Here is a 57,671-nt window from a genome sequence, read left to right on the forward strand (position 1 = left end):
TTGTTATAGCGTTTCTCGAAGCGGGTGCAAAAGTACAACTTTCTTTTTAACTAACAAGAAAAATGTGAAGTTTTTTTGAGATAATTTTTATATCCCTTTCTTCTGCTTTTCTTATCAATCTGTCAAGGAACATTGCGCGTTTTGCGGGGTGCAAAGGTAACATCCGTTTTCTATTCTCACAAGCTTTATCAAATCTTTTTTTGAAAATAAATTTTCCTTTTGATCCAATTAACTTGCCAGTATTTTAAAGAACTTCTGCACCATTACCTCACTATAATTATATTCTAATTGGCGTTCGGTAAACTTGTTTGCGGGTGCAAAACTACACCCTTTATTCGCTTTTACAAGCTTTTTAATCCCTTTTTTTTGACCTTTTCTTAACTTTTTCTTTAACTAGCTGATATCTCGTTTTTTGAAGATCAAAGTTTTTTAAATAATCCTAATTCTTAACTCCCCTTTTAATCCGTTTCAATCCTAAATCACCATTTATCTATCCTCACAAAGCTTTAATCTCCATTCCCTTTTTTGAAACCTATCCAAATCACGCTTTATTACACTTTTTATGCGCTTCCTTCTTTTTCATTTACTGAAAATTAACGCCAACATACCCTATCCTAACAAAAGAGCACAACAGATTAAAAGGTTTTCTCCTCTATAGTGTAATGTCTAAATTCTACTATTGCTTTTATATCCTATATATAAGGTGTCATGAGAAACAACTAAATATTCTGGTTTTATTATCTTCGCGTTAGGGATAGTAGTGGAAAGTCAATAAAAAAACTGAAATTGCATCATTATTTAGTCAGCAGCATCTTTTAAAAGTAGTAAAACAATCTCAATAACAAAAAATTCATGTCGTTAAAAATAATACACACCGCCGATTGGCATCTTGGACAGACCTTTTTGCAAAAATCAAGAATTGAGGAACACACCTATTTTATCGATTGGTTGTTAAAAACCATTCAAACGCAGGTTATTGATGCTATTATTATTGCTGGGGACATTTTTGATGTTTCGAGTCCTTCAATTGAAGCCATAAACAAATATCATTATTTTTTGTTGGAGGCTTATAAACTCAAGGTACAAGTTATAATTATTGGTGGCAATCACGATTCAGCGTCTCGATTAAATTCTTATAAAGATATTTTCAAAATTTTAAATGTAAGTATTGTCGGTGGCGATCTTAACAATGTGGGAGAATTAATCCCAGTTTACAAACGCGGAACAACAAATGCCGCAGCCGTTATTGCCGCAGTGCCTTACCTTCGTGATGGTGATATTCGTAAAATTATCGAGGGCGAAACCGTCAATGAAGCCCATGGTTTATTTACATCGGAAGTAAAAAAGCACTACGATAATTTGTTGAAACAAGCAAAAACGAATTATCCAGGTGTACCCGTTATTGGCACGGCGCATTTGTATGTAACCGGCTGTATTCTCAGTGAACCCGCCGAAAAAAGAATGCATTCTTTGGTGGGGACACTCGGACAAATCCCATCGAGTGTATTTTCAGTCGGATATGATTATATTGCCATGGGGCACATTCACAAACCTCAGATGGTCCAACATCCGGATAATGTGATTGCAAAATATGCCGGTTCCCCAATTTCGCTCAGTTTTAACGAACGCAATGATCTTAAAGAAATAACTGTTTTGACGATTGCCGATAATAAAATAGCACATGAATCTCTGCCGATCCCTTTGCAAAGGAGCGTGATACGATTTGAAGGAAAGGCTGATGAAATTATTGAAAAAATAAAATTACATGAACATTCACAAGTATTGCCAACTTGGGCAGAAATCATAATTACTGAAGCTGTAAATTATATTGACTTTAATAACGAGATAAATGATTTATGTATTGATAGAAAAATAGAAATTTTGAACCGAACTACTAAGTTTACCCCAATTAATAATCAATCAATAAGAGAAGAATATATTGCCGGTACCGATAATAATCCTTTGGATAATATCCCAAAAATCTTTACTATAAGATGCGAAAAGAAAGGAATGAATGAAGAAAGTATTGCCGGAATAATGCCGTTGTTTATGCAGATATTGGATGAAATTAATAACACACATTAGGTTTTCAAAAACATTTTTTAACCCAAGCGATAAACCACCGGCAAAGCATTACAGAATTCTGTCCGATTTCAATAAAAAAATAGCATCTGGTTATGAAATCGCTATAATTCCAAATCACAAACCGGAATGAAGAATGGCGATACCATATTCCTTTAAAAAGCAAATATTATCTTAGTATGAAAATTTTAAAAATAAACATCAACAACATACAGTCTTTGAAAGGGGTTCAACCCGAAATTAATTTTACCGATGGAATTTTGGCCCATGCAGGTTTGTATGCTATTACCGGTCAAACAGGAGCCGGAAAATCAACCATCTTGGATGCGATTACTTTGGCGTTATACGGTAAAATAAATCGATATGGCAATGACAAACCGAGTTCTGAAATAATCACCCGCAATCAAAAAGAAGCTTATGCAGAGGTTACATTCGAAGTAAATGACATCGTTTATTTGGCCAGATGGGCAGCTTCATTCAATAAAAATAACAAAATAAATGCGACGGATGACAGAAAATTGTCTAGAAAAAAGAATGGTGAATTTCGGTTAATTGCCGAAAAAGTATCAAACGTCAATCCAATGATAGAAGAAATTATTGGGCTAAAATACGAGCAATTTACCAAATCCATTTTATTGGCTCAAAATAATTTTTCAGCGTTTTTAAAAGCAAAACCGGATGAACGTGCCGAAATGTTGAGCAAAATAACGGGAACACAAATTTATGAAGAAATCTCGAAGAAGGTTTTTGAGCATACAAAAGCCTTTGAAACTGAAATTAATAACCTAAGAGCCACCATAAACGGAAATATTTTAAATGAAGAAGAATTAAATGCTATTGCCGTTTCATTTGAAGAAAAAGAAAATACGATTAAGGAAATAGAACCGAAATTAACCCGAATTCTGGCGGAAATTGCTTGGTTGGCGGCTGTTGAAAACACGAAAACAGAAATCAATCAGCATAAAAATTCGCTTGAATTGGTGAAGCAACATTTTTTAGATAATATCGAATTATATCAAAAATTAGAGCATTACAGCAAAGCAACACTAATTGAAAAAGATTGGCTAGCTTTTCAAAACAGTGAAAAGGAGTGCACTAAAAATACCGTAAACACGCAAAGAACGACTGATGAAATTGAAAGTCTAAATAAAAATTTGGCTACCATTGCACCCGAATTAGAATCTGCAATCAAAAAACTAGAAGAAACTCAAAAAGAGCAATTACTTAAAAAACCATTAATTGAAAGTGCCAAAACAACTTTTGGAGCGATTGCAAATAATAATGAAACCCTAAAACAAAATGCTAAAGATTTAGTAACAGCAAAAAGCAATTTCGATTCAAACCTAGAAGATTTGAAGGCTCAAACAGCCAAAAAATCAATCTTAGATTCTGCAATTGAACAGAACCAAAAAACCATTGTACAACATGAAAAATATGGCTCATGGGAAACAGAGAAGGGAGCTGTGATTTTAAAACGGCAGGATATTGAAAAATCTCAAAAAGAAATTGAATCGTTTAATATTGAAAGTTTACAAAAACAGATTTCTGATTATGATACAAAAAATATTGGGATAGAAAAGTTATTGCAAAACACAAGACACGAAAACACTACATTAAAATCGGAAGTTGATTTATTAGAATTACAAAAAAAGGATTCAGATACCTTAGAAAATTTATCGAAACTAAAAGACAATACAAAAACCGATTTAGAAAACTGGAAGAAATTATTAGAGTATTTTCCAAAATTAGAAAGTCAAAATGATCAATTAAGACTAAATTCTGCCGAATTAATTACCGCTAATTTATCCAGGGAAACTTTAGAAACAGCAATTTTTGACAAAAAAAAATCGCTGGGGATCTTACATGAAAATAAAAACTTAAAACAGTTATTGGCGAGTTTTGAGGAACACCGACACAATTTAAAAGAGGACGAAGATTGTCCGTTATGCGGTTCTAAAGAGCACCCTTATGCTATGAATTTACCTGAAATATTTTCTAAAAATGATATTGACGATGAAATCAAAGATCTAGATTACGAAATTAAATTAAAGGAAAATGAAAAGGAAGAAGCTGTAAAAAAAGTGGCAAGTTCCAGTCAACAAATCATAAACACGAATGCAACTATTGCTGAAATTCAGGAAGCTATTGCTAAATTAAAATACGTTTTACAAGTTGAAAAAGAGTTGAAAATGGAGGATATTGAAGCTGCAATTCTCAATTTGAAAGCTGAATTTGACTTTGTTCAAGCCCGGATTAATAAACTATCGGAATTGAATGCAGCTTATGACCGTGTTAATAAATTGTATTCCAATAAAACCAGCCATTTAAATGAAATTCATTTGTCCGATACTGCCTATCAAACTGCCAAAAAACAAATAGACGAAAAGGAAGTTAACATAGCCGAAAATTTCGCTTTTATAAAAAAGATATTCTATTCATTTGATGAGAATTTAGAAGAAAATGACATCGCAGCCGTTTCTGAAATCGGCAAGAAACTAGGGGACAATTTAAGAAAACTGAATGCCGGTAATGAAATTTTAAAAGCCAATCAGACTGAAATTGTAACCGTAAACAATGCCATAACGGCGTTTTTAACAAAAAATACCAGTTTAGAAGAGAGTGTTTCAAAGTATATAAAAGAAGATGAAGCGCTTAACACTAAAAAAGGTTTGCTAGAGAATGAATTTAGAAATCAAACGGCCAATTTTGAATTGAAATCACCACAAGAGGAAGAATACCGTTTGCAAATTAAAGGTAAAACGGAACAAGATTTGGTAACCAAATGGAAAGGTAAAAAGGAAATCACCTTGGCTTCCATCAAAAACAAACACGCTGATGTAGGGCAATTGGTTGCCGAAAAATCAGAACTAGATGATGTATTTCGTTTGGCTACAGCCCAATTGAATGATAAGCTGACTGAAAATGGTTTCGAAAACAGTGTCCAATTACAAGAAGCATTAAACTTAGAAAACAGTGCTTTGTTGATTATACAAAAACAAACATTTGAGACTAAAAAACAACAAATTGAAGGAGCATTGAATGCTAATTTACTCAAACAAGAGGAACTCAATTCCAATCCTTTAACAGCTAAATCAGTAGAAGATTTAAATGTCGAAAAAGTGGCTTTAGAGGAAGACAAAACCAAAATAAACCAAGAAATAGGGCAACTTAAGGAGCAAATCAATAATAATAAAAAAATACAGGAGGAAAATCAACTCATAATTGATGTAATCAAAACAAAAAATAATGTATTCCAAAAATGGGATCTATTAAATAAAACGGTAGGTTCTTCTGATGGCAAAGCTTTTAAAAAATTCGCTCAAGATTTTACGCTTTCCTTATTGGTACAACACGCCAATAAGCATCTAGAAACCATGTTCAACAGATATGAACTTTTTAAAGATGACACCTCAGATGAAATGGAATTGCAAATAAAAGACAAAAACTTTTTTGGTGAAATTCGCAATATTAATTCGCTTTCTGGTGGTGAAACTTTTTTGGTAAGTTTATCGTTAGCGTTAGGATTATCCGACCTTGCGAGTAAAAACACTAAAATCCGTTCTTTATTTATCGACGAAGGTTTTGGATCACTCGATCCCGAAAACTTGAATAATGCATTAGACACGCTCGAGTTGCTTCGTCAAAATGACGACCGCCAAATTGGGATCATCTCACATGTGGAAGAATTGAAAAAAAGAATTACCACTCAAATTCAAGTAAAAAAATATACGAGTGAGTTTAGTACTATTGAAATTGTGGATTAACAACGATGAATTAGCACCAGTATAAAGTACCATTTTGTCGCAAATATCTCGTGTTTTTGCGACAAAATAAAACGATTTAAAATACTGCCAATTCGCATTCTTTTAATTAATCCTCTGCCTCTGTTGTTTTTGAAATCCACTGATTCTCGATTCCCCACTTTTTATTTGGTACAGCAGCAGTTTCAAGGATCAGAGTTCCTCCTTTGCTAATCTCCTCTTGTGTCAACCAATTTCTGTATATTGGCTGGCCGTTTAATTGAGCTGATTGGACATAAAAGTACTCTTTATTATAATTAGACACTTGTATGTGAAATGATTTTCCATTTTCCCAATTTAATTTTACGGACTCAAAGATTGGAGCTGTCAAATAATAAATGGGGCTGCCAATATTTGCCGGAGACAGACCTATACTTCGCATTACAAACCAAGAGGACATCGTACCGGCATCATCATCCATAGTGCGGACATAGGCTTGGGGTTCGTTTTTATAGATCTTTTTTATATTCTTTGGTGATTTTTAGGATTTCAAACTATTTATTGAACAAAAAAATGGTGTCTTAACATTTAAGACACCATCTTTACTTTTATATTGTAGGCAATATTATCTTTTTACTCTAACTACTCTTGTAAAATTAGGATAGTTATATTTCCCCAAAACAGACCTTTCCATTTCTAGTTTATAAACTCCCCATGGTAACTTTACTTCAGTTTTAATTAGTTCAATCTTAGCAGTAAGTGGAACATTATTAGAAACTTTTTCTGTTAGCAACTCATACATAACCCGACCGTCCATTTGTTTAGGAATTGTTAAATTATGTAGATGGAGAACAGTGGGAATTATATCTACATTTGATGTAGGCAAATTACCTTCAAACTTATTCTTAAAACTAGGGCCATTAGCCAGTAATGCAATATGAATTTCATATGGACTAAATCCACCATGACCTGCAACACCTTTTGCGAAACTTGTACCTGCATATCCAGCATCATTTTTGTTATCATTCCAGTTCATGTCTACAAGAACATCTCCTGATCGGCCATGATCCCAATATATTGATTCGAAAGAAAGCGTCCCTTCTACAAAACCATTTACATCTCCTTCTTTTAAAGCTTTTGTATAAATACCGCCTATCCAGTTCTGTTCCTGTAAGGCTGCAACAATATTTTTTATGGTCTTTTCATCATGATCCTTTACATAAACTGCTCCTTCAGCAACCACTACTTCTGTTGATTCCTTGTCTTTTTTTAGTCCTTGCTGGATTAGGAAATCTGCAAGGCTTAGTTTTCCAATATGTGTCACAAAACCATGATCGGAAGAAATGATAACATTAAAGTTTTGATCAAGTCCTTTTAATTGAAGTGATTTTATAATCCTTCCAAACTGCTCATCTACATATTTGATAGACTCAATTGCTTCGGGCGATCCTATTCCGTTTTTATGAGCAGCCGAGTCCGGGTCTCCATACCATAAGGTACTTACCAAAGGACCATCAAGCGTTAATCCGTATTTTATAACTGCATCTGTTAACCATTTGTGCTTTCCAAGACCCATTGGAACTGTTCCAATTTCACTGAGTATTTTTGCTTGCATCGACTCTGGCAAAATCATAGAAGTATTAATGATTGCTCCTCCACTAACTTTATGGTTTTGCATTAAGGCTTGTCCTGTAGAACCGGAACTAAAAACAAATAGGCTTTTACCATTTTGTTCTAAAACTTCTCCCAGCGAAACGGATGTTAATAAATGGTTATCTGTAGCTTTAGAAATTTTATTTAATTCTTCAGCTTCTCCCGTATTTAAACCTGCAGTTTCATTTATCTGCGGGAAATACACCGTATTTCCCATTAATCCATGACTTCCAGGATAGCATCCGGTAGATAGCGAAGATGCATTAACCCTAGTTACTGTGGGGAATACACTGTGGTGCTGTTTACCATAACTTCCTTTTTTACTAAATAAATATACATTTGGCATTAATTCAGGGGTGATATAATCCGGTCTTAAGCCATCAAAGAATACAACTAATGTTCGAACATTAGATTTTTCAACCTTTTTTTGCGCTAGACTAGTGGTACTAACAAGCAAAGTCAATGATAAGATTAAGAAACTTTTATTTACGATTTTCATAATAGAATGATTTGGTTTTAAATTTAATCCAACTGGAACGCCTAGGTCTTTCTGGCTCTTAGAAGTATTTCCCTGTTTCTATTTCTGTTTTAGTTTTATATTTAAAAATGTAAAATAGTTTTACTTTTTATTTAATTATTTAGCCCACCAAACTTTACTAACGGTATTATCTCCTCCCATTGCTGCTGAGGCTGCTGCAAGATTTTCAGGATTAAGCGATTGTAGATATGTTGGATAAGGCACCCGATTTGGAAATACTCTTTCTGCTGGTATACCCGTTCCTCTTGGCAAAATCGGATATCCCGTTCTTCTTTTTTCAAACCATGACTGATAGTCAACAAAAAACGAAGCGTAATATTTCTGTGTAATGATTCTCTCTAATTGCGCTTCTACTGATGCATTGGTATCATAAACTACGCCCGCTTGTGTAAGATAATTTGAAGGCATAGTTGCGCCCCATTGGATCATTGATGCAGTTATTGCTGAATCATAATGCTGCTTAGGCGATTTTCCGGTATTAAATCCTTTTAATGCTAATTCTGCTTTAATAGACTCTACCTCAGACCAAGTCATCATTATACCCAATTGGGGTAAAGTTTTTATAAGATCATTATAGCTTGTATTGGCTCCAACCTGGTATTCAGTAGTTATAGGATAACCACTTTCTATACCTTGGTATACATTTTGACCGCCAACCATTACTGTTCTAAACCATATAGTTCTTCTTGGATCGTTATCTGTATTCATTTTATTGATGAAGTATTTGGTAACATAGGTACCATCTCTCCACTCCAATTGTCGTGTATTAAAATACGGATTGTAATAAGGGTATATTCCTGTATATTTAAAAATAGCATCATCAGTATTACTAGTAAACACAGGGTATTTTACAGGGTCCGCTAATAGTGCCGTAATTTGTTCATTGATATTAATCTCCCCATTACGTTTCGATAATCGTAGCAATAATCTCATTTTTAATGAGTTACAGAATTTTTTCCATTTTACAATTCCGGGATTTGCACCTCCTGAAAGGCTATTGGAATTGTATAAAAGATCACCACCATAAGTCAGCGCTTTAGAGGGATCAAGCAAAGCATTGGCTTGTTCTAAATCACTCAGGATTTTAATATATATATCCTTTTGTTTATCGAATGCAGGTTTAAGGTTGCCTTCAGTTGCTTTAACGGCTTCTGAATAAGGAACATCTCCGTACAAATCTGTGATAATAGAATAAGCCCAACATTTATAGATCATCGAGATCGCTTTATAGTTATTCTCTCCTAATGCTTCGGATGTTCTATTAATATCCTCTATATCTGCCATATAACCATAGAAACTTGTCCATATTCCTGCACCAGGATTAATTACATATCGATGCACTCCCTCACCCGAAGGACTAGATCGTGGTGCATCAACTTGCATCAACTCATGGGTAAGATTTCGAGAAGCAGTGATACTAGAATTAACAATTCTATATTGCAACTGTCCCAACATAACTCCCGGTGTGATCTGTTTAGGTCGGTTTGGATCGGTATTTATATCCTCAAAATCTTTGGTACAAGAGGATAGTAGTACTACAAACAAAAAAAGAAAATTATATGTTTTATTCATTTTTATCATGATCTATTGATTTAAAATTTTAGAGTAAGATTAGTTCCTATAGTTCTCGTGGAGGGAAATTGAGCTAATTCAACTCCTGGTGTCAGTGTCCCATTATTTAGATTTCCTCCTTCAGGATCAAAACCAGGAAACTTAGTAAAATTAAACAGGTCTCTTCCGAAAAAAGCAAGACTTGCCGATTTCATTCCTATCTTTTTCAAGAGGGTTTTCGGTAAGTTAAATTCGATCCGAACCTCTCTAATCTTAATAAAAGAAGCGTCAAATATATTGGTCTCTCCATTACCGATGTTATAATAATTTTCATAATAGGAACTAGCAGCTACTCTTACAGTGTTTGGAATATAAGTTCCGTCCGATTGTAAAACGACTCCTTGTCCTACAATTCCGCCATCACGACCTGGAAGCGTTACTCGGGTTTTCCCTAAGGTATTATTCTTATGATTGGTTTGCGAATACATACTTCCTCCTTTTTGTCCGTCTAGAAGTACACTCAATCTTACTTTTCCAATGGTAAACTCATTCATGATTCCTGCTTTCCAGTCAGCAAATGCATTTCCTCTTATTTTCAACACCGGATCCAATGTTGCAGGCAAACCAGCCGAAGTATATATAATCTGCCCGTCAGGAGATCTCTGGAAACCTCTACTGTACATATCTCCCATTCTTCCTCCAACTCTAGCTTCTATGCTTACATTATTCTCGTGGTTATAAATAACTTGGTTTGTAATCCCTGGAGCCAATTCTTTTACATAACTTCTGTTTCTACTCCAAGTCAAGGTGGTATTCCATTTGAAATTGTTTTTGGCTATTATTTTTCCTGTTACAGCTAGCTCCATTCCTCTACTGTTTATTAAACCTGCATTTACGGTTGCATTTGAATAACCCGTAACTGGATCTAATGGAATTGCTAAAATCTGATTGCGACTATTATTATTGTAATAGGCCATATCAATTGATAATCGATTTTTAAACATCCTAATATCAATTCCAGTTTCTATACTTGAAGTTATCTCTGGTTTTAAATTTGCATTAAATAAGATCGAAGTATTCGTAAAGCTATTGCCATAAATCCTGTCATAATACTTATCAGTTTGATACGGTCTTGTGTCATTACCAACCTGGGCCCAAGACAATCTAAATTTAGCAAAAGAGAAAATAGAGGGAAGATTTGTCATTTCGTGAATCAAGAAACTGGAACTGATAGAAGGGTAGAAAAAGGAATTGTTACCATATGGCAAAGTGCTTGACCAGTCATTCCGTCCCGTTACATCTAAAAATATTTTTTCCTGATAGGAGATTTGCCCTAAACCATAAAAACTGTTAATCGCTTTCTTTGTTTTTAAAGGATCTGCAACAGCTTGATCCAAGCTATTTGAAATTTGGTATATTCCAGGCTGTGATAACTGATCTGCATAAAGTCCTACAAAATCATAGTTTTGCCTCATTGAATTGGCACCTGCAATAATGCTATAATTGATATCCTTATTTAGCGCATTCTTATAAGTTAACAGTGCATCTGTATTTATTTCATAACTAAATACATTTTGTTCTCTATACATTCCACGAGCATATTTAGTCATACTAAAAGGACGTTGTTGTGATCTGAACTCATTTGACATATCTAGTCCAGAACGGACCATCAATTCAAGTTTATCATTAAACTGATAGGTAGCGGACAAGTTTCCAATTACCCCGTTTTTATTCATTTTGTTAAGCATTTCATACATACCTAGATAAGGATTATCAGGTCCCGTATTAAAAGGATTTTTTTGTTTTACACCTACTAGGCCAGGCTGCCAATAAGGTTTAAACCATTCCGGCTTAATGTTTGGAGCGGTACCAATCATTAGAAAATACATTATGGATTGATTGTTGTAACCTGCAGCTGGTAGATTATCACTTTTCTTATTCGTATAATTTACTTTACCATTTATTTTTAACTTATCAGAGATTTTTTGATTTATAGATAAGGAGGCATTTAATCTTTCGAAACCCGTATTAGGAAGAATCCAATCATTTTTTAGATGAGTAATCGATAATCGAGTAGAGCCGTTTTCATTCCCACCTTCTAATGCGATACTATTTGATTGTGTCGTTCCTGTTCTAAAAAATCCAGAAATATAATCTTTGTTAGCAACCCATGGTGAACGTTCAGTAGGTTTGCCATTTGCAGCATTAGGATTATATTGAAAATAAGATTGACCATCAAATCTTGGCCCCCAGGCTCTTCCTGCTCCTACATTTGTACTTGTATTTAGTCCGTCAGCACTATCTAAATAAGAATAGTATTTATCAGTTCGACCTTCTCCATATTCAAATTGATAATCCGGCCAACGATTCACTTGATCAAAACTAAAATTACTACTTATTGTTACTCCTATTCCTCCACCTTTAGTTTTGCCAGACTTGGTAGTAATAATAATTGCGCCACCTGCAGCTCTTGTTCCATAAAGTGCCGTTGCACCTGGCCCCTTCAAAACTGTTATTTTCTCAATATCTTCAGGGTTAATATCTGATAATGTTGAACCAAAGTCAACTGGACTATCCTGAGAAAGGTGTGATGAAAATCCTGTACCGGTGATCTTACTACTTACAGGTACTCCGTCCAAAACAATCAAAGCTTGATTGTTATCAAGGTTAAGTGAGGATTCTCCACGAAGAGTTATTCTGGAAGAACCCATTGGACCAGCACCAGATCCCTGGATATTTAGACCAGCAACTTTTCCGGAAAGAGAATTTACCCAGTTATTTGATTTGGCATCTTTTACAGCATTTTCACCAAGAGATTGTGCTGAATATCCTAGCGACTTTTCTTCTCGTTTTATCCCTAATGCTGTTACAACCACCTCTTTTAGAGCCGTTTCATCTTGTCCTAGCATTACTTTAATTTCAGTCTTATTTTCTATATTGATTTCTTTCGTTTCAAATCCTACATAACTTATAGACAAGACTTTTGTATTTGCTGGAACACTAATCGTAAATTTTCCGTCAAAATCAGTTGTTGTAGCAATAGAAGTCCCTGATACAAAAACAGAAGCTCCGGGTATTGGCAAATTAGATTCGTCTAAAACCAAACCTGTAATTTTTCGATTTTGCTGATTCTTTTTCGGAATACTTTTCGGAATACTTTTTGGAGTAATATCAATAAGCTCTTTTACCAGAACTCCATTTTTTGTGACTTTAAAATCAATATTTGCCTTGGTTTTCAAAACCGCTAAGACTTGATTTAAATCTTGGTTATTTATCGTAATTGAAATTTTCTTTTGAAGAAAATTTTGGTCTGACATATAAATAAACTTATTATTTATTTGCTGTTCTATAAGAGTAAAGGTTTGCTTTATGGAAACGTCTTTTAGATTTAAATTGATTTGTTCTTTTTTAACTGCAATATTTTCAATAGCATTTGTATTTGAAGTCTTTGAATAAGATATCCCATTACCAAATAGAAGCAATAAGGATACCGTTAGAATAATTTTTTGTTTCATTTTACCTGTGATTATTTATTGTTATTTTTTACAAACCAAAACTGATCTTAAAATAGCTGGTTTTCTACTAATTATTAAATGGAGTTCAGCAAACCTCTTTTTTTATAGGATTCTAAAGCCCTACTAATATACTTTAGAGCAATAGCGATATGATTTTCAACCGTTTTAGGAGTGACGTTTTGGATTTCAGCAATTTCTTTGTATTTTAAACCATCTATTCTACTGAGTTCAAATGCCTGACGTGATTTTTTAGGAATAATATCTAATATTTCACGTATCAAATTAGTTTTCATTTCTTTTTGTTCATTTTCAATAATCTCCTGCTCCCTACTGGGCGAAAATATAGAGTTTATAGTTTTTGTTTCTTCGATTTGTTGGTGAAATGGCTCTGATTTTCGTACTTTTTTTAAACTATTTTTCACAATTACATAGATATAAGATTTAGGGTTTTTAATTGTATCAAGAATATTTCTATTGGTCCACAACTGAATAAAGATATCAGCCACTTTTTCTTCAACAAGGCACGAGTTCGATTCATAACTCATTCCAAAACGGCACAGAGGCGTGTAATACCTTTTAAAGAAAAGTTCCATCGCCTCGTATTGACCGTTCTGAATTTGCTTAAATAAATAATCGTCTGAAAAACAATCACTACTACCCATTTTTGTTGCATTAATTTTCATGGTACTTGGATATCTCGATGTTGTTTTGAATAGTTTTTGTGATGCTTACCTCTGAAATAAACTCCAGAGACGTTATAAATTCATCAATTGTCTGGTTTTTAAAAGCTCCTTTTATATGCTGATTTGCAATGTCAGCATCCTTAATGATAAAATTTACTCCATAGAATTGATTGATTTTTGGGAGTGCATCTTCAAATTTTTCATCATCCAATATAAGTATATTGTCTTTCCAAGCAGCAACCTTATTCACATCAAAATTCCTTTTGATCACTAACTTGGTTTTAGAATTCCATACTAATTCTTCATTTGGCAATAGGTTAATTTCATCCTTACTTTCTTTAAGCAATACGTTTACTTTTCCTTTTGCCAAAGAAACAGTTTGATCAATGGTATTGCTACTGACATTAAATTCTGTTCCTAAAACTTTCACATCAAAACCATTTGTATGTACAACAAAAGGAGAATTAGTATTCTTCGTAACTTTAAAGAAAGCTTCCCCTTGCAACCAGATGGCTCTTTGTGTACTGAAATCACTGGAATATTTAACTTCACTGCCTGAATTTAAAATAACGGTGCTGCTATCCGGTAACTTAAAAGTTAGCCGCTGCCCTTTAAGGGCAATTTTATGATTGGTATACCCGGAAGGAGTCATTCCTATAAAATAAAAACCCAGACAAAAAACCATAAGAAAAGCCATAGAAAAAACAGCCTTCTTTTTGATAGAAATTTTTACGGATTTTATCTTTTCTGGTTTATTATATTTTGTGATGATTTCCTCAAAAGAAATAGTTTGTATTGGCACTTCACTATTGGGATAATTCATCCAAATGGTTTGAAAATTTTCAAAAACAGCAAGGAGTTCATCATCTAAAGACAGTTCAATTTCAAACACAGATCGCTCTGCTATAGACATTTCGTTGGTAAGATACCGCACACATTTTTTTTCTTTCTGACTAACATTCAACATAAAAAATTCTCTTTACTAATAGGAGTCAAAATAAGAGAAATACCCCTAGTTTTCAATACCATCAAATCGACACGATATCGTTAATGAATTGTTAATCGTCCGGTTTAAATCAGCTTCGAATAGCTGAGCTTGAGAGAACACGCAAAGTCACAGTACTAAAAGAGATATCAAAAAAAAACAATAAGCTTCATTTATAAAAAAAGATCCATGATTAATACTTTCCAAAAAAAAACGAAAAGATATTTCCCATTGAAAAAAGCCTATAGTATTGCAACTGGGACAATGAATTTATCACCACTGGAAAAGCCAAGTCTTATTAGCGTGGAAAATAGTAAATAAGGGACTTACGTACTATTAGATACATTAAAAAATACTTCCATTTCATAAAACGGAACAACATAATAAATAGGGTTTTAACAGCAAGACATTCATTTAACTTCTTTTTTTATCGGACAATAATGGTTACTTTTATAAAAATTATTCAGGCTAGCCTACCACCAAAAAAAATGAAATGAAATTAACCAACCTGTTTTTCACACTGCTGATCGTATTTACTAATACCAGTTTTAAACCGGTACCCGCGCAAACGATTGTACCAACACCTGTTCAAAAACCTAGGGAATTGTATCAACTCAAAACCTATATTTTCAAGACAGAACAACAAGAACAAACAACTGACAAGTACCTAAAAGAAGCTTATTTGCCGGGATTAAAAAAACTAGGAATCAAAAATATTGGGGTGTTCAAGTTAAAACCAAACGCCACAGATACCTTAAAAAAAATTGTGGTACTGATTCCGTTTTCCACTTTGGAACAATTCCTTGCACTTGACGAAAAACTAGCTAAAGACAAAACCTACTTAACTGCGGGAGCAGCCTATTTGAATGCGGTTTACAATGAACCTTCATACTTGAGAATAGAATCCGTTTTGTTACAGGCTTTTTCAGACCATCCTTTCCTGACAAAACCCGCTTTGAACAGCACAAGATCCAGTCGTGTATACGAATTGAGAAGCTATGAATCAGCCACAGAAGCAATTTACGCCAACAAAGTAGCCATGTTTAACGGAGGAGGAGAAATAAAACTCTTTGATCGATTAGGTTTTAATCCTGTTTTTTATGGCGAAGTGATCTCTGGTCCCAAAATGCCAAACCTTATGTACCTCACTACTTTCGCAGATCAAACAAGCCGAGAAGCACATTGGAAATCTTTTGTAGATTCACCGGAATGGAAAGCCCTAATTGCCATGGAAAAATATAAAAATAATATTTCCCACATCGACATCACTTTTTTGTATCCAACTGAATATTCTGATTATTAGTTTTGCTTCTGGAAATCTAGCAAAACCAACTACAGGTAGTTTTCTTTTAATCCTACATAGAAACCAAAAAAAAATAAAATACCTCTCTTATTTTCTGTTGGAATTTGGTTTAATGTTCAGAGGTCTTTCCTTTATGAAAACGGCTATGAAAACTCAGGTACAAGACCTAAAAACGGTTAATGAGCCTTAAATTTATATCAAAAATTTAATGCCATATTTTTTTGATTTTATACTAACTTTCCTTTTTTTAATTTTGAACTTTGTTTACTTATTCCATTTGTACTTGAAATTGCAATTCTGATTTAAATTGGTTATTTTTAGCCACAAAATAAAACCACTTTTGAAAAAATATTTAAAGAAAAGTTTAAAAATTTTCCTTTGGATAATAGGATCCCTACTTCTATTGTTCTTAGTCTTGGTTGTGGCCATCCAAATTATGTCTGTTCAAAATTATGTCAAAGAAAAAGCAGTAACCTATCTGGAAGGAAAAATCAAAACTAAAGTTACTATTGACCGAATAGAAATTGGATTTCCAAAAAAAATAATGCTGCAAGGTGTTTATTTTGAAGATCAAAAAAAAGACACCCTTTTTGCCGGAGAAAAACTAGCTGTAGATATTAGTCTTTTTCAATTGATGAATAATAAAGTCGAAATTAATTCCGTTCAGCTCGAAGGCATCACCACTAATTTGAGTCGGGATTCAAAAGCAGTTTTTAATTTTGATTATATCCTGAATGCATTTGCCTCGTCAGAGGAACAAAAGAGCGATTCGCCACCCATGCAATTCTCTGTATCCGAAATTAAGCTCGACCGAATCCAGTTAACGTATTCCGATGCGATTACCAAAAATTATCTATCTACCAATCTAAATCACTTTGAAACGAAAATTAAAACTTTCGATTTAGAACAAATGAATTTCGAAATTCCAAAGGCTAAAATCAATGGACTACACTTTAAATTAAAGCAAGGTTTGGTTCAGAAATCCGCTGCTAAAGAAGTTCCCACAGGAAATACACCGGAACCCGTTTTCAAATTAAAACTAGGAGAAATTGATTTTGCAAAAATTGATTTTGATTACCAAAGTGAGGGAACAAAGTTATCTACTGCTTTTTATTTGAAAAAACTAGTAGCTAAAATTGACCGGTTGGATATCAATAACAAATTTGCACTCCTCGAAAGTATTGAATTATCGGGTCTAAAAGGAGCTTTGGCTTTTGGTAAATCAGAACCCGTTAAAACTAAAAAAAATCCTGCTTCGGAAGAAGGCAATAACTGGCAAATCAAAATCAAGAATACGGAAATCAAGCGAGTAGATTTTAGGTATGACAACAACAATGTTGCGGCTGTTGCCAAAGGCATGGATTACAACCATTTGCATCTTACTAACTTAAACCTGCAAATTGATGCCATAAATTACGGCTCAACTAACATATCCGGAGTAGTTAATTCCTTAAGCGTTAAAGATCATAGTGGTTTGAATATCCAATCCTTCAACGCAGAATTTTACTATGGCAAAAAGAATGCGTTTCTCAAAAAACTGTATTTAAAAACACCGCAGACAGAATTGAGAAATGAAATCAGAATTGGATATCCATCTCTTGCCGCTTTGGCTGATACTCCGGGAGAATTGGGTCTGATTGCTTACTTAAAAAAAAGCAAATTGGGTGTCAAAGATGTGCTGCTCTTTGTACCAACTTTAGCAAATACAGACCCATTTAAGAGTAATCCCAATGCCATCTTGCTAATCAACGGTGACATAACCGGGAAATTGAGTGCTATCACATTCCCATCTATGGAGATTAGCGGCATTGGTACTACAAAAGTAGCAGCAAGCGGCAGCATAGTAGGTTTGCCAGATGTAAATAAAGCCTATTTTGACTTGAATATCAAAAACTTACAATCAGGATCCAAAGATTTTATTGATTTTTTACCCAATGGAACAATCCCAAATTCGATCCTGCTGCCTCCGCAGTTCAATGCCAAAGGAACGTTTAAAGGAACCATTGCTAATTTCAATACGAACCTGAATCTGTCAAGTAGTTTTGGTTCTGCCAAGATCAAAGCGGCGTTGAATCAAAACAGAAAAAATTACGAGAAATATGATATTCAAACCGAGTTTACAAATTTTGATTTGGGACGCTTTATCAAAAATGATTCTATTGGAAAAATCACTCTGAAAGGAACCCTAAAAGGAACTGGATTTGATCCAAAAACAGCCAATGCCTCTTTGAATGGCAACATTCTAAAAGCAAATTACAACAAATACACCTATCAAAATTTAAGCTTAAAAGGAAACGTTCGCAACGGAAATTTCAATGCTACTGCCTACGCAAAAGATCCTAATTTAACGTTTGATTTAGTGAGTAACGGAAGCTTTAGAGACAAATATCCTACCGGAAAATTAAAACTGAATGTGGATATTGCTGATTTAGAAAAACTAAATCTCCATGCAGGACCACTAAAAATAAGAGGCGTTGTAGATGCTGACATTCAATCCGCAAATTTAGATTATCTCAACGGAAGTGTAAGTGCAAACCGCATAAGCATCACTAATGCAACAGAACAATTTGAGATAGACTCGATCACTCTTGTTGCAATATCTACTGCTCAAAAGAATACATTATTGCTGCGTTCGTCGCTTGCAAATGCAGAAATAAAAGGAAAATACACGCTGTCTAAAGTTGCTACAGCACTAACAAACTCGATTGCTAAATATTATGACAAGAATCCTACTGCTAAAAAAACAGTGGTAGGAAAGCAACAATTTGCTTTTCAAATTGGTATCAAAGACAGTCCTCTTTTAATAAAATTAATTCCTAGCATAAAAAGCCTGGAACCCATTAGCATCAGCGGAAGATACAACTCTGTCAACGACTCAATTGTTCTTAATGGCGCTGTTCCAAAATTAATTTATGGAGAAAACACGATAACCAATGTAATTTTCAAACTAGACACACAAGCAAATGCACTTGTTTACAGCTTAATTATAGACGACATTCAAAACAAACAAATTCAGCTCCCACATACGAGTATTACAGGTAAAGTAGCGCAAAATATCCTGGATTACACCTTACAGCTGAAGGATGCAAAAGACGCAGAACGATATGGCATAAGCGGAACACTAAAAGCGGTAAACGGAAATAACGAAGTTCGTCTAGATCCCGCTAAACTACTGCTGAATTATGAATCTTGGACAATAGCGGATGCTAATTTGATTCGGTTTGGCAAAAAAGGAATTTACGCAGATAATTTCGAATTAAACAAGAACGGCAGCACCATTCGCATTCAATCACAGTCTGAAACTCCTAATGCGCCGATCACTATTGATTTCAAAGATTTTGACATTAAAACGATTACGAGTTTTGTGGAGAAAAAGGATTTACAACTGAGTGGTAAGATCAATGGAAACGCAGTGGTGAAAAACACAACCACATCGCCCGTTTTTACTTCGGATTTAAATATTGAAAATTTTACGTTCAAAAAAGATACCATTGGAACTATCAGTGTAAAAGTAAATAATGCCATTTCCAACCAATACGATGCTGTTGTTGCTATTACAGGTCAGGGAAACCAAGTCAAATTAGAAGGAAACTATAAAATAAACAACAGTAGTTTTGATATGAGTCTGGATATTGAAAAGCTGAATTTAAAAAGCATTCAAGGTTTTACGTTGAATAATATCACTGAAAGCACCGGTTTTTTGAATGGGAATTTTAAAATCACTGGGAATACCAGCCAGCCCAAAGTAATTGGAGAATTACAATTCAATGAAATTGGTTTCAAAGCCACGCCGCTCAATTCTAAATTTAAGTCGTTAAATGATAAAATTATCTTTACTGAAAACGCTATTGTTTTTGATAATTTCATTATCAATGATGAGAGAGACAATGATTTAGCCATCAACGGAAAAATTGACAGTGCCAATTTTAGTAATTTTGGGTTCGATTTAGCCCTGGATGCGGATAACTTCAAAGCGGTCAATTCTAAAGCGAAAGACAATGATTTGTATTATGGAGAGCTGTACTTAGACAACCATTTAAAAATAACAGGAAATTTAGACAATCCTATTGTCGAAGGAACCATACGTATTAATAAAGAGACTAAATTCACTATTGTTTTGCCCCAATCAGATCCTTCAATAGCTGATAGGGAAGGAATTGTAGAATTTATTGACCAAGACAATCCAAAATTAATGGAGACCATTGTTCTGGAAGAATTCAGCAGTGAATCCACTATAAAAGGGGTTAACGCATCCGTAAACATTGAGGTAAACAAAGAAGCTGAATTATCAATGGTAATTGACAAAGCCAACGGGGATTTCTTGAAATTAAAAGGCGAAGCGCAATTAAACGGAGGAATTGATCCTTCAGGAAAAACAACGCTGACCGGACGCTATGAATTGTCCGAAGGGAGTTATGAAATGAACTTTAACGCCATCAAAAGGAAATTTGACATCAAAAAAGGCAGCTACATTCTATGGACAGGAGAGCCCACAACTGCTGACATTAATATAACTGCAATTTATAAAACAGAAGCGGCTCCAATTGATTTAGTAAATGACCAATTAGGAAGTGTTACCACCGAAGTGAGAAATACCTACAAACAAAAAATCCCTTTTGAAACCGCATTAAAAATGAATGGTGCTTTGCTCAAACCCACTATTTCATTTGATATAGTTTTGCCGGAGGGGAACAATAGTGTTTCAACAGAGATTATAAATACCACTCAGGCTAAACTGACCCAATTGCGTCAGCAACCTGATGAGCTGAACAAACAGGTTTTTGCCTTACTGCTCTTGAATCGTTTTATTGGAGAAAACCCATTTGCAAGTCAATCCGGCGGAGCAACCGTTTCCTCACTGGCCAGAGAAAGTGCCAGTAAAATTTTATCCCAACAACTGAACAACCTCGCCGGTGATTTAATTCAAGGAGTAGAGCTGAATTTTGATCTGAATACGTCCGATGATTATACTACCGGGCAACGCGAGAACAAAACAGATCTGAATGTAGGCATTTCAAAAAAATTGCTGAACGACCGATTGAAAGTTACTGTTGGCAGCAGCTTTGGGATTGAAGGGCCCCAGCAAGCCAATCAAAATACCAATAATATTGCCGGCAATGTTTCCTTAGATTATCAACTCTCAAGAGATGGAAGGTATAAAATGAGAGCCTACCGCATAAACAAATACCAAGTGGCGCTGCAAGGGGAAGTCGTCGAGACTGGAATTGCCTTTATAATCACTTTAGATTATAATAAATTCAAAGAATTATTTACAAAAAGTGAGGCGAAGAAAGCAAAGCAAAAAAATAAATAAAAGTTTTTTTACCATTAAGAAATTAGACCAATTGATTTTCCTTAATAAAAACCTAATCTCTTAGTGGTTTAATTTTTTTTAATAAATAATAAAATTAATGAACAATAACCATTTAGTATCTTTTCTTTTCTTTGCAATGTTGGCTTCATCGTGCAGCAACACTCGCTTTTTGCCAGAAGGAGAGCTACTGTATACCGGTGCTAAAGTAACCGTAGAAGGAAAAGAAACCTCTAAAAAAGGAAACAAAGCATTAAAAACCGCTCTTGGAGAAGTGGTAAGACCAAAACCCAATTCCTCGATTTTAGGATTGAGGCCTAAGCTATACATTTATAACTTGGCTGGGACGCCAAAGAAAGAAAAAGGATGGCGCTACTGGTTAAAAACTAAAGTAGGCGAAGCCCCTGTTTTATACAGTCAGGTAGACTTAGAATACAACAAAAACGTTTTACAAAATTTCACAGAAAACAATGGCTATTTCAATACAAAAACAGCGGCTGATTCAACACGACACGGAAAAAAAGCAACTGCAGAATATCTTGTAAAACCCGCAAAACAATACAAAATCAGAGCCGTCAAATTCCCTGTAGACTCCGCAGTGATTTCAAGTGCCGTGCGCAATACCAGACGTAGAAGTTTGTTAAAAAAAGAAGAAGGATACAGCCTAAATACCATCAAAGAAGAAAGAATCAGAATCGATTCCAGGCTAAAAGAAAAAGGATTCTTTTATTTTAATCCTGATTATTTAAAAGTACAAGTAGACTCAACGGTTGCAGATCATCAGGTCGATCTTATTGTAAAGATAAAAGAGGAAGCTCCTAAACTAGCCGAAACTCCGTACAAAATTAATAAAATTATTGTATATCCAAACTATTCTATTAGTTCTGACAGTTTAAAAATCAGTATCGATACCATTACAAAATATAATGATTTAACCATTATAGATCCAGAAAATTTATTCAAACCAAGGATTTTTGATCGGGCTTTATATTTTAAAAAAGGGGATCTATACAACCGTAGCGACCATAATTTATCATTGAACCGATTGGTAAACCTAGGTACTTTCAAATTTGTGAAAAATCAGTTTAAGGTTTCTGATACACTCGGAAATTATTTAGATGCCTATTATTACCTGACGCCATTGCCTAAAAAATCGCTTCGGATGGAATTATTGGCCAAAACAAATTCTGCTAATTACACCGGAACCGAACTCAATTTAAACTGGAGCAATCGCAATGCGTTCCGGGGTGCTGAATTATTGACAATCTCAGCTTTTGGGGGTGTAGAAGTGCAAGTTTCCGGACAAAATAATGGTTTCAATGTGTACAGAGTTGGTACCGAAGCTAATTTAATTTGGCCCCGATTTGTATCCCCTTTTAAGCTAAACCCGTCAAGTGGTTTTGTTCCAAAGACAAAAGCAACATTGGGATATGAATTTCAAAACAGAACCAATTTATATTCCCTACAAACATTCAAAGGTTCTTTTGGTTATTTATGGAAAGAAAACGAACGAAAAGAACACCTTTTAAATGTTACCGAAATCACATACGCCAGTCCGCAAAACATAACTAATTTGTACCATGAACAAATTGCAAACAACCCTTCTCTGGAGAAAGTGGTTGAGAAGCAATTACTATTTGGACCATCCTATTCCTATACGTACACTAATACTTTACAAACGAGAAAGAAAAACACTTTTTACTACAAAGCTAGCCTTGATCTGGTGGGAAATATAGCAGGATTAGTTTCAGGAGCAAATATTAGAAAAGGAGATACTATCAAATTATTTGATGTTCCGTTTAGTCAATTTATCAAAATAGAGCAAGATTTCAGACATTATTTGAAATTAGGAAAAGAGTCTCAATTAGCCAGCAGAATCATTGCAGGAGCCGGATTTACGTATGGAAATTCAAATGAAATGCCTTTTATCAAGCAGTTTTTCATTGGTGGGACCAATAGTTTGCGAGCCTTTAGAGCCCGTTCCTTGGGACCTGGAAGTTTTGATGGAGCTGCAGCTAACACCGGCACTTTTTTAGCGGATCAATCCGGTGATTTAAAACTAGAGTTTAATACCGAATACCGAACTAAAATATATGGACTGGTAAAAGGAGCTTTGTTTCTAGATGCCGGAAATATTTGGTTACTGAATGAAAATCCGGATAAACCGGGAGCAAAATTTTCCAAAAAATTCCTGAATGAACTGGCCGTTGGAGTTGGAGCCGGATTACGCTTTGATTTCTCTTTTCTAATTCTGAGAACAGATCTTGCTTTCCCGTTACGCAAACCGTATTTACCAAATGGAGATCGCTGGGTTTTAGATCAAATCAGTCTGGGAAATAGTGCCTGGAGAAAAGAAAATTTAGTTTTCAATCTAGCAATTGGTTATCCTTTTTAGAAAAACAATGAAACAAAAAAAGAGCTCGATACCTCGTGCTCTTTTTATGTAACCTATCTTGTACACTCTTTAATTGACTAAGAACAATGCATTGCTGAACAATAGATTTCCATTTTCCCAAAAACCTCTAAATAATGGATTATCTACCATATAAATTACAGATCCATCGCCTTTTTTATCAACTGCAAAGCTCACGGTATTGTTCAGTTTCTTTTTGATTTCATTACCTACAAAACCATAACTCTTATAATCTTTAGGAACATAAGCAACATTTATGGCTTTTTTCAATAGTGAATAATGTCTGTCATCCGTTTTTAGACTGAAATATGTATCGCCTAAACCAAAAGACATGGGATGTGTTTTATTCAATAGGTTTTCAATTATGGCTCCGGGAATCGATTTAGAAATATACCTGCGTTCTGAATCCTGAAAATCTAAGAAGCGTTCTTTTAGTTCCTCTTCTTCAGCGGCTTTCTCAGAGCTTAATTTGTCTTCTTCAGTTGCAAAAGGACTTAACGCATATCCTTCTTTTGCTTCAAAAAGGGTAAGCGCACTATTCATTGCAATCACTTTTCCACCGTTTTTAATCCATTCGCCAATTTTCTTTTGTTGGTCATCTGAAAAATCATAATATCCGTCTGCTAAAATCAGTGTGTTGTAGTTAAAAAGATTAAATCTATTGAAATTATTTACTTCAACCACACTCACCGGATATGCAATAGTTTCTTGCATATAATACCAAGCGGCACCAAACTCTGTAGAGCCCACCCCTTTTCCGGATAATAAAACTACTTTAGGCGCTTTCAATAAATTAAAATTTTCGCCGCCTACATCTTTAGAATTAGACGAAAAACCTGTAAGTATGTAATTATAATCGGTTTTTATTTTTACGAGTTCACTAATCGTTTTTTCAAAATCAGCCACTTTGGGATTATCCGCTTTGGTCACTAACAGTCCACCCGGCTCTACAATCACATCTCCAAAAATGGCTTTTTTCATCGCAGACCTCACTTTGATATTATTTTGGTGCAACAAAGACAACACCTGAGCTGAAATTCTGTTATTCCAAGGAATATGAAACGCATAAGCATTTTTAGGAACGATCTTTTCTTTCACTTCAATAGTTGCTTTAGTCTTTATGTCCAGACTATTTTTTAACGCATAACCTTCAACACCGTACGCCAAGGGCAAAGCCCAAGAGGTAATATCATACGATAAACTGTCATTCAACTTTTGGTCCGGTTCAAAAAGCACTTGTGCTAAAACAGCTTTTTGTTGATCTACTTTTACAATTAAATCATTGGGTTCAATAGTAAAACCTTTATCTGTTTTTGTATTGTAATTGAATCCGGATACTTTTTGACTGGCATCAGCGTAACTGAATTCTACATTATTTTTTTTCAACAAATCCGCCATTTGAACCAACTTCGGATTATTTTTCATCACATACATTTTATAATTTCCCTTCACTGTTTTTCGGGAATTATTCATAAAACCTCTGAAACCTTTCAGCAAAACATCCGCTTGTGCGGCGGCTGATTCTACAACCGTCAGGACTGCCGTAGCGTGATGTGTCAATCGGTCTTGTATCGTCAAGGTGATTCCGTTGCCCATAGTAACGGCTCTCCCCGCGCCTATTCCGCCTTGTTCCATCGTCATACCAACCGCGCCATTGTATGTAGGATACGTATCCCCATAACTTGGATAAAACAAATCAAAACGTTCACCGGTGTTATACATCCAGTTTTGAGCATCAAATTTTTTAGAAATATTTTTACCTAAAGTGTAGTGAAAATCTTTCTGGTATTTCTCAATATATTCGTGCAAAGGTTCCGCTGAGGGTGGAAAAAAATACGGAGAATCGTATCCCATTTCATGCACATCTGTATGAACTTGTGGCATCCATTGGTTGTACAACGCAATACGCTGTTGGGTTTCCGGTTGTGTTTGCCACGCCCAGTCTCTGTTTAAATCAAATATATAATGGTTGTATCTACCGCCCGGCCACACTTCCATGTGCTCTCTGTCTGACAATTCCGGATGCGTTTTTTTACCTGAAATTTCTCTTAACCAATTTCCGTATCTGGAATATCCATCCGGATTGATGCATGGATCCAGTATTACAATGGTATTCTCTAACCACTTTTTAGTATCGGCATTCGAAGGATTTACTAATTCGTACGCCACGGTCATAGCACTTTCGGTTCCGGCAAATTCATTTCCGTGCACATTAAAACTCAACCAAACAATTAATTTATCGCCAATCATTTGTGATTTATTTTCGGATAAACCAATGGCTGCCAAATTGTTATTCCTAATTTGTTCCAAATTAGCCAAATTCTCCGGGCTCGATATAAAGTATACATTCAAATCCCTTTGTTCCGGCGTTACACCATATTTCTGGTGTTTGATAAAAGTAGACTTTTCCGTAAGATGCTTAAAATAATTTTCAGTCTGATGGTAATAGGTTATTTGTTTTCCGTAATTGGGTATAAATTCAGAAGGACTTTGCACTTGCGAATGAACACTCAGCACCAAAGTTAGCAGTAGATAAAAAGAAAAAATAATCTTTTTCATATTGTTTTGGGTTAGTTAAGCTTCAAAAATAGCCATTTACAAAGTATTGCACAAGCTAAATTTTGGATTAAAGAAATATTGATTTTAACAAAGTATTAGTTTAGTTAAATCCTTTTTTTTTGAAGAATACTAACAATACAGCAATATTAATTATTAAAAAAACAATATTATTCTATTTTCAATTCGTATCCTTGCTACATTCTATTATATTTGCAGGTAACAAAAATTTACACTTAACATGGAAGAATGTATCTCCGTTTTTGATATGCTAAAAATTGGTGTTGGACCTTCGAGTTCACACACACTTGGGCCTTGGAGAGCTGCCGAACGCTTTCTTAGTGAATTGCGAAACGAAAATTTACTTCATGCGGTCAACAGGGTGAAAATAGATTTATACGGTTCCCTTTCCTTAACTGGCAAAGGACACGCCACGGATTTAGCCGTAATGCTGGGTTTGAGCGGACAAGATCCAGAATACATTCCCATAGAAAATATTGATGCAATTATCAAATCCATTGAATCAAAAAACAAAATCAACTTAGGAAACGAAAAGCCAATTGCTTTTTATTTCCTCCAAGACATCGTTTTTAATAAAAACTTCCTTCCCTTTCATGCCAATGGAATGACTTTCACAGCCTATATGACTGATGATCGTCAATACGTTTCTACCTTTTATTCTATTGGTGGCGGATTTGTAGTAAAAGAAGAACGCATCAACGCTAAAAAGAAAATTAAAATAAAATGTGCTTTTCCATATCCAATTGAGAAAGCGGCAGAACTACTGGATTATTGCATAAAAGAAAACAAATCGATATCGGAAATCATTTATGAAAACGAAAAATCAATGCGTTCCGAAGCCGTTATCGATCAGGAACTAATACGCATTTGGCACACGATGCTCGAATGCATGTACATTGGTTGTCATTCCGAAGGGATTCTTCCCGGCGGACTAAACGTGCGTCGCCGTGCTTTTGACATGCACCAAAAACTAATTGGTTTATCCAATTATAATTCCCCTCAAACCTGGCTTGAGGAGATCAGAAAAACAGAAGTGAAATTCCGCCAAATCCTGAAATGGGTTTCCTGTTTTGCCCTTGCGGTAAATGAAGTAAATGCCGCTTTAGGACGCGTGGTCACTGCCCCAACAAATGGAAGCGCAGGCGTAATTCCGGCCGTTTTAATGTATTATTTAGTGATTGAAAACCACAATGCAGGAGAAAAAGAAATCAAACAATTCCTGATGGTTGCCGGTGAAGTAGGCAGTATTTTCAAGAAAGGTTCTACCATTTCTGCGGCAATGGGCGGTTGTCAGGCCGAAATAGGCGTTTCATCTTCCATGGCTGCTGCCGCTTTATGCGAATTGATGGGCGGAACTCCTGCACAGGTTTTAATGGCTGCCGAAATTGCCATGGAACATCACTTGGGGTTGACCTGTGATCCTATTGGCGGTTTGGTTCAGATTCCGTGCATCGAAAGAAATACAATGGGTGCCATAAAAGCTATTAATGCCGCTGAGTTAGCCCTGGAAACCGATCCGAAAAATGCCAAAGTCCCTTTAGACAAAGTCGTGGACACGATGTGGCAAACCGCCAAAGACATGAACAACAAGTACAAAGAAACCTCCGAAGGCGGATTAGCCATCGCCGTGAATATGTCAGATTGTTAATTTACGTATTAAACAAAAAAACAATGAAAATCAATTGGGTAATAGTTGGACTTGTACTCTTCTTCGGAATTGCTTTGATAGTATTTCTCATCAGAAAAAATCAAAAAGACAAAAAGAAATACAAACAGTTCTTGAATAAAGATTTCAAAAAAACAACTGAAGAAGATTCTGACTGGAATGATGATACGCATTGATGAATATTTTAATCATTTTAGAAAAATTTAGAAATAAAATCCAATAACGTATTATTAAAAACAAAAACTGCTTGCAAACAGATCCGTAAAACGGTTACAACCAAAGGAAATTTCACTAGTACCATATTTTCTCTTTTAAACTTAAAATAATCCAGAAAAGCACCCTTTAAACACTTGGCAGATGGCGACTCGCTTAAATTATAATCGACTTTAACGAAAATTTACAACTATTAAGCAAGAAAATAGTGTAATTATGCAAAATGATTAAACAAATTCGACATACTCTTTTAACTCGATATTTTTGGGGTTTCATGTCGTTATACCTGCTGAACTGCTTTGTTGATTCCCCGGATGCGCAACCAAATTATTTACCTGAGGATCTGACCCACAATGATCTGGAAAGCATTATTGAAATAGTGGTTGAAAAAATATTAGGATTCGAAAATGCCATACCTGAATACGATGATAATGATACCAATCAAGATTTTGCTGCAAAAAGTGCTTTTTTTATAGATTTTTTTGTAGTACCAAACAGTGCAATTAGTCTTTATAAAAAATATTTATATTTAAAAAAGAGGAAATTAGCTGAACAAAATTCGATTCCTCCGACCCCGTATTTTGAAATACACACACCTCCCCCTGACATTTAATTTGTTATTTAGATCATTAATCCCTGCCTTATTTTCTCATGAAAACTAGGGTTGCAATTCGTATACTAAAACATAAAACAAATTAAAATGGCTCTTCAATATTTAAAAACAGCGGTATTTACTCTGCTATTAACGGTACTTACGGGTACACATTCTCAAGCACAAACAGAAAAAAACCAACAAAATACGATCAAAGACAGTCTTTACATTCAAGAAATTGAAGGCAAAAAAAAACGTCCAAAAGTGTTACATGCTGAACCTCTGTACATCGATCTCATTAGAGATTTGGGAGCCCGAAAAGGAGAAAAAGAATGGAATTTAGGTCTCGGTTTGACAGACAATATCACTCATGATGAATATACTGCACTGCTAGAATATGAATGGGCTCCAATTGATCGATTAGGACTTGAAGTAGAATTGCCTTTTTCAATTTATTACCCTACTTCCGGCAACGGAAATTCGCCGGGAAGTAACCTGAATAGTATAAAACTAGCGGCACAATATACCTTTTTTGTTTCAGAAAAAAAGAAAATATCAATGGCTGTTGGCTATATTCACGAATTTCTATTACCCAATTTTAACAACTACAGCAATAGTACTTTAATAACCGGAAATGGATATAATCCGTTCTTGGTGATTGCTAAACGCTGGGGACAAAATTTTCATACCCTTTTATACACCGGGCCACAATTTACGCACCACTTTTCAGATAATACAACACAGACGAACTGGCAGATTAATTCAAATATCCATTACATGATCCCCGGAACGCGAAATTTTATTGGACTGGAGTTTAACAAAGAAATTAATAATGCTGATTTTGATATGACAATCCGACCTCAAATGAGAGTAGAAATTACAGATAATTTACTAATAGGCATAGTAACCGGAATTCCTATAAATAGAGAAAACCAGCGGTTTAGCTCCTTTTTACGACTCATTTATGAACCTTCGTCGCATTAAAAAAACAGTGCTTTTTTGATGCAAGTTAGTAGGATCCGATACTAAAACCTTAAAATAAAGCGACCTTTCTTTAATTAATATTACCACTAGACTAGCCGGATTTTTTTAAACACAATCCGGTTAATCAGTGATAATTAGCGGGATAGTGTCAAGAGTCTTTTTTTGCAGCTGTTGTAAAACTCTCTCTTAATACAACAACGCACAAAAATGAAATCCTATTTGTTTTCATAGGATTAAATTATATATTTACGTTCGTAAAGAACCTTAAAATTCTTGAAAGCACATGTTTTTAGCTGATTTTACGCCATAAAAACGAAAAACATAATATTCTAAAAAACAGGCCTGATATGAAATGGACAATATCCTTTTATCTTATACTAGCACTAAATTTGATAGGTTATAGTCAAAATAATGATGAATCTGAGAGCATCAAAAAACTACTTGAAAAAGAGTCTGCCACATGGAGAGCTGGCGACAGCAAGGGACATACGGACTGCTGGTACATTCAGCCCTACAGCCGAATATTAATTTCAACTGGAGACGGAACCGTACTCGACATTCCGCCTACGGCTATGATTAATACAAATCCGGAAGCAATGGGTAACGGTGGCTATTCTGTAAATACAAATTACAAAATGAGTATTCATAAGGACAACGCCTGGGTAAGCCACAACGAAGAGTCAACGGCCAAAGATGGTAAAAAAACGTTCTCGTATGAAATTCGGTTATTAGAAAAAATTGATGGACACTGGAAATTAGTGGGGCAATCCATTCATATTTCTAAACAAACAGGTGAATAACTTGTAATTGAACTGCAGCTTACACTTTTTTTTTAATTAACACTCGGCAACTGTCTATTAATCACAAAAGACAAATACATCAACATTAATCAAGGTTCTGAATCTGCATTATGCTTTTTTAAAGCGCGCTTAATCATGGAAAAATATGCAGAAAATCCATCGATTTCATTATAAATATCCAAAACTAGGTGGTAAATACGTTAATACTACTGAAGAAACTACTTTACAGCAGATTTTTTATATCGTTTTCAAAGCTGCAATAAGCAAATCAATATCTTCTTTAGTATTATAATGGCTGAATGAAATGCGCAAACTTGGTTTCTTTAAATCGTCATTCGAAAGCATTTCGGCTAATACATGAGACGGTTTTATACTCCCGGACTGGCAGGCGCTACCGCGGGAAACTGCTATCCCTTTCATGTCTAAATGAAACAAAATCATCGCTGTCTTTTCGTCTGAAAAAGGCAGTAAAACATTTAAAACCGTGTAAAAACCATCGCTATTCCCATTAATTTCGAAACCTGGAAAATCAATTTCAAGCTTGGTAATTAAATAACTCCGTACTTCAGAAATGTGCTTTCGTTCCGTTTCTAAATTGGTGTATGAAAGTTCCAGAGCTTTTGCCATTCCTGCAATTTGATGTAGAGCCTCAGTCCCGGCGCGCAATCCTTTCTCTTGTTCGCCACCAAAAAATAAGGGTTGCATTCCTGAATTTTTTCGAATAAATGCAAAACCAACGCCTTTAGGTCCATGAAATTTATGCGCACTGGCCACGATAAAATCTATAGATAAATTTTGCAAATCTATGCCGGTTTTCCCTATGGACTGTACGGTATCCGAATGAAACAAAGCACTGTGCTCTTGACAAATACGGCTTATTCGTTCTAAATCTAAAACAGTTCCAATTTCATTATTCACATGCATCAAACTGACTAATGTTTTCTTATCCTGTGATAATAACTCTACTAAATCAGTAATATCAATTGCTCCATTTGGCTTTATTGCTACATAATCAATCTGAATGCCATACTCTTTTTCTAAAACTAAAGCCGTGTACAAAACCGCATGATGCTCGATTTTACTGGTAATGATTCGTTGCACTTTCAAGTCCTTAACGGCTGACCGAAGAATCCAGTTATTGGCCTCGGTACCACAGGAAGTAAAAATTATTTCCTGCGCAGTGGCATTCAGGTTTTTGGCAATTGACTTTCTGGAAAGCTCCAGAACATTTTTTGCAGAACGCCCTAAGCTGTGCGTTGAAGATGGATTTCCATAATCTTCCGTTAATACTTTAGTCATTTCCTGGATTACTTCGGGACGAATAGCAGTTGTAGAAGCGTTATCGAGATATACTTTTTTCATTTTTTAAATTATAAAATTATTTTAAAACTGGTATTTCTGAAGGGACGAGTTTTAATTTTCGGGGAAAAAGCAGTTTTTCATTAAAAACAACAATTGAAACCAAAATCAGCAAATAAGAAAACAATTGAAGCGAGCTAACCTGCTCGTTATAATAAAATATAGCCAACAAGAAATTAATAATCGGGTTAATATAAATCATAATTCCCACCGCGGAAGAGTTGATTCCTTTGAGCGCATAGAGATTTAGAAACAAAGGGATAATCGTAAAAAAAACCACTATCAGGAACATGTAGCCGTAAAACAGAGGCTCTACAGGAATTGTTCCACTGTATTTTGGATAAAAAGGGAGCAGTACAAGTGCCGTAAAAATCAATTGAATCGTCAGGCTGAGGAATTTATCTAAATCATTATTTTTACGTTGACTCACTAAATACAGCGCATAAGTAGCAGCCGTAATAAGACTGTAGAATATATCCTGAAAATGATTAAAGGATAATAAAACACAACTAAATACACTAATTAAAACAGCAATCCACTGCCATTTGCTCAGCGTTTCTTTCAACATGAAAAAGGCAAAAACAGTTGTTACAATTGGACAAATTAAATACGCCAACGAAGCCGCATTGACACTTACGTGATTCATCACATAAATGTAAACAAACCAGTTTGAGGAGAGAAATATACCTCCGCCAAGTGTTAGCATAACAACACTCTTCTGTTGTTTGGGAGGTATCGTCTTGAAGTGATTCCAGTTTTTACGCATTACATTTCTACGGAAAACAACATTGATCAACACCATGGTAATGGCACTAAAAAACACTCGGTAAAATAATATATCCAGCGACGGATAATTGTGTAAAGGCTTTAAAGCAAAACTAAAAAAACCCCAAACAAAAAAAGCTAAAAAAGCAGCCGAATAATATTTGTTAAGTCTCATCTATCGTATTAAATTTAGACAAAGATACTGATTTCAATCGGCTTTAAATTCTCACTATCTTTCAATTTTATAACTATTAAAACAGGTACTTTATCACTTAATTGATAGTTGCTAAAACACAATATCCTGTTAAATAATCTATTTTTAAGCGGTTATGCATTTGGAATAAATTAAAAATTCTATTTTTGTTTTAAATTTTATAAAATGAAAAGAATTGTTAGCCTGTTGGTTTTTGCATTGCTCCTAAACGGATGTGATGATGGAGATTTAATTCAAGAAACCATCACTTTTGAAGATGTAGCCACACAAAATTGCACGACAAATGGGATCATTTATAAATTAAAAGATAGCGAAGCGTTAATTCTTGAAATAAAAAATGTTGTTTTTCCGACAGAAACAAGTGTGCAAGAACTGGATATCAATGGTACAAATCGAGTTTTTTACCGTTTTTATAACGGAACTGTCACAAATGCTACAATTTGCGAAACTATTCCTCCAGCAACACCTACAGTTACAGGCCAATGGACCGCAACTGGCGGGAAAATTGTAATAACTACAACGGCAATAAAACCCCTAAATCCTGATGATAACAGTACTAAAATTACAGGATACAATCATAATATAACGTTCAAAAACATCACTTTTGATAAAGGAAACGGAACGCAAGTGTACGAAACATTCTTTTTTGGAGACTATCAAATAGCAGCAACACCGCTGCCTTTTAGTTTCAATAAAACATTGGAACAATGTGCTACTTCCAAACAATTATACGATTACAACAGCAGTGAAGCGCTAATTCTGGATATTGATGCCAGTTTAATCGTGAATGCCGTAACACCGCTGAACACTCCTAGAACCGGATTGATAGGCGACACAGAAAACAAACTGACGTATCGTTTATTCTCTGGCTTGGTTACAGGAAATTATTTTTGTAATACTACTTTTCCTACTACTCCGACATTTAGTGAAGAATGGATTGGAGTGTCAGGAATAGCAAATACCAGCGGTATTATAGAAGTAACAACTACAACAAATGGATCAGGTTTTAGACATACTGTAGTGCTGAAAAAAGTAAAAATAAAGAAAGGAAACAGTGATTTTATTCTAGGTGATGCTTATATTTATGGAGATTTATTGACTACCAATTAGGGGCCAAAAAACTTATATTTCAGATAAGAAAAAGTTGTTTTCAAGGCTACAAAAATGGTCTTATTTAAGATGATTTCTCCATTGAAATCATCTTAAATCAGACCTTTCGTTTTGGAATTAAAAATTAAAAATGAGCTTACATAGCGCTTTGCTTAATGAAAACTTCTGTTGCTCCTTGACCGTATTTTTGATAATTACCTTCTTGAAAAGCGATGTTATCATACCGTCCCAATAAGAAATCTAGCTCTGCTTTCAAGACTCCTTCCCCGACTCCATGTATAAAAACAATCTTTGGAATGCGATTTTTAATCGCAAATTCAATATGACGTTTTGCTGTTTCAGTCTGTAGCGTCAGAATATCATAATTCGACATTCCGCGTTTATTAGGCACCAGTTTTTCAATGTGTAAATCAAATTCAGGAGCTGGAATTTCGTGTTTAGATTTCCTTTCTTTTACAAAACTACGGGGTTTTGGGATCTCTTTCTCTTTTGCAATTTCACTTACATTTATTCTTCTGATTGATTCCATTAAGTTACTGGAATCGTTTATTTTAAGCAATTCATTGACAATAAATGTCATCGTAAAACCATCCTCCGTTTCTATCGTAACCTGCTGGTCTTTGACTGACAACACTATCCCATTCATCGCTTCATCCAGCACGGAAACTTTATCTCCTTTATTGAACATTTTCGTCTTCTTTTTCTTGATTTTTACTCGGAGTTTTAGCACTCAACTGCATCATTCCAATCATAAAAACTACAATTGCAACAACCATGATGTACACGTTTTTTTCGGCACTCACCTGCTCATATAAAGCAACTGTGATGGCGAGAATCATTATGGGGATTATATATTTTTTCATCTTTTAAAATATCAGATTCCAAAAGTACTGAATTTAAAATTACTCTATTTACTCTTGATAAAATTTCTTACTTTTACGTATACTTGTAAAAAAGAAAAAAAATTGAATCTAGAAAAATACATGCTCCCGTGTTTCAGTAAAACACTCTTTGGAATAGAGTGTTTGGGCTGTGGTTTTCAGCGAGGATTTTTATTGCTTTTACAAGGCGATTTTGGAGGTGCCTTCGATAGGTATCCGGCAATTTTCACGACCTTATTATTTCTGGGAATTCTGGCTTTGAATTTCATAGACACCAACAGAAACTACAAAAAAATAATTATCGGCGCCGCTGTCCTTAATGGTGTTTTTATGATTGCAGGGTATTATTTTAAACACTACTAATGAGTTTCTTTTTATCCCCTTTACAGCAACAACAATTATTTGATTCGGGCTAGGATATCATTCATCATTTCGATTTGTACTTTCTGAATTTCAATTAATTCTTCTTGCTGATGCATAATCAAATGATCCAGTTTTTCATGAAGCATTCTGATTTCAAGTTCTGATTTCAAATTAATCATATAATCTTTTTTAGCTCTTTCCCGATCTTTTTCTTCCTGACGGTTTTGGCTCATCATAATTACCGGTGCTTGAAGTGCAGCCAAACAGGACAAAATTAAATTTAATAAAATAAATGGATACGGATCAAAACCTTTATTCAGCAGAATATAAATATTAGTCAAAATCCACAACAAGATAAACACCCCAAAAAGAATGATAAATTTCCAGCTTCCGCCAAAAGCAGCTACCTTGTCTGCCACTTTTTGCCCTACGGTTCGATCACCATTTTCATCCTCTACAGTATTCACCAGCGATTTATCTTCGCTTAAGGAACCGATTACTTTAGCCTCCAGATTAGACAATTCCCCTATTTCGACCAATAAATAATTCGAAATATATTTTTCCCGATACCTATTAAGTTCACTTATTGCTAATAATTTATTGGCATCAAAATCAGGATAATCATTTTGAATAAGTGCTAATATTGGGTTCCGTATGGTCTTAGCAGCTATTTTATCCGCTATTGGGAATACCTTTTTAGAAATGTCACTTATAAAAGTCGAATTACTTTTCATAGCTAGTTATTTATTGGCTAATTTAAAAAACACTTCTATCGAAACTAATAATCAATTTGTATACCTTGAAAATATAAACAGTCTAGCAATAGCTGTTTATATCTTAAAATTGTAAAAAAAGCTATTGATTTAATTTTTATTAATTCCAATTAACGGATATAACAAAAATTTCAATTGCATTCAAAAGCGATAAATTTAACAAAAATGTAGCAATAAACAAGATAGCTTTATTGACTAAAAACAAATAATCCAAAATTGTTCAATACCTTTACCATTCGTTTTAAAAACCATGAAAATGTCACTGAATTATAAAAATATTCCTTTCTGCTATTGTTGTTGCTATTTTTAAAATAAGCTTGTTAAAAATAGTTTTTATAAACGAATACTTATCAAATTTAGTCAATACTCGGATTATTACAAATCAAACACAACACACCCAATAGCATGAAATCTCAAACAATACTAGATTTAATAGGCAATACACCTTTAGTTGAATCTACCCATTTGATACAAAATGACAAGGTAAAACTTTTACTGAAACTCGAAGGAAATAATCCAGGCGGAAGCATAAAGGATCGTGCGGCATACAACATGATCAAATCAGCATTAGAAAGAGGAGAAATCAAAAAAGGAGACAAGTTAATTGAGGCAACCAGCGGCAATACCGGAATTGCTTTGGCGATGATTGCCCAATTATTCAATATCGAAATCGAATTGATACTCCCGGAAGATTCCACTATAGAACGTACGCTTACTATGCGTGCTTATGGAGCTACGGTCATTCTAACGCCTGCTGACACCGGAATAATTGGTTCCAGAGATTATGCTGATAAAAAGGTAGCCGAAGGCGGATACATAATGCTCAATCAGTTTGCTAATGATGACAACTGGAAAGCACATTACAAAACCACAGGTCCGGAAATATGGAATGATACGGAAGGAACGGTAACCCATTTCATATCAGCAATGGGAACTACAGGGACAATTATAGGAACGTCAACGTATTTGAAAGAGCGGAATCCAGAAATTCAAATTATTGGTGCGCAACCCAGCGACGGTTCGCAGATTCCGGGAATCAGAAAATGGCCTCAAGAATATTTACCTAGAATTTTTGATGCTTCAAAAGTAGATACCATCATTGAAATTTCGGAACAGGAAGCACGTGCTATGACCAAACGTTTGGCACTTGAAGAAGGCATTTTTGCAGGAATGAGCAGTGGCGGTTCCGTGGCTGCTGCACTAAAAATAGCAAATACAATAGAGTCCGGCGTGATTGTCGCTATCATTTGCGACCGAGGCGATCGGTATTTGTCTTCCGATTTATTTGATTAAATACCAATACACTATAAAATCAACCTTCCTTTTCTCTATCTTTCGGATAAGAATGGAAGGTTGTTGCGTTTTACTGCACTACCACTTATTTACTGTTTTCAAAATTTCTAATCCGGTTACAAATGAAAAACATCCAATTTATTTACAGCATCTTATTTTTATCAATCGTTATGGGAGAAACAATACAGGCGCAGGACTGGCCAAATTTAAGCAAATACCAAGAGCAGAATGTTGCGCTGAAACCACCAGCAGCTGGACAACAACGAATTGTCTTTATGGGTGATTCCATAACCGAATTCTGGAGTGCAACCAATTCTGAATACTTTTCAGGAAAACCATATATAAATAGGGGTATTAGCGGTCAAACAACCCCGCAAATGCTCATCCGTTTCAGAGCTGATGTTATTGCTTTACAGCCAGCCGCAGTACTCATTTTAGCAGGAATCAATGATATTGCCGGAAATACAGGCCCCACAACATTAGATAGGATTGAAAACAATATTATTTCGATGGTTGAATTGGCACAAGCAAACCAGATCAAAGTTATTTTGTGTTCCGTATTACCCGCTTTTGATTTTCCTTGGAAACCCAATCAAAATCCGGCTGAAAAGGTTATGGAGCTTAATCAATTACTAAAGAAATATGCTGATGCGAATGGAATTATCTACCTGGATTATTTTTCAGCAATGGCCGATGAGAGCAACGGATTAAAAGCTGCCTATTCCGGTGATGGAGTACATCCTAATAAATTGGGCTATCAGGTAATGGCGCCTCTGGCTGAAAAAGCGATTGCGCAAGTTCTAGCAATGAAACACTAAAGCACAATTTTGTGCCTAAAATCTTTTCCTTTTCCCTAACTTTGAGAAAACTAAAAAAAATTAGATGAAATCAACCTCAATTCTCTGTTTGTTCCTACTATTATTCATTACTCATGCCAATTACGCACAAACCACCGTCGATGATCCCGAAATAAAAAAAATGGTGGCTGAGGTACAATCGGAAAATATGGAAGCTACGGTTCGAAAACTAGTGTCTTTTGGAACCAGACATACCCTAAGCGACACAAAAAGTAACATTCGCGGTATTGGCGCAGCGCAACGCTGGGTTAAATCGGAATTTGATAAATATGCTTTGGCTTCTGGCGGCAGACTAACTTCGGTTATTGACTTTTTCACCATCAAAGCAGATGGAAGACGTATTGCCACCGACAGCCAATTGGGTAATGTCATGGCAACCTTAAAAGGAACTGATCCTACGGACGATCGTGTATTAATTATAAGCGGCCATTTAGATTCCCGTGCTTCGGATGTCATGGATGCTAAAATTGATGCGCCAGGTGCTAATGACGACGCTTCCGGAGTAGCCGCCATGATGGAACTGGCCCGTATAATGAGCCAAAGAAAATTCCCTTTTACACTGATTTTTGTGGCTGTAGTTGGTGAAGAACAAGGATTATACGGAGCTAAGCATTTAGCGGATGTTGCCAAAGAGGGAAAATGGAATGTTATTGCCATGATCAACAATGATATGATTGGAAACAGTTTATCCAGCGGTACTTTATTACGAGACAATACTAAAGTGCGCGTTTTCAGTGAAACAATTCCATTCTTAGAGACAGAAGCCGAGTCAAAAATGCGTAAATCGACCAATCGTGATAATGACAGTCCATCCAGACAACTAGCGCGATACATCAAAACGGTTACCAATCAATATGTGGAGCAACTGGATATTAATTTAGTGTATCGCAACGACCGTTTCTTACGTGGTGGGGATCATACTCCTTTCAGTCAAAATGGATTTACAGCTGTTCGTTTTTGTGAAATGAACGAAAACTACGACCACCAACATCAAGATGTTCGAAAAGAAAACAACATCCAGTACGGCGATCTTGCAGAATTTATGGACTTTGAATACATGAAGAAAGTAACCTGTTCTAACTTGGCTACGTTCAGTAATTTGGCTTGGTCTCCAAAAGCACCAACAAACGTAGGAATTGAAGTAAAGGATTTGACTAATTTTTCTACTTTAGTTTGGACCGCACCTGAAGGGAAATCGGTTTATGGATACAACATTCTTATTAGAGAAACGGCATCCCAACATTGGGAAAAAACAATTTTTGTACAAGATACTAAAGCTGAAATCCCATATTCTAAAGACAATTTTTTCTTTGCTGTTCAGGCTGTTGATGCATTAGGACATTCCAGTTTACCGGTTTTCCCTTTGCCAATTCGTTAAAACACTAGAAGGTTTTAAACAATTAAAGTAATTTTTTATAGTCACGTTTTTATTAATGAATCTTACTTGATGGTTCAACTCAACAATAAATAAAAAAGCGTTTGCTTATGCAAACGTTTTTTTTTATGTTTCCCATTTATAAATTAAGTATAAATGGTAAATATCAATGATCCGAAAATAATTAAATCAACTCTTTAAAATATTGCAGTAAAATGCTATCGTTTTTCAAGGTTGGTGTGAAAATTTCCAAAATACTTGGTTTTTCATTTTGAGCATACAAAGCAGTCAAACTTATTGCTAAACTCGCCTCATCACTGGCAATACTATATTCAAAACCATACATTTTAGCCAAATGTTCCGCAGTTAAACAATGTGAAGTTTCAAAGAAGGTATTAAAAACCGGTGTTTCTTTGTGTCCGGGTAAAATCCTAAATATTCCTCCTCCACCGTTATTAATCAATATAATCTTGAAATTTTTTGGAATGTAATTGTTCCATAATGCATTGCTGTCGTACAAAAACCCTATATCACCTGTTATAAAAACCGTTTGTTTTTCATTGGCAACAGCCGCACCAATAGCCGTAGAAGTACTACCATCGATTCCGCTGGTACCGCGATTGCAATATACTTCAATTGAAGGATCAACAGCTACTAATTGCGCATACCGAATTGCTGAACTATTACTGATTTGCAATTGACTGTTCGTTGGTAAACACTGCATTACTTTTTCGAAAACTTTAAAATCTGAAAAAGGAATTTTGTTTAAATAAATATCACTTTTTAGCTTTCGCAGCACTTTAACCGCGTCTAATTGCTGAAAATAATTACTTTCTGTTGCTTTTGTAAGTGGCAAGAAAGTATCAAAAAAAACATTTGGGTCTGCTTCAAAATGTTTGGTCAAAGCGCCAAACGTGTCGTAAGCTCTTAAAGAATCAATATGCCAATGGTGTTTTGGTTTGTGTTTTCTTAAAAAAGCCTTGATTCGTTTTGAAACGACCATTCCTCCAAAAGTGACTAAAATTTCCGGACGAAAATTTTCAAAATCGGCATTCGTAAAAGGCGTAATTATTGTGTCTATAGTATTGATGAAAGTATCGTGATGCACGTTAGAAGTTGTTTCAGTCAGCACGACTATCGACACGTCTTTGGCGAAGGCCTCAATTATTTTTTGGTTGATAGCATTTGGGGCATTCACACCAACCAAAATCATTTTTTTAGTGGAATTGTTCCAAATTGTTGCAAATTCCGAAACGTCTTCTATGGAAATCGTCTGAGTCACTTTTGCGGAAGCGATACTATTCACTTCGATTGAAAGTTCCGAAACGGTTTCATACAATGGTTCTTCAAAAGGCGCATTGATGTGAACGGGGCCTTTTTGAGTGATGGCCGCATTGATCGCCGCATTGATTTTTAAATCATTTGCCACCGAAACATTCTCAAGTAAATTAGCATTGTAAAGCGAATGGTTTTCGAATACATTTTCTTGCCGAATCGTTTGGCCGTCACCAATATCAATCTTGCTTTGGGGTCTGTCTGCCGAAATCACAATCATAGGAATCTGGCTGTAAAATGCTTCCGCAAAAGCCGGATAATAATTCAATAAAGCCGACCCAGAAGTGCACACTAAAACCGCTGGTTGCTTGGTTTGTTGTGCTATTCCCAATGCAAAAAAAGCAGCCGAACGCTCGTCAGCAATACTGTAACATTGAAAAGCGGGATTATTTACAAAACCAATTGTGAGCGGGGCATTACGAGAACCCGGAGAAATAATTATAGTAGTAATTCCTTTGGCCAAACAGATTTCAATAATGCTTTGTGCTAAAGGTATTTTTGGGTAAATCATTGTTTTAGTTTGAAAAAAACAAAGATACAAAGATGTGAAGGTTTTTCTCTAATCTTAAATAGTTTTCTTAAATTTGAAGCAAAATATATTCTTTATGGAAATCAAAATAAGACCGGCAGTTTTTACCGATTTAGATACAATATTGGAGATCATCAATCACCAAATACTGCACAGTACTTCGATTTATGATTATGAGCCCCGTGATTTTGAAACCCATAAATTGTGGTTTGAAGACAAAATAACTAATGACTTACCTGTTATTGTTGCTGAAACTGAAAATGGAACAATCGGGTACGCTACTTACGGAACTTTTCGTCATAAAATAGGATATCGTTTTACGGTAGAACATTCTGTTTATGTTGCGGAGGAGTTTTTAGGAAAAGGCGTTGGGAAATTATTACTGGCTGAACTAATTCAATTGGCAAAAAAACAAAAATACCATACAATGATTGGCGTTATTGACTCCGAAAATAAAGGCAGTATCGCTTTTCATAAAAAATATGGGTTTGAAACCGTTGGCGTTATTAAAGAATCCGGTTATAAATTTGATCGTTGGTTGAGTTCCGTTTTTATGCAATTGATTTTAGAATAATTGAATTTGTACCAGCATATAATAGTTTATTTATTAAACATGTTAGGCTTTAAAAAATTTATACCTTTAAGACTTGCCACTTTATAGTATATTTGCACAACTAAAAATTTCATGGACTACACCTTACTCTCCTCGCCTTTACAGGGATTTACTGACTTTCGTTTTAGAAATGCCCAAAACAAACTTTTTGGAGGAATTGATACATTTTACTCGCCTTATATTCGATTGAACGGAAAGATGGTAATAAAACCTTCGTATGAACGAGACCTGCTTCCTGAAAATAATCTTGATTTAGAAGTTATTCCGCAAGTGATAACAAACGATGCCGATGAATTTTTATTTGTAGCCAAGTACGTTCAAGAATTGGGATATAAAGAATTAAACTGGAATTTAGGCTGTCCGTATCCTATGGTTACTAAGTCTGGTATGGGTTCCGGATTGATCAGTAATCCCGATAAAATAAATACTATCCTTCACAGAGCGCATACTGAATCGGATATTATTGTCTCTATGAAAATGCGTTTGGGGTATGAAAACAGTGAAGAAATACTGGATGTTTTACCTATTTTAGATACCTATCCAATCAAGAACATAGCGATTCATGCGCGTATTGGCAAGCAATTGTACAAAGGTGGAGTAAATCTAGATGCATTCCAGCATTGTGTTGACAACACCAAGCATAAATTGTATTACAATGGCGACATAACCTCCGTGGCTAAATTTCATGAAATGCAGCAACGCTTCCCAACCATTGACCATTGGATGATTGGCCGAGGATTAATATCAGATCCTTTTTTACCAAGTATGATAAAAAACAATACTTCAGAATATCCTGCAAACAAAATAGAATTATTCAGTGCGTTTCACGATACTTTGTATGCTATTTATAGCGAATCACTTTCTGGTTCGACACATATTTTACTAAAAATGTACCATTTATGGGAATACTTTTCGGCTACGTTTTCAAATCCGCACAAAGTTTTAAAGAAAATAAAAAAAGCACAGAGTATTCGGAATTACGAAGCAGCTGTAGCTGAAATTTTCAAAAATGAAAAATTCTAAGAAAAAAAATAAACCATTAAGAAATTAAGAAAAACTAAGCTCTGATTCTTAATATAACTTAATTTCTAAATAGTTAAATTTAATCGAAGCTACATTAATACTAAAAACAGCAAAAAAAAGAGATTTTCATTTGACTGAAAATCTCTTTTGATTATTTACATAATAATTAGCAAATTAGTTACATAAAATTATGCTTTAATCCAATTCAATACTTCCGGATCCGTTACTAATGTTCGTGGAGCGATCACTTTTTCTAATTCACCTTTTTCATTGATTAGGTATTTTTGAAAATTCCATTCTACAGTGGAATCTTGTAATCCGTTTTTAGATTTTTGAGTCAAAAACTGATAAATAGCAGCCATATCCTCTCCTTTTACAGAAACTTTGTCCATCATAGGAAACGTAACACCGTAATTCATTTGACAAAAAGTAGCAATTTCATCATTGGTTCCTGGCTCTTGTGACGCAAAATTATTAGCAGGAAAACCTACAATCACTAATCCTTTGTCTTTGTATTCTTTATATGTAGCTTCAAGATCTTTGTATTGAGGTGTCAGTCCACATTTTGACGCCGTATTCACAATCATGATTTTTTTTCCTTTCAAAGAAGCAAAATCAAAACTGTTTCCTGATAAATCTTCTACTTTAAACTGATAAATGGTTTCTTTTGCAATTGGAGCTGTGTTCATATTTATTTCAGATTTTTTAGGTTGTGCCTGATTTTGGCAACTAAATAACAGTAAAGCGCAAGTAGCTATAAATACACTATTTTTCATAATTGAAATTTTTTATAAAATTAGACAAATATTTGTTTTGTCAAAGTAATTTTTTGTTAAACAACAGTTAAAAAAATAAGGAGCCTAACATCATGAAAATGCTAGACTCCCAAACAAATAAACAACAAATCTTACTGTGGTATTTAAAAAGTATACGTTATTTTTCCTTTCATGAAGAAAGGCGTTCCTGGAGTTAAATGAATTTCTTCGACACTTTGTGGTTCATTTTGTAATCTGGATTCAGTGGCAAACTGGGTTTCGTTCCATTCAGTATCAAAAATATTTTCTACTGAAATTCCAAAATTCATATTCTTATATTGATAGTTAACATTCAAATCGGATATAAAATAGCCTTTGGCAACAATCGAATTATCTTCATTTGCCGGGCGATTTTTTAGATACCGATACCGAATTCCTCCCGAAAAACCATTCACTTTTTGGAAACTTAATCCGCCAGTTGTGGTAAAATCCGGTGCTAACGGAATGTAATCCTGCCCTTTGGGCTCATCAATACTTCTGGCATAAGTATAATTAGCATCCGTATCAAAATACAACCAATCGTTCAATTGATACCGCAATCCTAGTTCAGCACCCATGCGTCTTGATTGTCCGCTTGGTTCAACAATTCCGGCATCTCCCACATAAACAAATTCTTGTTCTAAGTACAAATACCATAAAGCAGCATTGACAATCAATTTTGGAAATGGTTTAAAAATGGTCCCTATATCCGTTCCTATTGCAGTTGGTAGTATTTGTTTCCCATTGTTTTGAACCACCACACGGGCATCATTCGAATGGAAACCCATTCCTGATTTTATAAAAAACTGCAAATTGTTATTTTGTGAATAAATAAAATTCAGTTTTGGAGAAAACTTTACTTTCGATTCGGATGCTGTTTTATAATTTTCCATCAATTTATCCTGATAATTGAATTTGAAATAATCCAATCGAATGGCCGGATTAATTATCAGTTTTCCAAAAGTAAACTCAGAGTTCAAATACGTAAACAAATTAGACTCATCAATATCTCCTAATTGTATATTTTCAAGAACAGTTCTTCTATTCAACGTATGCGAAAGTTCCGTATCAGTTGTGGCATCCGTACGGAAACCAGCTCCAAATTGGAACAAAACATTGGTATCATTCCATTTCGTTTTCTTGTTCAACTCAGCATTCATTCCATAAATATCCCTGTTTTCCTTCTGTTTAATCTGGTCCCCATTGATGGGGTCATTTAGGAAAAAAGTAAAGTTAGAATACAATTCAAATTCATATTTTGAATAAAAAGCATTTGCTTTCAGAAATGTATTTTCGTCAATAGATTTACTCAAACTGGCATTGAAGTTCGTTCTGGATGTATTTCCGCCTTCAGTATCGTCAACAGAGCCAAATCTTGAAATCGTTCCATCATCAATCAGCCGTTGCGGAATTTGGCCTGAAGCATCCCATTTGCTGGAAAAGCGAGAAGCCAAGATTGAAAACTTGCTGTTATCTTTCAAAAAAGCCGAATATTTTCCTAATATGTTAATTCGGTTAAAATTCTGAGGAGATTCAAACGGACCGTCTGTCAGGATATACTCTGTGGCAATATAAGCACTTTGTGTTTTTTGATTCCCCAAAAGGTTAAAAAGCCCAACTGTTCTTAAGGTATTGAATTGTCCGACTTCGATACCAATACTGCTTTTTTCGATTTTGTCTTTAGTTTGGAAAGCAACGTATCCCGCCGTAGCAAAATCCCCTTTGTTGGCATAATACGTTCCTTTTCCAAAATCTATTTTTTCTACTGTTTCCGGAATTACAAAATGCAAATCGGCATAACCTTGACCGTGAGCGTGAGACACCATATTAACCGGCATTCCGTCTACTGAAATAGCAATGTCTGTGCCGTGATCAATATCAAAACCTCTTAAAAATATTTGCTCTGCTTTTCCCCCACCGGCATGTTGCCCGATAAATAATCCCGGAACTTTTCGAAGAATTTCCTGCGACGAATTTACAGGAGTGGTTTCTAAATCTATTTTTGAAATGACATTCATCGCCGAAAGTTTTGGTTGGATAACAATTTCATTCAATCTAAAAATATCATCTTCCATCACAATTACCTCCTCGGAAAAATTCAGGATGAAATTTGTTTTTTTATACCCTAAAGCAGTTATTTTGATTACATCTCCCAAAATCGTTTTATCCAAACTAAACAATCCAAATTCATTAGTGTGGGCATGACTTTCAGAATTTGTATTGACTAAATAGGCATTTTCAATTGGATTTCCATCACGATCCAAAATTTTTCCCTTTTGAATTTGGGCGTAAGAGGACAGCCCAAAAAGGGAAATCAATACTAAAACAATATTTTTCATAATGAATTATAATTGGTTTACCTTTTTCTCAAAGTTAGGCCCCAATTCATACAAACTAGACAGTAATTCGTCCTTGATAGGTTTGGTTTTGAGTGGTAAATTATTCGATTTATAAATCATCGCTAAATGGTATTGAATCTTTGGCTCAAAGGATTTCCCTGCTACATGAAGCTGAGCAATTTCTAAAGCCTTTTTATTATCGCCTACATTTAAGTACGCCCAGGCCAATAAATCATAGGAATCAGCAGTGGGCCTGTGTGCTACTTCAATCTTAGCAATTTCTATTGCTTTTTGCGCCGTTTTTTTGTCCTCAGCATAAATCAAAGCATTGTATTTGTTGTACATCGCACCATAATTATTTTTCTCCATCATCGAAAAATAAGCGTTTCTATTTTTTATTTCTTCACTTTTATTTCCATCAAATTGAGCAATTTGAGATTTTAATAAATAAAAATCTGGAGTGTTGTGTGTGGTGGCAATAGCATCAATAATTCGATTCGCCTCTTCAGTGTTTCTTTCTTTCGAAAAAACAATCCAGGCAATTCCTTTTAGAGCATAGGAATAATTAGGATCTAGTGCTACTGTCTTTAAGAAACTGTCATACGAATCCTGAATTCTGCCAGCATGACCATAAAAATCACCTAAGTTCGAATAGGACCAAATTTTAAGCACCTTATTATCTTCTTTCTCAGCAATATCTCTGGCTTTTTCCATAAAAGTGATAGCTGTTTCAAGATCGCCTTTGTGATCGTTCCATTTTGCCAAGCGAATCAAATAATCAAAACTATTCATATCCCTAATCACATTCAAATTTTTGACTGCTTCCGGATAATTCCCAAGTTCCATTTGAACGTCGAAAAGTAATTTTTGAGTTTCTTTTTTTCCTTCACCTATAGCTAATGCTTTATTAGCTAATACCAACGCTTCTTTAAAACGATGCTGAGAGATATAATTTCTTGCTAAAGATCGAACCGTTGACACTCTGGAATAATCGTAGGCTTCGTTCGATTGTATTAATAATTCTTCCGTTTTATATAGGTTTTTAATATCGCCTGTATATTCAAAAAGGGTACTGTAATTAGCCGCTATCTGACTTAAATAACTAATTTGATTGGGTGCTGCATCGAATTTTTTTTGCCAAAAATCAATTTCATTCTGAGCAAAAGTGACTGATTTATTATCTTTTAAACCCAGATATTTCATGTAATCATCTGCATTTGTAATTTGTTCTGATTTAGTCTCGCAACCGAATATTAATAGGATTGTGAAAACCAAAAATGGAATTATTTTTAAAGTTTTCATACTCTAATTATTTTGTTTGTTTGTTTGTTTGTTTGTTTTAAAAATAAAAAAACAGAGCGAAGATTATTAAATAAAGCGCTCTGTTTTTTTAAGAAAATACTACCAAGCAGAAGCTAGGTATGGGAAAGTTGTGCTAAATGTTTTATCATTTGAATTCACATTATCTTTAGTAAGCCCTGGATTTGAAGTACCCGCTGATCCACCAAAAATCAATAATAATTCCACATCGATTACATCATCAGCCAAAGCTCTTCCTGTCAAAATATTAGTCCCATCAAAGAAAGTTGTTTTTGCTGTTTTAGAAACTCCTAATACATCCGTAGCTAAAAGACCGGTAAACTGAGCAGCCGTTTGTCCTAATGCATTAGTAGTATACCCTGGATTCAAGGCCATTAATCTAGATTGAAAAACAGATTGATATTTAGCACCCATTGCTGAAGGAATGGTACCGTTAAATTCATCTTTAGGAGATCCTGAAGCAATAAATACAGTGTTTATTGCCGGTCTAGCCATTTGATCTTGCTGTACAAAAGTACCTGTGAAATTAATACTTGGTTCAGAAACAGAATCTGAATCATTATTATCACAATTTACTGAAACAACTGCAGTTATTAATGCGATTGTTATAATTTTGAATTTATTTGTTTTACTCATGACGTTTGTATTTAGTTATTTTAAAAATCGTAGATTCCGATTTCATACTTTAAAATTAAAATAGTTATTGTTTTTTCTTGGTTTCTGCCCAAACATTTACTGTTCCTGAAGTACCTAGCATTGCTTTAGGAACTTCTACAACTACTGAAAGCACATTAGTCCCTGCAAAAGTATCTGTTCCAGGATTCTTGAATCCAGTTGCTGTACCAGCAAGAATAGCTTTAAATTGACCTAAGTCAAAAAAGAAGGGATCGTCTCTTGGTCCTGCAAAAAATTTCATTCCATTATTCTCTGCCGTTAATGCAGCAGCTCCATAAGAAGATATGGTAACACTTCCTGAGGCAGCAGCCGTTTTAATCGTGCTTGAAGTTCCTGGAGTACCTGGAGCTACCGGACCAAAGAAATACATCTTGTCATCTCTTTTGATAGCTTGGATCACTAAATCCTCAACATTGTCACCATTGTTGTCAATATTAATTTCGATCATTGTGTTTTCATCGAATTTTGCAGCACCAGTTGCATTTGGACTTAACAAGCCTTGTGTATTTACAGCAAAAACTAAATTATTAGTGTCTTGCCCTTGAAAAGCGTACACGTCAGTAATATCATTTGCACCACCCGATGCTGTAGCAGGAGCATCAATGTGATCCGCAGCTACTAAAATTAAGCCTGAAACCGCCACTAGCGAAAGACCTAAAATCATTTTTGATTTTTTCATTTTATTATAAATTTAAAAGGTTATACAAGCATTTACGGGATTGTACTTGATTTGGTTTTTTTTAACCCTAAAAAAAAATAGACTTTTATTTAAGTTGCTTACAATCAATATTTTAAATACTTAAATAAAATTCAATTATTTTAAAAATTATTTTTTTTGGTATTACTAATCATAAAAAAGGTCAATTGTAAAGTAAGATTGTATAAATTTGTAAGAGATAAATAAAAAATAGTATGAGCCAAGAAGAATTGTTAGTCTTAATTTACAAGAAAGATGAAAGGGCATTTACACATCTATATGATATGTATTCGAAAAGCTTATTTTCCGTGATCAATGTTCTCGTAAAAAACAGAGAAGAAGCTGAAGATGTACTTCAGGATGTATTTGTCAAAATCTGGAAAAACATTGATTCCTATCACGAAAGTAAAGGTCGGTTCTACACATGGATTCTAAACATTGCCAGAAATACCTCTATTGATAAATTACGTTCTAAAAATTTTAATAACAGTCAAAAAAACCTTTCTTCAGATAATTTCGTAAATCATTTTGAAGACAGCAACAAACTGTCTGACAAAGTGGATACAATAGGGTTGCAGGAATTTGTAAAAAGACTGAAACCAAAATGTATTCAAATAATAGATTTACTTTTTTTTAAAGGTTACACCCAGCAGGAAGCTTCGGATGAGTTGGCAATACCTTTAGGAACTGTAAAAACACAAAATAGAAATTGTATTAATGACCTACGAAATTATTTGAAAGTATAATGGAAATAAAAGAATATATCGAATCAGGAATTCTGGAGTTTTACGTTTACGGTTTACTGAGTGAACCCGAAAACGAAGAAGTTACCACTATGGCGAAAAACAATCCGGAAATAAATGCAGAAATTATTGCTATTGAGAAAGCGATTATTGCTATATCATCCAGCTTTTCACCCTTTCATTCTGTAGCTAATTTCGAAAAAATAAAAGAAAAGCTAGAACTTAAACATGCTCAAGTCATACCATTACAACCTACTAACAATAGAGCTCAGTACATTGGTTGGGCTGCAGCTATACTATTATTAGTTGGTATTGGGTACCAATACAATCAACTGGATCAGACCAATACACAAGTTGCTACTACAGCAATTGAGAAAGCTAAATTAGAAAAAGAATTTAATGTCTTAAAATTAAAAAATACAACAATTGAAACGAGTTTAGCCGTTGTAAGGGATACTAAAAATACGGTAGTAGCTCTTGGAGGGCAAACTGTAGCTCCGGAATCCTTTGCAAAAGTATACTGGAATCAAGACACCAAAGTGGTTTATATTGATGCTGCAGGCTTGCCAGAACCGCCAGAAGGAATGGTATATCAGGTTTGGGCGTTAAAATTAAGTCCGCTGACTCCTACCAGCATTGGATTATTAGAAGATTTTGATGTAAATGAACAAAAATTATTTGCAGTAAATAATGCTAATGAAGCGGAAGCCTTTGGAATTACATTAGAACCCGCAGGCGGAAGTTTGACTCCTACAATGGAACAATTATACACCTTAGGAAAAGTATAACTAATTCCTTTTTTGGATCAATATAAATAGGCTATCTCAAAAGGACAGCCTATTTATATATTCAAATTAACAGAATAAGCATTCTATTTTTACGATTTTCTGGTTTTTAATCCATACTATGTAATTTCAAAAACCTGTTTTTAAAGCCTTTCATCAAAAGCAAATAAAGCTTTAGCCTTCTTCAAGACAAGACTTAGTGCCGCTAGTCCATCTATTTCACGAAGTAATTGAAGTGAGTATACATCAAATTATCCTCAAAGCACAACCAAATACGAAAAACAAGAAGTTATTCCGGGAGAAAGAAATTCCTATTCCATCGCTGCTTTTTACTTTTTATCAAATTCACCTCCTTGAGAGTGAAATAGATCTTTGGAAATCATAGGTTTTCCCAATTCAAAATACAAACAATAGTGACTGGTTTATTTTTAATTTGAGACAACCCTTTTTTTATATCATTTATTCTCCCTAAATTTAGTCTTTAAAACACCTTATCATGGCAAATCTTTATGATGGAAAAATGGCCTCAATTTTTGACGCCATGTACCAAACCTTTATTGATTATGATGCAGAATATCAATTCTATACCAATTTAATTAAGGAACACGAGTGCAAAACAGTTTTGGAAATTGGCAGTGGAACAGGCAATCTAGCCAAACGGTTTTTACAAAATTACATCGATTATATTGGTTTGGATTACAGCCAAAGTATGATTGCAATTGCCAAAAAAAGAAATGAAAATGGGATTTTTATTCTGGGAGACATGAGGGATTTTAAACTACAAAAACCTGTTGATTCCATATTAATTACGGGACGCTCTACCAGTTATTTGATAACAAATCAAGATCTAAATAATACGTTCTGTTCTATTTATAAAAACCTGAGTAAAGAGGGAATTCTCATTTTTGACTTTATAGATGCTAATAGATTTATCCCTTTTATTAAAGAAAATCCTGTAACACTTCACGAAGCTACCTACCAAGGAATAGACTACTATCGCAACAGCAAGTGGAGAACAACTGCCTTAGAAAATTTCATGCTGGATTGGACAGCACTTTATTACACCATGAAAAATGATAAAAAAGAAATAATTGCCGATGATTTTTCTACCGTTCGTGTTTTTACCTTAAACGAAATACAACTATTTTTATATTTAAATGACTTTGAAATCATTCAAACCATCGATAGAAAAACCTACGCTTACGATACGTATGTTATTGTTGCACGAAAAAAATAGAAAAAAAAATCCCGAGCATCAGACTCAGGATTTATATCAATACAAAATTATTTGCTATTCATTGTGTAAAAACGCTTGTCTGTTCAGTAAAGTCTCTTCGCTTTCTACATGATTGTCATCCGGAATACAGCAATCTACCGGGCATACAGCCGCACATTGTGGCTCATCGTGAAATCCTTTACACTCCGTACATTTTCCGGGTACGATATAATACACTTCGTCAGAAATTGGAGTTTGAGCCTCATCAGAATCTACTTCGGACCCATCAGGCAAAATCACTTTCCCTTTCAGTTTTGTTCCGTCTTTGTATCTCCAATCGTCTGCTCCTTCATATATTGCTGTATTTGGGCACTCGGGCTCACAAGCTCCACAATTGATACATTCGTCTGTTATAATAATTGCCATCTTTTTATTGTTTTAAAGTCAAAATATCAAAGGTAAAATATCAAATTTTCTTTTGATATTAGGACTTTTGACTTTCGACATAATTATGCTTATTTTTGTGCAAAATTACAATCAAAACTATTCATAAGCAAACATTATGACATTAGAAACAAAAAAAAGTGTTTTTGTTGAATTAGGGAAATTTTTAAGTCAGTTTTCCGAAAACAACACGTTAAAAAATCCGACTGTTTTGCACAACGAAGCGTTTTTTGATGCTTTTGTTGACTTGGTACAATTATCGCAATCGCATAATGGCTGGTACACCCCAGAAAACGTCTATTTCTCGATACATTCTTGGGCAGAAGCTCTGACAGAAAAGAACTTAAACCAATGGCTTTCCAGTTATACTATTCCAATACAAGAATCTAAAAACATCGCCTTAATTCTTGCCGGAAATATTCCGTTGGTGGGTTTTCACGATTTTCTATCGGTTCTAATTACAGGAAATAATGTGTTGGTTAAAACATCGTCAAATGACCAGCATTTATTACCTTTTTTAGCTAAATACATCATTGCAGTACAACCAGGATTAGCTAAGAATATTACCTTTGTAGATGGAAAATTAGAGAATTTTGATGCCGTTATTGCCACAGGAAGCAACAACACAGCCCGTTATTTTGAATATTATTTTAAAGACAAACCGTCTATTATTAGAAAAAGCAGAAATTCAGTAGCGGTTTTAACCGGAAATGAAACCCAAGAACAACTTACTGCTTTAGGCGAAGATATTTTTCGCTATTTCGGATTGGGTTGCCGCAATGTTTCTAAACTTTTTGTGCCAAAAGGATATTCGTTTGTTCCGTTTTTTGAAGCCATATTTGTGTACCAAGACGTCATTCATTACGAAAAATATGCTAACAATTACGATTACAATAAGGCGGTTTTTCTGATGAGTAATTTCAAATTACTGGACAATGGATTTCTGACTTTAAAAGAAGATCAAAGTCATGCCTCGCCAATTTCAAGTGTCTTTTATGAGTTTTATGACGACATTAATGAATTAAAAACAAAATTAAAATTAGAAAGTGAGCAAATACAATGTGTTGTAGCGGATAGAACGATTGATGACAATGTGGCTTTTGGACAAACTCAAAATCCCCAATTATGGAATTATGCAGATAATACCGATACTATTTCGTTTTTGTTAACAATATAGCTGAAAAAAGTACAATTATTCCGAATTAATTAACGTTTTTTAAACTCCTATTGTCGAAATTTGCACTTTAATTTTTTGGACATAAACTACACCATGAAAAAACACAACTACAGCGCAGGACCTTGTATTTTACCGCAAGAAGTTTTTGAAAAATCAGCACAAGCTATTTTAAATTTTAATGATTCCGGATTATCCCTTTTAGAAATATCACACAGAAGCAAGGATTTTGTTGCCGTTATGGACGAAGCGAGAACACTGGTTATTGAACTTTTAGGACTTGAAGGCAAAGGCTACAGCGCCTTATTTCTGGCAGGCGGAGCGAGTCTAGAATTTATTATGGCTCCCTATAACTTGATGAAAGAGGGCGGAAAAGCGGCGTATCTTGATTCCGGAACCTGGGCAGCTGGTGCTATAAAAGAAGCTAAGCTTTTTGGTGACACAGTAGTTGTTGCTTCCTCAAAAGACGAAAATTACAATCATATTCCAAAAGGATACGCAGTACCAGCAGATGCTGATTATTTTCACTGCACGAGTAACAACACTATTTTTGGTACACAAATGAAGGAATTCCCGGCGTTGGACATGCCAATTGTATGTGACATGAGCTCTGATATATTTTCACGACAATTAGACTTTTCTAAATTTGATTTGATTTATGCCGGAGCCCAAAAAAATATGGGACCAGCAGGAACTACCCTGATTGTTGTAAAAGAAGAAATCTTGGGTAAAAGTGGTAGAATAATCCCAAGCATGTTGGATTATACTAAACATATCAAAGCAGAAAGTATGTACAATACACCCCCTGTTTTTCCGGTTTATGCTTCCTTGTTGACCTTACAATGGTTGAAAAATCTTGGTGGTATTGCCGCTATTGAAAAAATAAACAATGCTAAAGCAGCGTTGATTTACGGAGAAATTGACAGAAACCCATTATTCAAAGGCGCTGCAGCTGTTGAAGATCGTTCGAACATGAATGCTACTTTCTTATTAAATGATGAAGCACATGCTGCCACATTTGATGCAATGTGGAAAGCAGCGGGAATTTCAGGTTTGCCCGGACACCGTTCAGTAGGTGGTTACAGAGCTTCTATGTACAATGCACTCCCGTTAGAAAGTGTTCAAGTATTAGTGGATGTAATGCAGGCTTTGGAAAAAGGAATTTAAAAATTAAAATATTGAATGATTTAAAGATTTGAAAAATCAATTTTTAATCAATCACACATTAAACAACATAGATTGAATCTTTAAATTTTTCAATCTTTAAATATAAAATACAAATGAAAGTATTAGCCAATGACGGAATTTCTAAAAGTGGAATTCTAGCTTTAGAAAAAGGTGGATTTGAAGTAATAACAACAAAAGTAGCACAGGAACAAGTGGCTAATTTTGTAAACGAAAATAATGTAAGTGTGGTCTTGGTACGAAGTGCAACTAAAGTTCGGAAAGATATCATTGACGCTTGCCCAGGGCTGAAAATCATAGGTCGTGGTGGTGTAGGTATGGATAATATTGATGTGGATTATGCTAAAAGCAAAGGGATTCACGTGATTAATACTCCAGCTTCATCCTCAGAATCAGTGGCTGAATTGGTTTTTGCACATTTATTTTCCGGCGTTCGTTTCTTGCATGATTCGAACAGAAATATGCCGCTTGAAGGAGATACCAACTTTGATGGTTTGAAGAAAGCTTATGCGAACGGAATTGAACTAAGAGGAAAAACACTGGGAATTGTTGGAATTGGCCGTATTGGTCAGGCTACCGCTAAAATGGCGTTAGGACTAGGAATGAAAGTGATTGCTGCCGATAGTTTTATCCCGCAAGTAGATGTTAAAGTCGAATTTTTTGACGGACAAGCTATCACGACCACAATCGTTTCTCAATCATTAGAATCTTTATTCAAAGAAGCTGATTTCATTACGTTACACGTTCCTGCACAAGATGGTTACATCATTGGAGAGGCAGCACTTGCTATTATGAAAGAGGGTGTAGGAATTGTAAACTGTGCCCGTGGCGGTGTTATTGACGAAGTTGCATTAGTAAAAGCATTAGACAGCGGAAAAGTATTATTTGCAGGATTAGACGTTTTTGAAAATGAACCAACTCCTGAAATGGCTATTTTGATGCATCATAAAATCTCGTTGACTCCACATATTGGAGCGGCAACAGGAGAAGCACAAGATAGAATTGGGACTGAATTAGCTTCCCAAATTATTAGTATATTAGGTTAGTGTTTTTCAAATTAAATATTTAATGAGAGGCTGTTTGATACAAACAGCCTCTTTTTTTGTTTAAAATCCTACCAATCAATGATTTGTTTTTCGTAACTTTATAATTCAATTTTTTATCATGAAAAAAAGTTACTGCATCATTATCGTTATTTTTTGTGTGATTTTGGGATGCACATCTTCTAAAACTGCATTTCCAAGTACTGAAAAATCTGTTGCCGCTCAAAGCGACACAGTTCGCATTGCAAATGAGGAACTGGAATACGAGGTGATAATTATTGATCCCGGTTTTAGCATGTGGCTTAACTCAAGGGCTTTTCCAAGAAATTATCATTCCCAACATTTTTTGGAAAGCAAAAACCAACTTTATGTGATGGAATGGAACAGTCGGGTGTTGCAACCGCAACGCTATGATCCCAATTTGTATGAATTGACAATCAATTATGACCTTAACATTGATTATGGGTATGAAGTAAATTATTTGATCTACAATTATATGATTTATTTTCAAAACACGCATAAACAAAAATTCTTTGGTTTTGTCCCCATCAGATAATGTCACTATCTTTGTATTGATTATAAATAAAAATGAACAAACTGAAACAGCGTTGGGGGATTGAAACTAATTTCCAACTTACCCTTATATTTATTGTTTTTGCAATAACCGGATCCGCATCGGCATGGTTGTCCGAACCTTTTTGTTTTTGGCTGGGAATTACTTCCGAAGAATTAGGGCATTGGTTTACTCCTGTTCGGTTAGTTCTAATTTTCCCCATCTATCAAGTATTATTAGTGTTAATAGGCTTTTTGTTCGGACAGTTCAAATTCTTTTGGACTTTCGAAAAAAAGATGCTTAAACGCATGGGATTAGAATTTATTTTTAAGAAATAACTAAAAACGCCTCGAATTACGAGGCGTTTTTGTTTTTAATTACATACTTGTAAATCCAAGTTAAGGTAAAGGTGGGAATAAAATCCGAAAACGGTAAAATTTCTTCCAGAAAAGTAATCACTCCTCCTACCCGTCCAATTGTTCCTTTATACATCCATGTCATCAAAAAACCGGCTAGAGGAGCCCAAATTACATCTGAAAACTCCCCTATAAAAGGGACAACGAACGAAAGCATACCGATGGCATCAAACAGAATTCCTAAAAAGAGATTTCTGGTCTTGCTACTTTCTGCGCTAACGGAAACCTGTTCTGTCATAGAATTTTGATTTTATTTTGGAATGCGTACAAATCTAGTGCCAATTATTTTTTGAGTTTATCCTGATATATTTTTTTTAATTTATCAATTTTGGGTGTGATCACATAACTGCAATATCCTTGTGTTTTGTTCTGATTGTAGTAGTTTTGATGGTAATCCTCCGCTACATAAAACTTTGTTGCTGATGAAATTTTAGTAACAATTGGTTTTTCAAATGTGTTTTCCGTAGTCATCAAAGCCATATAATCCTCGGATAACTGTTTCTGGAAAGGATTGTGGTAAAAAATTTCACTTCGGTATTGCGTTCCAATATCATTCCCCTGACGGTTCAAGGTTGTAGGATCGTGTGTGGCAAAGAATATTTCCAACAGCTCCCCAAAACTTATTTTATTAGGATCAAAAGTAATTTCAATCGCTTCGGCATGACCAGTGTCACCAGTACCTATTTGCTGATATGTAGGATTTACTGTGTTTCCGCCTATATATCCTGAAACTACCTTGCTCACGCCGTCTAGTTGTAAAAAAACTGCTTCGGTACACCAGAAACAACCTCCCGCGAAGGTGGCAACTTCCATTTTGTTTTGTATTTCCATATTTTTTGTTTCTATACTTTTAGGCAAAGTACTATTTTTTTCTTTTGCACAAAATGAAAAAGGCAATAGTGCTAAAAAAATCCCAATTATTTTTTTCATAACCTATTATTTAAGATCAAATTTATTCATTAAATCGTTGTGAATATCCACTCTTAACTAAAGTTTATAGTTTGTCAAAGGAAAATAAACGGTGTTCCAATTCATAATCATGAAAATCTTTGTTTCTTTGTAAAAATAGATTATAATGATACAAGCCAAAAATTTACATAAATATTACGATCAACTCCATGTGTTGAAAGGAGTTGATTTACATATTCAAAAAGGAGAGATTGTCTCTATCGTTGGTGCTTCAGGAGCCGG

General features: G+C 34.8%; 47 protein-coding genes (1 of these 47 running past the window's edge). 26 read left to right on the forward strand and 21 right to left on the reverse strand.

The genetic code is table 11. From position 1 onward, the window contains the following. Positions 1–852: 852 nt before the first annotated feature. Together sbcD and EKM01_RS06275 are read left to right on the forward strand one after the other, a co-directional pair. Positions 853–2,085: an exonuclease subunit SbcD gene (gene sbcD, locus EKM01_RS06270; protein ID WP_126743071.1), complete on the forward strand. Its 1,233-nt coding sequence runs from the start codon at positions 853–855 to the stop codon at positions 2,083–2,085. Between the two features lie 176 nt (positions 2,086–2,261). Continuing rightward, positions 2,262–5,846: an SbcC/MukB-like Walker B domain-containing protein gene (locus EKM01_RS06275; protein ID WP_126767443.1), complete on the forward strand. Its 3,585-nt coding sequence runs from the start codon at positions 2,262–2,264 to the stop codon at positions 5,844–5,846. A 106-nt stretch (positions 5,847–5,952) separates the two neighbouring features. On the opposite strand, the gene EKM01_RS06280 is transcribed toward EKM01_RS06275, so the two are convergent. From EKM01_RS06280 to EKM01_RS06305, 6 genes are all read right to left on the reverse strand, one after another. Then, entirely contained in the window at positions 5,953–6,303 is a 351-nt protein-coding gene (locus tag EKM01_RS06280; RefSeq protein ID WP_233589303.1) for a glycoside hydrolase domain-containing protein, read from the reverse strand. Positions 6,304–6,447: 144 nt separating this feature from the next. Beyond that, positions 6,448–7,974, reverse strand: coding sequence for an alkaline phosphatase family protein (locus EKM01_RS06285; protein WP_126767445.1), 1,527 nt, complete (start codon positions 7,972–7,974; stop codon positions 6,448–6,450). Between the two features lie 135 nt (positions 7,975–8,109). Continuing rightward, on the reverse strand, positions 8,110–9,585 hold the full coding sequence (locus tag EKM01_RS06290; protein WP_126568563.1) for a SusD/RagB family nutrient-binding outer membrane lipoprotein: 1,476 nt from the start codon (positions 9,583–9,585) through the stop codon (positions 8,110–8,112). 20 nt (positions 9,586–9,605) lie between these two features. Next, positions 9,606–13,079 carry a SusC/RagA family TonB-linked outer membrane protein gene (locus tag EKM01_RS06295; RefSeq protein ID WP_199749408.1) on the reverse strand — a complete coding sequence of 1,158 codons (3,474 nt, stop codon included), beginning with the start codon at positions 13,077–13,079 and terminating at the stop codon, positions 9,606–9,608. Positions 13,080–13,153: 74 nt separating this feature from the next. Further along, positions 13,154–13,762: a sigma-70 family RNA polymerase sigma factor gene (locus tag EKM01_RS06300; RefSeq protein ID WP_126462192.1), complete on the reverse strand. Its 609-nt coding sequence runs from the start codon at positions 13,760–13,762 to the stop codon at positions 13,154–13,156. Continuing rightward, positions 13,752–14,729 carry a FecR family protein gene (locus EKM01_RS06305; protein ID WP_233589304.1) on the reverse strand — a complete coding sequence of 326 codons (978 nt, stop codon included), beginning with the start codon at positions 14,727–14,729 and terminating at the stop codon, positions 13,752–13,754. The genes EKM01_RS06300 and EKM01_RS06305 overlap by 11 nt, the downstream gene beginning before the upstream one ends. A 511-nt stretch (positions 14,730–15,240) precedes the next feature. Here EKM01_RS06305 and EKM01_RS06310 point away from each other — a divergent pair. From EKM01_RS06310 to EKM01_RS06320, 3 genes are all read left to right on the forward strand, one after another. Further along, positions 15,241–16,050, forward strand: a complete 810-nt coding sequence (locus tag EKM01_RS06310; RefSeq protein WP_126767448.1) for an NIPSNAP family protein — start codon at positions 15,241–15,243, stop codon at positions 16,048–16,050. A 340-nt stretch (positions 16,051–16,390) separates the two neighbouring features. Next, the gene (locus EKM01_RS06315) at positions 16,391–21,364 is read left to right on the forward strand and encodes a translocation/assembly module TamB (RefSeq protein ID WP_126767451.1); all 4,974 of its coding nucleotides are present in this window, start codon (positions 16,391–16,393) and stop codon (positions 21,362–21,364) included. Positions 21,365–21,461: 97 nt separating this feature from the next. After that, positions 21,462–23,756, forward strand: a complete 2,295-nt coding sequence (locus EKM01_RS06320) for a BamA/TamA family outer membrane protein (protein ID WP_126767454.1) — start codon at positions 21,462–21,464, stop codon at positions 23,754–23,756. 69 nt (positions 23,757–23,825) lie between these two features. Here the strand turns inward: EKM01_RS06320 and EKM01_RS06325 are convergent, their stop codons facing one another. After that, on the reverse strand, positions 23,826–26,333 hold the full coding sequence (locus tag EKM01_RS06325) for a M14 family zinc carboxypeptidase (protein ID WP_126767457.1): 2,508 nt from the start codon (positions 26,331–26,333) through the stop codon (positions 23,826–23,828). Positions 26,334–26,571: 238 nt separating this feature from the next. Between EKM01_RS06325 and EKM01_RS06330 the strand changes: the two genes are divergently transcribed. The 5 genes from EKM01_RS06330 (at position 26,572) to EKM01_RS06345 (ending at position 30,606) form a co-directional block, all read left to right on the forward strand. Further along, positions 26,572–27,999: an L-serine ammonia-lyase gene (locus EKM01_RS06330; RefSeq protein ID WP_126767459.1), complete on the forward strand. Its 1,428-nt coding sequence runs from the start codon at positions 26,572–26,574 to the stop codon at positions 27,997–27,999. A 23-nt stretch (positions 28,000–28,022) separates the two neighbouring features. Further along, positions 28,023–28,193 carry a hypothetical protein gene (locus EKM01_RS14655; RefSeq protein ID WP_197037241.1) on the forward strand — a complete coding sequence of 57 codons (171 nt, stop codon included), beginning with the start codon at positions 28,023–28,025 and terminating at the stop codon, positions 28,191–28,193. A 260-nt stretch (positions 28,194–28,453) separates the two neighbouring features. Further along, a complete protein-coding gene (locus tag EKM01_RS06335; protein ID WP_126767462.1) occupies positions 28,454–28,843 on the forward strand; it encodes a hypothetical protein in 390 nt (129 codons plus the stop codon). 87 nt (positions 28,844–28,930) lie between these two features. Continuing rightward, the gene (locus EKM01_RS06340) at positions 28,931–29,806 is read left to right on the forward strand and encodes an HAEPLYID family protein (RefSeq protein WP_126554270.1); all 876 of its coding nucleotides are present in this window, start codon (positions 28,931–28,933) and stop codon (positions 29,804–29,806) included. A gap of 347 nt (positions 29,807–30,153) precedes the next feature. After that, on the forward strand, positions 30,154–30,606 hold the full coding sequence (locus tag EKM01_RS06345; protein ID WP_126554268.1) for an endo-arabinase: 453 nt from the start codon (positions 30,154–30,156) through the stop codon (positions 30,604–30,606). A 237-nt stretch (positions 30,607–30,843) separates the two neighbouring features. Here EKM01_RS06345 and EKM01_RS06350 read toward each other — a convergent pair whose 3' ends face one another. Together EKM01_RS06350 and EKM01_RS06355 are read right to left on the reverse strand one after the other, a co-directional pair. Then, the gene (locus EKM01_RS06350; RefSeq protein WP_126454500.1) at positions 30,844–31,968 is read right to left on the reverse strand and encodes a cysteine desulfurase family protein; all 1,125 of its coding nucleotides are present in this window, start codon (positions 31,966–31,968) and stop codon (positions 30,844–30,846) included. Positions 31,969–31,984: 16 nt separating this feature from the next. Beyond that, complete coding sequence (locus EKM01_RS06355; protein WP_126454502.1) at positions 31,985–32,905, reverse strand: EamA family transporter; 921 nt, start codon at positions 32,903–32,905, stop codon at positions 31,985–31,987. A 204-nt stretch (positions 32,906–33,109) separates the two neighbouring features. Here EKM01_RS06355 and EKM01_RS06360 point away from each other — a divergent pair, with 204 nt between their 5' ends. Then, the gene (locus EKM01_RS06360; RefSeq protein WP_126568571.1) at positions 33,110–34,054 is read left to right on the forward strand and encodes a hypothetical protein; all 945 of its coding nucleotides are present in this window, start codon (positions 33,110–33,112) and stop codon (positions 34,052–34,054) included. A gap of 136 nt (positions 34,055–34,190) precedes the next feature. On the opposite strand, the gene EKM01_RS06365 is transcribed toward EKM01_RS06360, so the two are convergent. Further along, complete coding sequence (locus EKM01_RS06365; protein ID WP_126516566.1) at positions 34,191–34,742, reverse strand: Smr/MutS family protein; 552 nt, start codon at positions 34,740–34,742, stop codon at positions 34,191–34,193. Continuing rightward, positions 34,732–34,917, reverse strand: coding sequence for a hypothetical protein (locus EKM01_RS06370; RefSeq protein WP_126462226.1), 186 nt, complete (start codon positions 34,915–34,917; stop codon positions 34,732–34,734). Before EKM01_RS06370 ends, EKM01_RS06365 begins: the two co-directional genes overlap by 11 nt. A 102-nt stretch (positions 34,918–35,019) precedes the next feature. On the opposite strand from EKM01_RS06370, the gene EKM01_RS06375 reads away from it, so the two are divergent. After that, positions 35,020–35,298, forward strand: a complete 279-nt coding sequence (locus EKM01_RS06375) for a DUF2752 domain-containing protein (RefSeq protein WP_126554262.1) — start codon at positions 35,020–35,022, stop codon at positions 35,296–35,298. A 35-nt stretch (positions 35,299–35,333) separates the two neighbouring features. Here EKM01_RS06375 and EKM01_RS06380 read toward each other — a convergent pair whose 3' ends face one another. Continuing rightward, complete coding sequence (locus tag EKM01_RS06380; RefSeq protein WP_126767465.1) at positions 35,334–36,032, reverse strand: DUF1003 domain-containing protein; 699 nt, start codon at positions 36,030–36,032, stop codon at positions 35,334–35,336. Positions 36,033–36,476: 444 nt separating this feature from the next. On the opposite strand from EKM01_RS06380, the gene cysM reads away from it, so the two are divergent. The 3 genes from cysM to EKM01_RS06395 all read left to right on the forward strand — a co-directional run bounded on the left by cysM (position 36,477) and on the right by EKM01_RS06395 (position 39,599). After that, positions 36,477–37,364 carry a cysteine synthase CysM gene (cysM, locus tag EKM01_RS06385; RefSeq protein ID WP_126454514.1) on the forward strand — a complete coding sequence of 296 codons (888 nt, stop codon included), beginning with the start codon at positions 36,477–36,479 and terminating at the stop codon, positions 37,362–37,364. A gap of 122 nt (positions 37,365–37,486) precedes the next feature. Continuing rightward, positions 37,487–38,182, forward strand: a complete 696-nt coding sequence (locus EKM01_RS06390) for an SGNH/GDSL hydrolase family protein (protein WP_231507432.1) — start codon at positions 37,487–37,489, stop codon at positions 38,180–38,182. Positions 38,183–38,246: 64 nt separating this feature from the next. After that, the gene (locus EKM01_RS06395) at positions 38,247–39,599 is read left to right on the forward strand and encodes a M28 family metallopeptidase (protein ID WP_126767468.1); all 1,353 of its coding nucleotides are present in this window, start codon (positions 38,247–38,249) and stop codon (positions 39,597–39,599) included. Positions 39,600–39,780: 181 nt separating this feature from the next. On the opposite strand, the gene menD is transcribed toward EKM01_RS06395, so the two are convergent. Continuing rightward, the gene (gene menD / locus EKM01_RS06400; RefSeq protein ID WP_126767471.1) at positions 39,781–41,442 is read right to left on the reverse strand and encodes a 2-succinyl-5-enolpyruvyl-6-hydroxy-3-cyclohexene-1-carboxylic-acid synthase; all 1,662 of its coding nucleotides are present in this window, start codon (positions 41,440–41,442) and stop codon (positions 39,781–39,783) included. Between the two features lie 94 nt (positions 41,443–41,536). Between menD and EKM01_RS06405 the strand changes: the two genes are divergently transcribed. Both EKM01_RS06405 and EKM01_RS06410 read left to right on the forward strand, forming a co-directional pair. Then, the gene (locus tag EKM01_RS06405; RefSeq protein WP_126454520.1) at positions 41,537–42,034 is read left to right on the forward strand and encodes a GNAT family N-acetyltransferase; all 498 of its coding nucleotides are present in this window, start codon (positions 41,537–41,539) and stop codon (positions 42,032–42,034) included. Positions 42,035–42,145: 111 nt separating this feature from the next. Beyond that, positions 42,146–43,096, forward strand: coding sequence for a tRNA-dihydrouridine synthase (locus tag EKM01_RS06410; protein WP_126562006.1), 951 nt, complete (start codon positions 42,146–42,148; stop codon positions 43,094–43,096). A 188-nt stretch (positions 43,097–43,284) separates the two neighbouring features. On the opposite strand, the gene EKM01_RS06415 is transcribed toward EKM01_RS06410, so the two are convergent. From EKM01_RS06415 to EKM01_RS06435, 5 genes are all read right to left on the reverse strand, one after another. Next, the gene (locus EKM01_RS06415; protein ID WP_126462243.1) at positions 43,285–43,872 is read right to left on the reverse strand and encodes a glutathione peroxidase; all 588 of its coding nucleotides are present in this window, start codon (positions 43,870–43,872) and stop codon (positions 43,285–43,287) included. Positions 43,873–44,015: 143 nt separating this feature from the next. Further along, entirely contained in the window at positions 44,016–46,229 is a 2,214-nt protein-coding gene (locus EKM01_RS06420) for a TonB-dependent receptor (protein WP_126767474.1), read from the reverse strand. A gap of 6 nt (positions 46,230–46,235) precedes the next feature. Further along, on the reverse strand, positions 46,236–47,531 hold the full coding sequence (locus tag EKM01_RS06425; RefSeq protein WP_126767476.1) for a lipopolysaccharide assembly protein LapB: 1,296 nt from the start codon (positions 47,529–47,531) through the stop codon (positions 46,236–46,238). Between the two features lie 99 nt (positions 47,532–47,630). Then, positions 47,631–48,185, reverse strand: a complete 555-nt coding sequence (locus EKM01_RS06430; RefSeq protein WP_126767479.1) for a DUF4331 family protein — start codon at positions 48,183–48,185, stop codon at positions 47,631–47,633. 64 nt (positions 48,186–48,249) lie between these two features. After that, on the reverse strand, positions 48,250–48,903 hold the full coding sequence (locus tag EKM01_RS06435) for a DUF4331 family protein (protein ID WP_126462256.1): 654 nt from the start codon (positions 48,901–48,903) through the stop codon (positions 48,250–48,252). A 233-nt stretch (positions 48,904–49,136) separates the two neighbouring features. Here EKM01_RS06435 and EKM01_RS06440 point away from each other — a divergent pair, with 233 nt between their 5' ends. From EKM01_RS06440 to EKM01_RS06450, 3 genes are all read left to right on the forward strand, one after another. After that, entirely contained in the window at positions 49,137–49,667 is a 531-nt protein-coding gene (locus EKM01_RS06440) for an RNA polymerase sigma factor (RefSeq protein ID WP_126462259.1), read from the forward strand. Next, complete coding sequence (locus tag EKM01_RS06445) at positions 49,667–50,452, forward strand: anti-sigma factor domain-containing protein (protein ID WP_126767482.1); 786 nt, start codon at positions 49,667–49,669, stop codon at positions 50,450–50,452. The genes EKM01_RS06440 and EKM01_RS06445 overlap by 1 nt, the downstream gene beginning before the upstream one ends. A 493-nt stretch (positions 50,453–50,945) precedes the next feature. Next, on the forward strand, positions 50,946–51,686 hold the full coding sequence (locus tag EKM01_RS06450) for a class I SAM-dependent methyltransferase (RefSeq protein WP_126462264.1): 741 nt from the start codon (positions 50,946–50,948) through the stop codon (positions 51,684–51,686). Between the two features lie 54 nt (positions 51,687–51,740). On the opposite strand, the gene EKM01_RS06455 is transcribed toward EKM01_RS06450, so the two are convergent. Then, positions 51,741–52,091 (reverse strand): 4Fe-4S dicluster domain-containing protein, encoded by a 351-nt coding sequence (locus EKM01_RS06455; protein WP_126454541.1) that lies wholly within the window; start codon positions 52,089–52,091, stop codon positions 51,741–51,743. A gap of 136 nt (positions 52,092–52,227) precedes the next feature. Here EKM01_RS06455 and EKM01_RS06460 point away from each other — a divergent pair, with 136 nt between their 5' ends. The 5 genes from EKM01_RS06460 (at position 52,228) to EKM01_RS06480 (ending at position 56,402) form a co-directional block, all read left to right on the forward strand. Continuing rightward, positions 52,228–53,286 (forward strand): acyl-CoA reductase, encoded by a 1,059-nt coding sequence (locus tag EKM01_RS06460; protein ID WP_126767485.1) that lies wholly within the window; start codon positions 52,228–52,230, stop codon positions 53,284–53,286. Between the two features lie 93 nt (positions 53,287–53,379). Beyond that, on the forward strand, positions 53,380–54,450 hold the full coding sequence (gene serC / locus EKM01_RS06465) for a 3-phosphoserine/phosphohydroxythreonine transaminase (RefSeq protein ID WP_126462272.1): 1,071 nt from the start codon (positions 53,380–53,382) through the stop codon (positions 54,448–54,450). Between the two features lie 113 nt (positions 54,451–54,563). Beyond that, positions 54,564–55,514, forward strand: a complete 951-nt coding sequence (locus EKM01_RS06470; protein ID WP_126454547.1) for a D-2-hydroxyacid dehydrogenase — start codon at positions 54,564–54,566, stop codon at positions 55,512–55,514. Between the two features lie 118 nt (positions 55,515–55,632). After that, the gene (locus EKM01_RS06475) at positions 55,633–56,067 is read left to right on the forward strand and encodes a DUF6146 family protein (RefSeq protein WP_126767487.1); all 435 of its coding nucleotides are present in this window, start codon (positions 55,633–55,635) and stop codon (positions 56,065–56,067) included. A gap of 32 nt (positions 56,068–56,099) precedes the next feature. After that, on the forward strand, positions 56,100–56,402 hold the full coding sequence (locus tag EKM01_RS06480) for a DUF6787 family protein (protein ID WP_126462279.1): 303 nt from the start codon (positions 56,100–56,102) through the stop codon (positions 56,400–56,402). A gap of 16 nt (positions 56,403–56,418) precedes the next feature. On the opposite strand, the gene EKM01_RS06485 is transcribed toward EKM01_RS06480, so the two are convergent. Both EKM01_RS06485 and msrA read right to left on the reverse strand, forming a co-directional pair. Next, positions 56,419–56,718 (reverse strand): hypothetical protein, encoded by a 300-nt coding sequence (locus EKM01_RS06485; RefSeq protein ID WP_126462282.1) that lies wholly within the window; start codon positions 56,716–56,718, stop codon positions 56,419–56,421. Between the two features lie 44 nt (positions 56,719–56,762). Then, on the reverse strand, positions 56,763–57,410 hold the full coding sequence (msrA, locus tag EKM01_RS06490) for a peptide-methionine (S)-S-oxide reductase MsrA (protein WP_126767490.1): 648 nt from the start codon (positions 57,408–57,410) through the stop codon (positions 56,763–56,765). Between the two features lie 145 nt (positions 57,411–57,555). Between msrA and EKM01_RS06495 the strand changes: the two genes are divergently transcribed. Further along, positions 57,556–57,671, forward strand: partial view of an ABC transporter ATP-binding protein gene (locus EKM01_RS06495; RefSeq protein ID WP_126454557.1) — the beginning only. The gene runs 547 nt beyond the window's last position; 116 of the gene's 663 nt are visible here — the first part of the coding sequence; it begins with the start codon at positions 57,556–57,558; its stop codon lies off the right edge, out of view.

Origin of the sequence: Flavobacterium sp. RSP46 (assembly GCF_003984825.1) — a bacterium.
Classification (GTDB): domain Bacteria; phylum Bacteroidota; class Bacteroidia; order Flavobacteriales; family Flavobacteriaceae; genus Flavobacterium.

Coding starts and splice junctions, on each gene's coding strand:
- EKM01_RS06435 (WP_126462256.1), bottom strand. CDS start 48,903: ATGAAAAAATCAAAAATGATTTTAGGTCTTTCGCTAGTGGCGGTTTCA.
- EKM01_RS06275 (WP_126767443.1), top strand. CDS start 2,262: ATGAAAATTTTAAAAATAAACATCAACAACATACAGTCTTTGAAAGGG.
- menD (WP_126767471.1), bottom strand. CDS start 41,442: ATGATTTACCCAAAAATACCTTTAGCACAAAGCATTATTGAAATCTGT.
- EKM01_RS06305 (WP_233589304.1), bottom strand. CDS start 14,729: ATGTTGAATGTTAGTCAGAAAGAAAAAAAATGTGTGCGGTATCTTACC.
- EKM01_RS06410 (WP_126562006.1), top strand. CDS start 42,146: ATGGACTACACCTTACTCTCCTCGCCTTTACAGGGATTTACTGACTTT.
- EKM01_RS06415 (WP_126462243.1), bottom strand. CDS start 43,872: ATGAAAAATAGTGTATTTATAGCTACTTGCGCTTTACTGTTATTTAGT.
- EKM01_RS06395 (WP_126767468.1), top strand. CDS start 38,247: ATGAAATCAACCTCAATTCTCTGTTTGTTCCTACTATTATTCATTACT.
- EKM01_RS06390 (WP_231507432.1), top strand. CDS start 37,487: ATGAAAAACATCCAATTTATTTACAGCATCTTATTTTTATCAATCGTT.
- EKM01_RS06340 (WP_126554270.1), top strand. CDS start 28,931: ATGGCTCTTCAATATTTAAAAACAGCGGTATTTACTCTGCTATTAACG.
- EKM01_RS06405 (WP_126454520.1), top strand. CDS start 41,537: ATGGAAATCAAAATAAGACCGGCAGTTTTTACCGATTTAGATACAATA.
- serC (WP_126462272.1), top strand. CDS start 53,380: ATGAAAAAACACAACTACAGCGCAGGACCTTGTATTTTACCGCAAGAA.
- EKM01_RS06425 (WP_126767476.1), bottom strand. CDS start 47,531: ATGAAAACTTTAAAAATAATTCCATTTTTGGTTTTCACAATCCTATTA.
- EKM01_RS06480 (WP_126462279.1), top strand. CDS start 56,100: ATGAACAAACTGAAACAGCGTTGGGGGATTGAAACTAATTTCCAACTT.
- EKM01_RS06285 (WP_126767445.1), bottom strand. CDS start 7,974: ATGAAAATCGTAAATAAAAGTTTCTTAATCTTATCATTGACTTTGCTT.
- EKM01_RS14655 (WP_197037241.1), top strand. CDS start 28,023: ATGAAAATCAATTGGGTAATAGTTGGACTTGTACTCTTCTTCGGAATT.
- EKM01_RS06420 (WP_126767474.1), bottom strand. CDS start 46,229: ATGAAAAATATTGTTTTAGTATTGATTTCCCTTTTTGGGCTGTCCTCT.
- EKM01_RS06475 (WP_126767487.1), top strand. CDS start 55,633: ATGAAAAAAAGTTACTGCATCATTATCGTTATTTTTTGTGTGATTTTG.
- EKM01_RS06430 (WP_126767479.1), bottom strand. CDS start 48,185: ATGAGTAAAACAAATAAATTCAAAATTATAACAATCGCATTAATAACT.
- sbcD (WP_126743071.1), top strand. CDS start 853: ATGTCGTTAAAAATAATACACACCGCCGATTGGCATCTTGGACAGACC.
- EKM01_RS06445 (WP_126767482.1), top strand. CDS start 49,667: ATGGAAATAAAAGAATATATCGAATCAGGAATTCTGGAGTTTTACGTT.
- EKM01_RS06300 (WP_126462192.1), bottom strand. CDS start 13,762: ATGAAAATTAATGCAACAAAAATGGGTAGTAGTGATTGTTTTTCAGAC.
- EKM01_RS06450 (WP_126462264.1), top strand. CDS start 50,946: ATGGCAAATCTTTATGATGGAAAAATGGCCTCAATTTTTGACGCCATG.
- EKM01_RS06380 (WP_126767465.1), bottom strand. CDS start 36,032: ATGAAAAGTAATTCGACTTTTATAAGTGACATTTCTAAAAAGGTATTC.
- EKM01_RS06485 (WP_126462282.1), bottom strand. CDS start 56,718: ATGACAGAACAGGTTTCCGTTAGCGCAGAAAGTAGCAAGACCAGAAAT.
- EKM01_RS06320 (WP_126767454.1), top strand. CDS start 21,462: ATGAACAATAACCATTTAGTATCTTTTCTTTTCTTTGCAATGTTGGCT.
- EKM01_RS06460 (WP_126767485.1), top strand. CDS start 52,228: ATGACATTAGAAACAAAAAAAAGTGTTTTTGTTGAATTAGGGAAATTT.
- EKM01_RS06310 (WP_126767448.1), top strand. CDS start 15,241: ATGAAATTAACCAACCTGTTTTTCACACTGCTGATCGTATTTACTAAT.
- EKM01_RS06325 (WP_126767457.1), bottom strand. CDS start 26,333: ATGAAAAAGATTATTTTTTCTTTTTATCTACTGCTAACTTTGGTGCTG.
- EKM01_RS06360 (WP_126568571.1), top strand. CDS start 33,110: ATGAAAAGAATTGTTAGCCTGTTGGTTTTTGCATTGCTCCTAAACGGA.
- EKM01_RS06470 (WP_126454547.1), top strand. CDS start 54,564: ATGAAAGTATTAGCCAATGACGGAATTTCTAAAAGTGGAATTCTAGCT.
- EKM01_RS06350 (WP_126454500.1), bottom strand. CDS start 31,968: ATGAAAAAAGTATATCTCGATAACGCTTCTACAACTGCTATTCGTCCC.
- msrA (WP_126767490.1), bottom strand. CDS start 57,410: ATGAAAAAAATAATTGGGATTTTTTTAGCACTATTGCCTTTTTCATTT.
- EKM01_RS06355 (WP_126454502.1), bottom strand. CDS start 32,905: ATGAGACTTAACAAATATTATTCGGCTGCTTTTTTAGCTTTTTTTGTT.
- EKM01_RS06370 (WP_126462226.1), bottom strand. CDS start 34,917: ATGAAAAAATATATAATCCCCATAATGATTCTCGCCATCACAGTTGCT.
- EKM01_RS06295 (WP_199749408.1), bottom strand. CDS start 13,079: ATGAAACAAAAAATTATTCTAACGGTATCCTTATTGCTTCTATTTGGT.
- EKM01_RS06455 (WP_126454541.1), bottom strand. CDS start 52,091: ATGGCAATTATTATAACAGACGAATGTATCAATTGTGGAGCTTGTGAG.
- EKM01_RS06290 (WP_126568563.1), bottom strand. CDS start 9,585: ATGAATAAAACATATAATTTTCTTTTTTTGTTTGTAGTACTACTATCC.
- EKM01_RS06345 (WP_126554268.1), top strand. CDS start 30,154: ATGAAATGGACAATATCCTTTTATCTTATACTAGCACTAAATTTGATA.
- EKM01_RS06365 (WP_126516566.1), bottom strand. CDS start 34,742: ATGTTCAATAAAGGAGATAAAGTTTCCGTGCTGGATGAAGCGATGAAT.
- EKM01_RS06330 (WP_126767459.1), top strand. CDS start 26,572: ATGGAAGAATGTATCTCCGTTTTTGATATGCTAAAAATTGGTGTTGGA.
- EKM01_RS06440 (WP_126462259.1), top strand. CDS start 49,137: ATGAGCCAAGAAGAATTGTTAGTCTTAATTTACAAGAAAGATGAAAGG.
- EKM01_RS06280 (WP_233589303.1), bottom strand. CDS start 6,303: ATGGATGATGATGCCGGTACGATGTCCTCTTGGTTTGTAATGCGAAGT.
- cysM (WP_126454514.1), top strand. CDS start 36,477: ATGAAATCTCAAACAATACTAGATTTAATAGGCAATACACCTTTAGTT.
- EKM01_RS06335 (WP_126767462.1), top strand. CDS start 28,454: ATGATTAAACAAATTCGACATACTCTTTTAACTCGATATTTTTGGGGT.